The following is a 57671-nucleotide window of genomic DNA, read 5'->3' on the forward strand; positions in this document are numbered from 1 at the left end:
CTCTCGACGTGCACCGCAACGCCCACCAGGGCAAGGTCGGCGTGCTCGCCCTCGCCCCGCAGGAAGGCCTCGGCGTCCGTAACGAAGAGAAACGCGCGAAGCACATCGAAGGCATCAACGCCTTCCGGCTCCCGGCTCGGTGATGCCGCCGGTCACCGGAGAGATCGTGCGACGTCGCTCAGTTTGTCGCGGAGCCAGATGTGGTCCGGGTCGGCGTTGTGCCTGGGGTGCCAGTACATGGTCTCGTGCAGGGACACCTCGGTCTCGAGCGGGATCGCGCGCAGGCCGATTTTCCGGCCGAGCAGCTCATAAAGCCGTGCTGGGACCAGGGTGATCATCGGGGTGTCCGCGACCAGGCACATCCGTGCGACGAAACTTCCCGCGGTGTAACAGCCTGCTTCGATACCGGGCACCTCGCGGTTGTGCCGGATGCTTTCGCCGAGCGTGGCGTTGCCCGCGTCCGCGACCGCCACGAACGTGTCGGTGCACAGGTGCCGGCTGTGGTGGTTCACCTTGCCTTGCGGCACCAGTGACCTCGGTGCGATGAGGAGGTCGCAGGTGTCGCCGTCCAGGGGTGACAGGATGTCTTCGCCGGTCGGGACGATCTTCAGCGACACGTCCGGCGCGGCCGCCCGGAGCGCCTGCAGAAGCGGCTTGACCAGGATGATCGAGACGTAGTCACTGGTCGCGATGGTGAACGTGCGCCCGGCCGGGCGGGGCATCGACGTGCGGCGGCCGCCCAGTGCCGAACGCAGGGCGTCGACGGCGTGGTTGACCGGCTCCACCAGGGCGGCGCCGAACGGTGTCAGCTTCATGCCGCGTCCGTCCCGCGTCAGCAACGGATCGCCGAAGTGCCGGCGCAGCCTGGCCAAAGACCCGCTCATGGCCGGCTGGGTGACCCCGGTGCGCTCCGCCGCGCGCGTGACGTTCGCCTCGACGAGGAGGACCTGCAACGGGATGAGCAAGTTGAAGTCGATCTTGGACAGCGGATCCTGGGCGAAGCCGGTCGCTTCCGGCGAGCGGGCGACGTCGCGCAGGCGGGCGGATGCTGCGTTCATCTTCGTGTCTTACCGGATCTTTCGTTGTCCGCGTTGTAGAAGGGCACAATTCCAGCTTGCGCGCTCCGGGTGGCGGCAGGCTCGGACGTCGAACGCCATGGCCCTTATGGGCGGAACTTTCTGCCCGTAGGTGCAGGGCCTGCCGCCAACCGGCGGCCGAGCCCCGCGCGGACGCCGCCGAGGTTGCGACGGACGGCCGATGCGGTACCGGCGAAGCCGGTGTACGGCGGGCATTTCCGCCGCGATCCGGGGAGTACTCAGGCATCCCCGTCGCCGGCGTCACCGCAGTCGTCGTCACCGCCGGACCCGCCGGCGGCCAACCCCCACAGGAGGAAGACGAGCACGACACCGCCGAGGATCGCCGTGGCGGGGCGGCCTTGGACGATGCCGGTGATCACCAGGGCGGCACCGCCGGCCAGCATCAGCAGGAGGACGATCACGACAGCGCTCCCCGTCCGCGGCGCAGGGCCAGTCCGGCGAGAACGGCGGCGCCGTCCGGCAGGACCGCGTCGTCGAACTCGGCGAGCGGCGAATGGTTGTCCGTGGTGCCGTCGCCCGCGCCGAGCAGGACGAAGGCGCCGGGGATCCGGTGCAGGACCCGGGAGAAGTCCTCGCCACCGGGCAAGGGGTGGGCCAACGGGCGGAACCGATGCCCGCCGAGCACCTCTCGGACGGTGTCGGCGACGAACGCCGTCTCCCGCGGGTCGTTGACGGTCATGGGATATCCGTCGAGGTAGGTCACCTCGGCACGCAGACCGTGGGCGCGGGCGACGGACTCGGCCAAGGTGATGGCGGCGTCCTTGATCCGGGCCTTGGCGGCGGCGGAGAACGTGCGCAGGGTCGCTTCGAACTTCGCGGTGCCGGGGATGACGTTGCGCCGCGTCCCGGCGTGCAGGGAGCCCACGGTCAGGACCACCGGGTCGAAGATGTCGGACTGGCGGGTGACCAGGGTCTGCAGTGCCGTGACGATCTCGCACACCACCGGGATCGGGTCGGCCGCGCGATGCGGCCGGGCGCCGTGCCCGCCGGAGCCGACCACGGTGACTTCGAGTCCGTCGGAGGCCGCCATCGTCGTGCCGGGGCGGGCCGTGAACACCCCGTGCGGTACGGCGGCACCGAACACGTGCAGCGCATACGCCGCGTCCGGTGGCTTTCCCGCGGCGTCCAGCACGCCCTCGGCGATCATCGCGGCCGCGCCGTCCCAGCCCTCCTCGCCGGGCTGGAACATGAAGACCACGTCCCCGGGCAACGCGTCCTGCCTCGCCGCGAGCACGTGCGCGGCGCCGGCCAGCATGGCGGTGTGGAGGTCGTGTCCGCACGCGTGCATGACGCCGTCGACCCGGGACGCGTAGCCGAGTCCGGTGCGCTCCTGCACGGGCAGGGCGTCCATGTCCGCGCGCAGCAGCACGACCGGACCCGGCCGGGGCGCCCGCAGGACCGCGGTCACGGAGCTCAGTGATTTCCCGAGCGACACCTCCAGTGGCAGCCCGTCGAGCGCGGCGAGCACTTTCTCCTGGGTGCGCGGCAGGTCCAGGCCGATCTCGGGTTCGGCGTGCAGCCGGCGGCGCAGCCGGACCAGATCGTCGCGGATCGCGGTGGCGTCCTCGTGCACGGACATCGGGCAGTCTCCTCAGGCGTCGTCGGGCTCCTTGCCGAGAATCGCGACCGATGTCACGCTGAGGGCCCAAATCGGGAATTTCGCGCACGGAGTGGTCATTTATGCCGGATGTGCTCATGCCTGACGAAACAGATCTCAAGCTCGTGCACGCGCTACAGGCGGCACCCCGCGCGACCTGGCAGGAGATCGGCCGGTCGCTCGGCGTCGACCCCGGGACCGCCGCGCGGCGCTGGCAAGGGCTCGTCGAGGCCGGCTCCGCCCGGGTGACCGCCTATCCCGAAGTCCGGCGGTGGGCGCAGGACCACTGCAACGCGTTCATCGAAGTGGATCTCCAGCCGACCGCCCGCGCGCATGCGGTGGAGGTGCTGTCCCGTGTCCCGCAGATCGCCTCGATCTCGATCGTCAGCAGTGGCCGGGACCTGTTCCTGACCGTGCTGACCCCCGACCTGGCGACGCTGTCCCGGCTCGTCCTCGAGAAGCTCCAGCAGCTTCCCGGGCTACGCGGGACGCGGACCCACGCGGTCACCACCGTCTACGGCGAGGGCAACCAGTGGCGGCTCGACGCGCTGTCGCCGCAGCACCGTGTCCCCAGCCCGCCGAAAGCCGGAAACCGGCCCGTCTGGAAGGACGACTACCGGGAAGTGCTCCGCGCCCTGGGCGACGGCCGGAGCCCCGCGGCCGACATCGCGGCCCGCACGGCGAGCAGCGGGTCCACCGTCCGCCGCCGGCTCAACGAGATGATCGGCGGCGGCCTGCTGTCCCTGCGCTGCGAGGTCGCCCAGCCCGTCACCGGATGGCCCGTCGCCGCGACGTTCTGGGCGCGGGTACCACCGAACGAGCTGGACCGGACCGCCACCGCCCTGACCGAGCTGCCGGAGGTCCGCCTGTGCGCGGCCACCACCGGAGCGGACAACCTCGTGCTGACCTTGTGGCTGCGTTCTCTCGGCGATGTCCAGCGGCTGGAAGCGGAACTCGCCGGAAAACTCCCCGCGCTCACCCTCACCGACCGGGCGGTCACCCTCCACGCGGCCAAACGAATGGGCTGCCTGCTCGACGACGCCGGCCGGATCACCGACGTGGTGCCCATCGACCCGTGGGTGTCGCCGTAGCCCGGCGCCGAGGGGCGGTCAGGTTCCCGTGCTGCCGGACGCTCGCAGGTGCGCGCTGACGGGCAGGACCAGCGGCGTGCCCGCCACGGGATCCGGGATCACCTTGGCTTCGAGCCCGAAAACCTGGTCCAGCAAGGGTTCGGTCAGCACGTCGGCGGGGTGGCCCTGGGCGACGATCCGGCCGCCGCGCATCGCCACCAGCGTGCCGGCGTAGCGGGCGGCGAGGTTCAGGTCGTGCAGCACCATCACGACCGTGGTGCCGCGCTCGCGGTGCAGCCGGTGGACGAGGTCGAGGACGTCGACCTGGTGCGCGAGGTCGAGGTAGGTGATCGGCTCGTCGAGCAGCAGCAGGTCCGTTTCCTGGGCGAGCGCCATCGAAATCCAGGCACGCTGGCGCTGCCCGCCCGAGAGCTGGTCCACCAGCCGGGCGGCGAGGGTGTCCATGCCGGTGAGGGACAGCGCGCGGTCGATCGCTTCGTCGTCGGTGCCGGACCACTGGCGGTACCAGCTCTGGTGCGGGTGCCTGCCGCGCCGGACCAGGTCGGCGACCGTGAGGCCCTCGGGCGCCACCGGCGACTGCGGCAGCAATCCGACGATCTTGGCGACCTCGCGGGTGGGCAGCTTGTCGATCCGGTCGCCGTCGAGCAGCACCGCGCCGCCGCGGGGTTTGAGCAGCCGGGCCAGCGCCCGCAGCAGGGTCGACTTGCCGCAGCCGTTGGGGCCGATGATGGCGGTGACGGTGCCGTCGAGCACGTCCAGGTCGAGCCCGTCGACGACGAGGTCCTCGCCGTAACCGAGCTTCAGCTCCCGCGCTCGCAGTCGGGGGTTCATGCCCGCGCTCCCTTCGCGCTCCGGATGAACAGGAAGATCAGGTAGGGCGCGCCGAGGATCGCGGTGAGCACGCCGACCGGCAGCCCGGACACGCCGGGAGCCAGCCGGACGACGAAGTCCGCGCTCACCGTCAGCAGTGCGCCGAGGACCATCGAGCCCACGAGTGGTGGCTGGGCGGACTTCGCCAGGCGGAGCGCGATCTGCGGGGTGGCGAGGGCGACGAAGGTGATCGGCCCGGCCGCCGCGGTGGCGACCGCGGCCAGCCCGGCGGCCAGCAACAGCAGCGCGCCCCGCGCCGCGTCCACCCGGATGCCGAGCCCGCGCGCGGTGTCGTCCCCGTACTGCAGGCCGCCGATGGTGCGGCCGAGGAACAGCACCGGCGGCGCGAGCAGGAGCAGGCCGAGCAGCACCGGGCCCACGGATTCCCAGCCGACGTCGGCGAGGCTGCCGACGATCCAGGTGGTGGCCCTGGCCGCGTTGTCGACGTCCCCGATGGTCAGCAGCCAGTAGACGAGGTTGGCGCCGACTGCCGAAAGCCCGATGCCGACCAGCACCATGCGGTAGCCGTCGATGCCGCGGCGCCAGGACAGCGCGTAGAGCAGGACGCCGGCGAGCAGCCCGCCGGCCAGCCCGGCCAGCGGCACGCCGAGGGCGCCGGTCAGGCCGCTGACCTGGCCACCGGACCCGCTCATGACGATCACCCCGACGGCACCGACCCCGGCGCCCCAGGTGATGCCGAGCACGTCCGGGCCGGCCAGGGGATTCCGGGCGACGGACTGGAAGACCGCGCCGGAAAGCCCCAGCGCCGCGCCGACGGCGACGCCGGTCAGGGTCCGGGGCAGCCGCAGGTCGAAGATGATGCCCCGCTCGCGGGCGGTGCCGCCGCCCAGCAGCGTCTCGAGCACGTCGAGGACGCCGATGGGGGAGCTGCCCTTGCCGATGTTCAGCGCGGCGACCACGACCAAGGCCGCGGCCGCCGTCAGCACCACGGCCAGTGCCCGCGGCCGTACCCGCCACGCGACCGGGCCGGCCCGGAAGACCGGTTTCATATCCGTGCCAAACCCTTCCGCCGGACCAGCTGGATGAACGTCGGCGCGCCGAGGAGCGCGAGCATGATGCCGACCTCGAAGCTGTCCGAGGCGAGCACCCGGCCGAGCAGGTCGGCGGCCAGCAGCAGGAGCGCGCCCAGCAGGGCCGAGAACGGCACCAGCCAGCGGTAGTCCGGTCCGCTGAGCGCCCGCGCCAGGTGCGGCACGATCAGGCCGAGGAACGCGATCGGCCCGCAGGCGGCGACCGCGGAGCCGGTCAGCACGGTGATCGCCACGATCCCGAGAATCCGGGTCCGCCGGACGTTCTGGCCGAGCGTGACGGCGACGTCTTCGCCGAGGGACAGGGTGTTCAGCCCCGGGGTGTTGAGCGCCGCGAGGAGCAGACCGGCGACGAGGAACGGGGTGATCTGCCCGGCGACGGCGTAGTCCCGGCCGGCGATCGACCCTACGCGCCAGAACCGGTAGGTCTCCATCCCGCGCTCGTCGCCGAGCACGATCGCCGAGATCACGCCGTTCAGCAGGGCGCTCACCGCCGCCCCGGCCAGCGCCAGCGTCACCGGCGTGGCGCCCCGGCCACCGACGGCGCCGAGCAGGAACACCACGACGCTGGCGAGCAGCGCTCCCGCGAAGCCGAACCAGATGAAGGCGGGCAGGCCGTGCACGCCGAGGACGACGACGGCGAAGACGACCGCGAAGGCCGCACCCTGGGTCACGCCGAGCAGCCCGGGGTCGGCGAGCGGGTTGCGGGTGTGGCCCTGCATCAGGGCCCCGGCGGCGCCGAGCGCGAGTCCGATCAGGACACCCAGCAGCGTGCGCGGGATCCGCAGCGACCGGACGATGAGGTGGTCGGGAGCGCCGGTCGGCCGGGTGAGCGCGTCCCAGACGACACCGAGCGGAATCGCGTGCGCACCGATCGCGACGCTCGCCACGCACACCAGGGCCAGCGCGGCGACCAAGGCGGCCAGAACTGTCGCCTTGCTTACTCGAACTTCCACAGTGGACATGACCACCTTAGCCTCTCTTAGGCCAGCCTAACCATAGAGAAAGAGCAGTCCATGACCCGACCCCGGCACACCGCCGCCGCCGCCCTGTCCCTGGCCGCGTGCCTCGCCCTGACCGCCTGCGGGAGTGGCGACGGCCGGCCGTCGGCGCAGGGGGCGAGCCAAGGCGGCTATCCGCGGACGATCCAGCACGTGATGGGGTCGGCTGTGCTCGACAAGCAGCCGCAGACCGTCGCGGCGCTCGACTCGAGCTACGTCGACGCGGCGCTCGCCCTCGAGACCAAGGTCGTGGCCTACACGAAGTACCGCAACTACGACAAGCTGCCCGGCTACCTCGGCGACGACCGCAAGTACGCCGAGACCGCCAAGGAGATCGGCCCGCTGGAAAGCCCCGACATCGAGCAGCTCTACGACATCAAGCCCGACCTGATCGTCTCCGCGAAGGTCCGGCACGAGAAGTTCTACGCCGAATTCGCCAAGGTCGCGCCCACGGTGTTCAGCCAGACCACCGGGGCCACCTGGAAGGACAACATCCGGTTGCTGGCGAAGGCGCTGGGCAAGGAACAGCTCGCCGAGCAGAAGATCGGCGCCTACGAGCAGCGCGCGAAGAAGGTCGGCGAGGAGATCAAGGCCAAGCTCGGCAAGCAGCCGGCAGTGTCCGTCGTCCGCTTCGTCGAGGGCGAACCCACGGTCCGCCTCTACAGCGGTGCCTCGTTCCCCGGCACCGTGATGGCCGACGCCGGTCTCGTGCGCCCGGCGGGCCAGCCCGACAGCAAGGACAAGATCTCGACCGACCTCAGCCAGGAGGACATCGGCAAGCTCGACGCCGACCGCGTCTTCGTCGCCTCCTACGCCGACCCGACCAAGACGGCCGAGGACCCGAAGGCCAAGTTCCAGGGCAACCCGTTGTGGGGCACGCTCAAGGGAACGATCACCGACGTCGACGACACGACGTGGTTCACCTCCGTGAGCCTCCAGGGCGCCCAGGCGATGCTCGACGACCTCGCCAAGCAGTTCGGCGTCGACCCCGCACGGAGCTGACGACGAAGATCCCGCCTGCTCGTCGCCAAGCCGCGGCGACGAGCAGGCGGCCTCGAACACCTGAGTCCCGCCAAAGGGACAGCAAATCCGTCCATAAGGGACATAGGGACCCGAAGCTGTCCGTTGGCTCGGCTGGCATCTTGACGTGCTCCCGGCGAACGTTGATAGTGATGGCTCCCATCCCGAACTTCGAGCGGGAGCCGCTCGCCGCCTGAACTGTTAGCGCTAACATTCGTCATCGGTGAACAAGGCTGATCACGCACCGGAAGTCCAGTGACGCATTTCCCATCGTGTGAAGGAGATTCGATGACCCGTCGACCGAGGATCCGCCGCGCCCTCCTGGCGGCCGGTACCGCCACCACCCTTGCCGCCGGTCTGCTCGCGGCCACGGCCACCACCTCGCAGGCCGCCGTCCAAGGACCGTGCGACATCTACGCCGCGGGCAACACCCCGTGCGTGGCCGCGCACAGCACCACCCGTGCCCTGTACGGGACCTACGACGGCCCGCTGTACCAGGTGCGGCGCGCGTCCGACAACACGACCAAGGACATCGGCGTGCTGACCGCCGGCGGGTACGCCGACGCCGCCGCGCAGGATTCCTTCTGCGCCAACACCAGTTGCGTGATCACCGTCATCTACGACGAGTCCGGCAAGGGCAATCACCTCACCCAGGCGCTCAAGGGGCACTGGCCCGGGCCGGCCGCGGGTGGCAACGACAACCTCGCCAACGCCTTCGAGGCACCAGTGACGGTCGGCGGCCACCGGGCGTACGGCGTCTCCGTGGCCCCCGGCACCGGCTACCGCAACAACAACACCCACGGCATCGCGACCGGTGACCAGCCGGAGGGGATGTACGCGATCTTCGACGGCACGAACTACAACGGCGGCTGCTGCTTCGACTACGGCAACGCCGAGACGAGCGGCAACGACGACGGCAACGGCACCATGGAGGCCATCTACTTCGGCAACGACAAGGGCTGGGGCTACGGCAGCGGCGCCGGCCCCTGGATCATGGCCGACCTGGAGAACGGCCTGTTCTCCGGGGTGAACCAGCACTTCAACGCGGGCGACCCGACGGTCACCAACCGGTTCCAGACCGCGATCGTCAAGGGTGGTCCGAACCAGTGGGCCATCCGCGGCGCCAACGCGCAGTCGGGCGGCCTGTCCACCTACTACAGCGGGGTGCGCCCCAACGTCGCCGGCTACAACCCGATGAAGAAGCAGGGGGCGATCATCCTCGGCATCGGCGGTGACAACAGCGTCAGCGGCCGCGGCACCTTCTACGAGGGCGTCATGACCGCGGGCTACCCCTCGGACGCCACCGAGAACGCGGTCCAGGCCAACATCACCGCGGCCGGCTACAGCAGCGCCCCGACCGGCGCCGGAACGCTTACCCCGGGCTCGAAGGTTTCCCTCCAGGCGACGACGGCGTGCTGCACGTCCGACTACCTGCGCCACAACGACGCCGACGACAAGGTCGTCCTCTCCGCCGTCGGCTCCACCAGCACGGCCACCCTCAAGGCCGGCGCGACCTGGATCGTCCGGGCGGGCCTGGCCAACACCTCCTGCCTGACCTTCGAATCGGCCGACCAACCCGGACGGTTCCTGCGCCACTTCGGGTTCCAGCTCCACCTGAACGCCGACGACGGCGGCAGTGCCTTCGCGCAGGACGCGACGTTCTGCCCCACCACGGGCAACAGCGGCGCCGGGCGGTCCTTCCAGTCGGTCAACTATCCGGCGAAGTACCTCCGCCACTACAACTTCACGGGTTATGTGGCGAGCAACGGCGGGAGCAACGCCTGGGACGCGACGACGTCGTGGGCCCAGGACACCAGCTGGCTCGTCGCCTCGCCCTGGGGCTGACGAGACACCCACCGGTCGCGAGCACGGCTTCCCCGCGGCGTCGCGGGGAAGCCGTGCTCGTTCCGTTGAATTGATCGAATGGTAATTACACGGGTGATTACCTCGGTAATGGCAGATCTCCTGGACACGGGTGCGGGAAAGCCGGAAGATCCGGTCGACGAAGAAGCCGCATCCGCGAAAGGAGTTCGCGTGCCGGACCTGCCCTTCGACCGCAGAGGCTTTCTCACCGTCGCCGCGCTGACCGCCGGAGCCACGGCGCTGCCCGGCGGGTTTCTGGCCGGCGCGGGGGCGGCCCCGCGGATCACCCTCCCCGAACGCGGTATCCACGACACCGCCCCGGCCACGTCCTGGCCGGACGGTTTCCTGACCGGCAACGGTGAGTACGGTGCCGTGCTGTACGGCGCACCCACCCTGGAAAAGGTGATCTTCAACCACCACCGCTTCGTGCTGCCGAACGGCTCCCGATCGGTTGTCCCGCCGGTGATCGCGGGCCGCCTGGCCGGTGTCCGGGACAAGGCGCTCGCCGGTGACTACGCCGGGGCGAACCGGGACTTCGCGGCCGGCTGGTCGCTGCGGTGGACCCAGACCTACCACCCGGCGTACGAGCTCCGGATCGCGACGCCGGACATGACCACCGCCACCGGCTACGTCCGCACGACCGACTTCCGCACCGGCGAAGTCACCACCTCCTGGGCCGACGGCTCCGGCACCTGGACCCGCCGGGCGTTCGTCTCGCGCGCCGACCGCGTGATCGTCCACGAACTGACACCGGCCCCCGGCCGGACGATCGACGCGACCTTGAGCGTGTACACCGCCTTGGAGGGCACGCCCGGGAACGTGGGCTTCACGACCCGCGCCACCGTCGCCGGCGGGTCCGGTTACCTGAACCTGCGCGGCACGTACCCCGCCGGGCAGGGTGCGTTCGGCTACGAAGGCGTCACGCGCGTCGTCCCGGCCGGGGGCAGCGTCTCGGCCGCCGGGAGCACCGTCGTCGTCTCCGGCGCGACCCGCCTGCTGTTGCTCACCAAGCTCGATCGGTACGAGACCCCGGGTGCGTGGGACACCCAGCCGTTGCACGCGGCGCTGGCCTCGACCGAGACCGGCTACGCCGTGCTGCTCTCACGGCACACCGCGATCCACACCGCCTGGTACGACCGCTCCCGGCTGGACCTGAACGTCTCCGCCGCCGACCGGGCGCTGCCGGTCACCCGGCTGATCAGCCGGCAGAACGGCAACCAGGGCGTCATCGACCTCGCGCTGCTGGAGCGGCTCTACGACTCGGGGCGGTACCTGTTCATCAGCTCCAGCGGAATCCTGCCGCCGCGGCTGACGGGGATCTGGACCGGGACCTGGACCGGCGCCTGGGCCGACGACTTCACCACCGACGCCAACGTCAACCTCCAGGTCGCCGGCGGCAACATCCTGGACACCCCCGAGGCCATGCAAGGCTACTTCGCACTCGTCCTCGGGCAACTCGCCCAGTGGCGCACCAACGCGCGGAATCTTTACGGCGCAAGGGGTTTCCTCGCCCCGTCGCGGACCGACGGCGAGTACGGGCACATGCTCCACTTCGACAGCGGCTTCCCCGGCCAGACCTGGACCGGCGGGGCCGACTGGCTGCTGTACCCGCTCGTCGAGTACTGGGAGACGACCGGCGACCAGGCGTTCCTGCGGGACAAACTGGGCCCCGCGCTCATGGAGCTGGCGTTGTTCTACGAGGACTTCCTGACCCGGACCGACACCGGCGGCAAGGTCGTCTTCGTCCCGTCGTTCTCGATGGAGAACGCGCCCGGCAACACCCGCGTGCTCCTGTCGGTCAACGCCACCGGCGACATCATGGCCGGCAAGCACGCGCTGCAGGCCGCCATCGCCGCGGCGAACGCGCTCGGCGTGGAACAGGGCAGCGGCCAGGGCGTCCAGCGCTGGACCGCGCTGCTCGGGAGACTGCCCGCGTACCGGGTCAACGGCGACAACGCCCTCGCGGAGTGGTCGTGGCCGAGCCTCACCGACAACTACAACCACCGGCACGTCCACCACCTGTACGGCGCCTGGCCGCTGCACGAGCTCAACCCCGAGACCCGGCCGGAGCTGGTCGCCCCCGCGCTGCGGGCCCTGGAACTGCGCGGCGACGAGAACCTCTCGGCCCACGGCAGCCTGCACCGCGCACTGGCCGCCGCCCGGCTCAAGGACGGCGGGAAGGTGTACGCCAATCTCCGCAAGATCCTCGGCAACAGCATGGTCTTCCGGTCGCTGATGACGTCGCACAACCCGAACCTGCAGACCTACAACGCCGACGCCGCCCACGCGATCCCCGCGGTGCTGGCCGAGGCGTTGCTCTACTCGCGGCCGGGGGTGCTGGAGCTGCTCCCCGCGCTGCCCGGGCAGCTGGCCAAGGGGTCGATCACCGGCGTGCGGGCGCGTGGCCGGATCCGGGTCCACAGCCTCGGCTGGGACCTGCCGGCACGCACGGTCACGCTGTCGGTGACGTCGGCGATCGCCCAGGAAGTCACGCTGATCAGCCGCCGGGGGATGACGTCGGTGACCACGTCCGCGCCCGTCACCCCCTCGCCGCTGGGTTCGCACGCCCGGGTCGTGTCCTTGGCGGCGGACCGGCGCGTCGACCTCACGGTCGCGCTGGAGAACGGATACGCGCGGCTGGTCAACCGGCGCAGCGGGAAGGTCCTCGACGTCACCGGCGGCGGAACGGCCGACGGAGTGAAGGTCGTCCAGTGGACCTGGACCGGCGGTGCCAACCAGCAGTGGCAGGTCCTGCCCAACCCGGACGGCTCGGTCCGCCTGGTCAACCGCAACAGCGGCCGGCTGCTCCAGTGCCCGGCGGGAGCAGGCCAGGGCACCCAGCTGGACCAGGCGCAGGACACCGGCGCCGACAACCAGTGGTGGCAGCTCACCGGCACCGGCGACGGCTACCACCGGCTCGTCAACGTCCGCACCGGCCTCTGCGCCGACGTGGAGGGCGGCTCGGCCGGCGACGGCGCCCGGGTGCTCGCCTGGCCCGGCAACACCGGCACCAACCAGCAGTGGCAGCTCGTCGACGGATGACCCCGGCCGCTCGGCGTCGGCCACGCTGTCGTGGCGGGAAGTCAGCCGTCGGTGACGTCGAGCGGCTGGTTGTTCTGGCGCAGCAGGAACGCGGTCAGGACGCCGGCGATCGCGGACGCGACGCCGAGGACGGCGAGCGCGCCCTGGAGGCCGCCGGTGCCGGTGCCGATCGCGGCGAGGGCGAGCGGGCACGTGAACTCGCCGAGGAACAGGGTGCCGGTCCACAGGCCGGTGCCGCGGCCTCGCTGGTCGAAGGTGAGCCGGTTGACCGCCCAGGTCAGCAGGGTGGGCAGCAGCATGCCGGTGCCGAAGCCGGTGAAGACCGCGCCGATGGTGATGACGACCGGTGAGGCGGTGGCGAACACGAGGAGGAGCCCCGCGGCGGAGAGGCCGAACTCGACGGGCAGCAGCACCCGGGGTGTCCTGCCGGACAGGCGGCTGAACGCGATCGCTCCCGCGGCCGTCGCCAGGGACATGACCGCGGAGATCGCCCCGATGGTCCCGGTGGCGGCCACGCCCACGCCGGTGAGCACAAAGGACAGTTCGACGATCAGGGCGTAGAAGACGACGCCGCCGAACAGGGTGACGAGGCAGGGCACGGCCAGCTGCCGCCAGGGCAGGCTCACCAGGTGGCCGGGCGGCCGGCGGTGCGGCTGCCAGAGCTTGAGCGCCATGGGGATCGCCAGCGGGGCGGCGACGGCGTAGAGCCAGAACGGCGTGCGCCAGCCCGACGCGCCGAGAACGCCGCCGAGCGCCAGGAACGCCGTGGCCGACAAGGTGGCGACCAGGGTCTGCAGGCCCAGGTAACGCGCCCGGCGCGCGCCTGACCAGTAGTCACCGATGAGGGTGGTGCAGCAGGTCATGATCGCGCCCTCGCACAGCCCGACGAGCACCCGGCTCGCGAGGATCGCCCCGAGCGAGTCCAGGTAGAGCGGAGCCGTTCCGAACCCGGCGTAGGCCAGCATGGCCAGCAGCAGCAACCGTTTCCGGTCGATCCGGTCGGCGACGACGCCGGCGAACGGCGCGGTCAGCCCGATCAGCAGCGCCGGCGCGGTCAGCACGATCGGGACGAGGACTTCGGCGCCGGGCGTGTCCGCGAACGCCCGGGACAGCTGCGGCAGGACGGGCGCGATGAGGACGGCGCCGAGCACCGACAGGCAGCTCCCGGCGAGCAGCAGGAGCAGCTGGACCGGTCCGGGGGAGCGGCCGGTGGCAGAGGCTGCCGGTGACAGGTTCACGGCTGGGCTTGCGGGCATTTCGGCACCTGAATTCCGTCGTTGGTCCAGGGAGGTGCCGAAAGTGTGAATTCCGCGGCGGGGGAGCGGAAATCACTTCTGGTGAACCGCGGTATCAGCGCGGTGGATGCCCGGTGCCGCCGGTGGCGATCCGCGTCAGCAGTTCGCGCAGGTACCGGTGCTCGGGATCGTGCTCGTACATCGGGTGCCACCAGGCCGCCTCGAGCAGCGGTCCGGCGTCGAAGGGACAGGCCAGCGCCCGGACGTTCTCCTCGGCCGGGATGCGCTCGGCGAGCCGTCGCTGCAGCAGCGCGACCCGGCCGGTGCCGGCGACGAGGCCCGGGACGGTCAGGAAGTTCTCCGTGACGACCTGGACGTGCGGTTCGATGCCGAGCATCCGCATCTGCCGCACGACCGGGGTCGACGCGGTCGGGCTGTGGTAGGTGACCACCCACGGCATGGTCCGCAGCTGCTCCACCGTCAGCCCGTGCTCGACCGCGGGGTGCCCGGCGTCGACCAGGCAGACCCAGTCGTCGCGGTGGAGGTCTTGGTGCGGGAGGCCCTCGAGGAAGCCGTGGGGCAGGACCAGCAGGTCGATGCCGGTGAGTGCTTGGCGGGCGTTGTCGACGAGCGCCGGGGTGTTGGCGATGAACCGCACGCGGGCGCCGGGTGCCTCCTGCGCCAGAGCGGCGGCCAGCGGGGAGCCGAGGACTGCGACGCCGTAGTCGGTCATGGCGAGGGAGAACTCCCGCGAGGTGGTCGCCGGGTCGAAGTCCGGTTCGGCGGTGAAGACGCGCTCCACGCCGTTCACCGCCGTTTGCACGCGGCCGCGCAACTGGACGGCCAGCGGGGTGAGGCGGTACTGGTTGCCGTGGCGGGCCAGGAGTTCGTCGCCGAAGTGCCGGCGCAGCCGGGCCAGCTGGGCCGAGACCGCGGGCTGGCTGAGGCCGACCTGCTGGGCGGCCCGGCTCACGCTGCGGTGCTCCAGCAGCGCGTCGAGCGTCACCAGCAGGTTCAGGTCCAAGCTCGCCAGGTTCACCACCTGAGGTTATCCATCGGGCTGATAGTCCGCATTGGCTATTTCGTCTTCCCTGATGCTGTGGCGTGCCGCACCGTGAGCGGCATGGACCGCACCGATCCCGAAGCCGCGATCGCCGCCGCCGCGAAACGCTGTTCGAACTGGGGCCGCTGGGGTGCCGACGACGTCCTCGGCACTCTGAACTTCCTCGACGACGCCAAGCGCCGCGAAGGCGCGGCCCTGGTCCGGCGGGGCGTGAGCTTCTCGCTGGCGCAGCGGTTCGAGGCGGACGGCCCGCAGAAGGGCTGGCGCCGCCGGACCAACCCGGTGCACACGATGCTCGACACCGGCCTGGACGCCGAGCGCGGCACCCAGGGCTTCCCGCACGGCATCGGCGGCGCCGACGACGTGGTGTTCATGCCCCTGCAGGCGTCGACGCAGTGGGACGGGCTGGGGCACATCTTCGACCACGGCGTGGCCTGGAACGGCCGCCGGGCCGGGGACGTCGTGACCAGCGAAGGCGATCGCGTCACCGGGATCGAGACGGTGTCGGGCCGGATCGCCGGGCGCGGAGTCCTGCTCGACGTCGGCCGCGCGCTCGGCACGGACGGCGAACTGCCGGACGGGTTCGCGATCACCGTGGCGCACCTCGAGGAAACGATGGCCGCACAAGGGGAAACCGCGCGCGTCGGCCGGGGTGACCTGCTCCTGGTGCGGACCGGACGGCTCGCCCGCGCGCGGCGCGAGGGGTGGGGCGACTACGCGGGCGGCCCCGCGCCCGGCCTGTCGTTCACCACCGCGGAGTGGTTGCACGGCACCGAAATCGCCGCGATCGCCACCGACACGTGGGGGTTCGAGGTCCGGCCCAACGAGTTCGACGACGCCTTCCAGCCGCTGCACCAGGTCGCCATCCCGCACATCGGGTTGTTCCTCGGCGAGATGTGGGACCTCGACACGCTGGCCGCGGACTGCGCCGCCGACGGCCGGTACGAGTTCTGGCTGACCGCCGACCCGCTGCCGGTGACCGGCGCGGTCGGCGCGCCGGTCGCCCCGATCGCCGTCAAGTAGCTCCCCGACCGGACAAAGGAGTCCCCATGCCCGCCGTGCACACCGTCCTCGTGGTCGGCAGTGGCCTCGCCGGTACCGCGACCGCGATCCACCTCGCCGACCACGGCCTCGCCGTCGACCTGATCGAGATCAAGCCGGACATCGCCGCCATCGGGTCCGGGATCACCCTGCAGGGCAACGCCTTGCGCGAGCTGCGCAAGCTCGGCGTCTGGGCAGCGGTCCGGGCCGAGGGATACTGCTTCGACGGCCTCGGGCTGCGCGCGCCCGACCCCGGCGGGACCCTGCTCGCCGAGTTCCCGGAAGTCCGGACCGGCGGCCCGGACCTGCCGGCCACGCTGGGGATGCCGCGGCCCGCCCTGGCGCGGATCCTGCACGAGCGCGCCGGCGCGGCCGGGGTGAAGGTCCGCTTCGGGCTCACGGTGAGCGCGCTGGCCCAGGACGAGAGCGGCGTCGACGTCACCTTCTCCGACGGCTCGACCGGCCGCTACGACCTCGCCGTCGGCGCCGACGGAATCCGCTCGGCGGTCCGCCGGCTGCTGGGCATCGACCCGGCGATCCGGCCGATCGGCATGGGCATCTGGCGTGCGTTCGGCCCGCGCCCGGCCTCGGTGACCCGGACCGACCTGTTCTACGGCGGCCCGTCCTACATCGCCGGCTACTGCCCGACCAGCGAGGACACGCTCTACGCCTACGTCGTCGAGGACGCGCAGGACCGCGGCGGCCTGCCGCCGGCCGAGCGGCTCGCCACCATGCGTGCCCTCGCTTCGGCGTACCACGGTCCGTGGGACGACGTCCGCGCCACGCTCACCGACGCCTCGCGGATCAGCTACACCCTGTTCGAGACCCACGTCCTGCCGGCGCCGTGGCACCGGGGGCGGGTGGTGCTGATCGGCGACGCCGCCCACTCCTGCCCGCCCACCCTGGCCCAGGGCGGCGCCCAGGCCCTCGAAGACGCCGCCGTGCTGACCGAGCTGCTGCTGGCGGCGGACACCCTCGACGACCGCCTTTGGGCCGAGTTCGCCGACCGCCGGTGCGCACGAGCGGCGGCGGTGGTCGCGGCGTCCGTCCAGCTCGGACAGTGGCTTTTGGACAGAGAGCAGGGCGACGTTCCCGGGCTCATCGGCCGGATCGCCGCCCTCGTCACCCAGCCCGCCTGAACCTTCCGGAGGAGAACGCCATGATCACCCACCTGCGGCACGTCGACCTCGCCGTGCCGGACCTGGCCATGCAGCAAGACTTCTACACCGGCGCCTGGGGCCTCAAGACCGAGCACACCAACACCGGCGTCGCGTTCCTCGCCGCGGAAGGCTCGCCCGAGCAGTACGTGGTGCGGCTGCGCCAGGCCGGCGACAAGCGGATCGACCTGATCGCCTTCGGCGTCGCCACACCGTCCGATGTAGACACGCTCGCCGCCCGCCTGGCCACCGCCGGGGTGACCCTCGTCCACGAGCCACGGACCCTGCACACCCCGGGCGCGGGCTACGGGTTCCGGTTCTTCGACAACGAGGGCCGTACCATCGAGATCAGCGCCGACGTCGCCGTCCGGGCCCACCGCAGGATCGAGGCGGGCGAGCCGGTGCCGGTCCGGCTGTCCCACGTGGTGGTCAACTCCGCCAACCCGGAGGCGACCCGGGCGTTCTACGAGAAGCACCTCGGCTTCCGGCTGTCGGACATCCTCATGCACCCGCGGATGGGGGAGATGATGTGGTTCCTGCGGGTGAACTCGTGGCACCACAGCATGGCCATCGCCCGCTGCCCGCACCCGTCACTGCACCACGTGTCGTTCGAGATGCGCGGGCTGGACGAGTACATGCGCGGCACCGGACGGCTCCTGCGCGCGGGCGTCGAGAAGATCTGGGGTCCCGGGAGGCACCTGGCCGGCAACAACACCTTCAGCTACTTCCTCGACCCGCACGGCAACACGATGGAGTACACCACCGAGCTGGAGCTGGTCGACGAGGACACCTGGCACCCGCACCTCTACGACTTCAGCGACCCCGAAGTGTCCGACCAGTGGGGGACGGCGAACGCGATGAACGAGTTCGTCGCGCAGCGGTCCTTCAACGACCCCGACAAGGGCCTGTTCGTGGCCCCGCCGGTCTGATGCGCTTCGCCACCTACGAGCACGGCGGAACCGTGCACGCGGGCGTCGTCTCCGGTGACGGCGTCCACGCGTTCCCGGCCGGGGTGACGGTGCTCGACCTGGTCCGCGGCGAGCAGGCCGTCCCCAGTGGACCATCCGTGCCGTTGGCCGACGTCCGGTTGCTGCCACCGCTGGAGCCACCGAGCGTCCGGGACTTCGTCGCCTTCGAGGAGCACGTCGAAGGCATGGTCGCGCCGGGTTCCGTGCCGCCGGAGTGGTACGAGGCACCGACGTTCTACTTCACCAATCCCTGCGCGCTGGTCGGCGCCCACGACGACGTGCCGATCCCGCCCGGCTCGCGGCTGTTCGACTTCGAACTGGAGGTCGCCGCCGTGCTGGGCCCCGACGCGATCTTCGGCTACACGATCCTCAACGACTGGTCCGCCCGCGACCTCCAGCGCCGCGAGATGAAGGTCAACCTCGGACCGGCCAAGGGCAAGGACTCGGCCACGACGCTCGGGCCGTGGCTCGTCACGGCCGACGAACTGGAGCCCTACCGCGACGCGGACGGCTTCCTGGCACTGGACATGCGGGTGGCGGTCAACGGTGTCGAGGTGGGGCAGGACCTGCTGTCCAACATGGGCTGGCCGTTCGAGGAACTGGCCGCGTACGCCGCCCGCGGCACGCGGCTGCGCGCGGGCGACGTCTTGGGCTCCGGGACCTGCGGCAACGGCGGCTGCCTGGCGGAGCTGTGGGGCCGCGGCCGCACGCGGGAGCCGCTGCGGCCCGGCGACGTCGTGGAGATGACGGTCGAAGGCATCGGGACGATCCGCAACACCGTCGTCGACGGCGGCACGCTGCCGCCGGTCCGTCCGGCCCGGCCCCGGCCGCGGAAGCGGTCGCGGTGAGCGGCAAGGTCGTGGTCGTCACCGGGGCGGGACAGGGCATCGGCGCGGCGACCGCGCGACGGCTGGCCGCGGACGGCGCCCGGGTGATCGGAGTCGACCGCGCCGAAGACCCCGGCCTGCCCGGCGTCGAACACCACCGGCTCGACGTCACCGACGACGCCGGCTGGGCCGCGCTCACCGCGGGTCTCGAGCGGGTCGACGGGCTCGTGACCGCCGCGGGCATCACCTGGCGGGCCCGGCTGGGCGAGCTGGACCCCGTGGACCTGGCGCACGTGCACGACGTCAACGTCGGCGGCGTCCTGCGGGCCGTGCAGGCGGTGGTGCCGCTGATGCCGGCCGGCGGGTCGATCGTCGTGACCGGCTCGGCCGCGGCGCTGACCGGGCACTACCCGCTCGCCTACACCGCGGGCAAGTGGGCGCTGCGCGGCTTCGTCAAGGCCGCCTGCCTCGAGCTGGGCGAGCGCGGCATCCGCGTCAACGCCGTGCACCCCGGGTACATCGAAACCCCGATGACCGCCTCGGCGCCGCCCGGGTTCCGGGCCGCGAACGTCGCCGAGACCCCGCTCGGCCGCACGGGGACAGCCGAGGAGGTCGCCGCGCTCGCCGCGTTCCTGATCAGCGACGCGGCCTCCTACATCTCCGGCGCCGAGATCCCCGTCGACGGCGGCCTGACCGCGCACGGCGGCGTCAAGTCGATCAGCGAAGCCGCCCGAACCTGAAAGGGAACCCCGTGTTCGAATACTTTCCCGGCAACTACGTGTGGAACCTCGGCGTGGTCGCCGCGCTCAACAGCGGCGGCCTGATCGACGAGGTCGACCGCGCCTGCCGGCCCATCCGCGAAGCCGCGGCCCGGGGCTCGGACGCCGGCACACCGGACTTCCTGCGGGCCTGGACCGCACTCACCGACCAGCTCGTCACCCAAGCCGAGCAGGCCGAGAAGGCCGGGCACACCCGCACCGCGGGCGAGCTGTACTTCCGGGCCACCAACTACCTCTGCCAGGCCGAGCGCATGCTCGCGCACTCCGACCCGCACCGGCTGCCCACCTACCGGCGGGTCCTCGAACTCGCCCAGAAGTCCTTCGACCTGCGGGACTCCCTGGTTTCGCGGGTGGCGATCCCGTACGAAGGCACGACCCTGCCCGCCTACCTCTCCCTCGCCCCGGCCACCGGGACCGGGCCGGCGCCGGTGATCGTCCTGGTCAACGGCCTGGACTCGACCAAGGAACACATGTACACCTCGGCACACTGGCGCGAGCTCGCCGACCGGGGGATCTCGTGCCTGATGCTCGACCAGCCCGGCACCGGCGAAGCCCTGCGCCTGCAGGGACTGACCGCCCGCATCGACGCCGAAGCCTGGGCGGGCGCGGCCGTGGACTGGCTCGAGACGCGGTCCGAAGTGGACAACAGCCGGATCGGGATCGCCGGCTGGTCCCTCGGCGGCTACTACGCACCCCGCGCCGCGGCGTTCGAGAAGCGGTTCGCGCTCTGCGTCGCCTGGGGCGCCAACCACAACTGGGGCGCGGTGCAGCGCCGCCGCCTCGAACGTGAAGGCGAGCGGCCGGTTCCGCACTACTGGGAGCACGTGCTGTGGGTGTGGGGCCACGACGACCTGGCGGAGTTCATCACCTTCGCCGACGGCGTGCACCTCGACGGCGTGGTCGAGAAGATCACCGTCCCGTTCCTGGTCGCCCACGGCGAGAACGACCGGCAGATCCCGCTCGAGTACGCCCACCGCTCCTACGACCAGGCCGTCAACTCGCCCCGGCGGGAGCTGAGGGTGTTCACCCCGGAGGAGGGGGCGACCGAGCACATCGGACTCGACCACCTGCCCCACGTCAGCACGTTCATCGCCGACTGGGTCACCGGCACCTTCGAGTGGCTGAGCCGGGTGCGCTCCTTTTAGGACCATCCGTGAGAATGAGCGCATGAACCTGCTGCTCCTCGCCGCCGCGCTCGCCATGGTCGTCCGGGCGCTGGCGGCGGCCCGGCTCGACCGGTGGAACCTGGGCGCGCCGGTGGTGATGGTGCTGGCCGGTGTCCTCGTCGGCCTGCTGTACGAGAACTCCATCGCGGCCGTGCTGAACACGGAGGCCGTTCAGCACATCGCGGAAATCATCCTCGCGGTGCTGCTGTTCGTCGACGCCACCGAGGTGCGCGGCGGACGCCTGTGGGGCGGATACCCCGGGCTCGTGGCCAGGGTGCTGTTCATCGCCCTGCCGGTGAGCCTCGCGCTGGCGGCGCTGCTGGGCTGGCTGCTGTTCCCCGGCCTGCCGTGGGCCGTGCTGCTGCTCATCGCCTGCGTCGCCATGCCGACCGACTTCGCGCCGGCGGAGCAGCTGGTGCGCGACCGCACTTTGTCGATGCGGGTCCGCAGTGTGCTGAACGTGGAAAGCGGCTACAACGACGGGATCGTCTCACCCCTGTTCCTGTTCGCGCTGATCCTGGCCGGCGACCGCACCCAGCAGCGCACACCGCTCGACGCCCTCGCCACCGCGCTGCCCTTCGCCGCCAAGGCCCTGGTCGCGGGCGTCGTCATCGGCAGCCTCCTCGCCTGGCTGCTGGACCGGGCCCACCACGCCGGCTGGGTGACGCCCCAGTCCGCGCGCCTCGTCGTGCTGCTGGCACCGCTGCTGACCTACGCCGCGACCGTCGCCATCGACGGCAACGGCTTCGTCGCCTCGTTCGTCTGCGGCACCGCCTTCCGCTACCTGCACCGGCTGCTCAAGGCCCGCCGGGTCCGCGACGGCCGGGCCGACCGCGCGGAGGTCCGGGCCGACGCCCTGAGCAAGGACATGCACCTGCTGGAGGACGTGACCACCCTGCTGACCACGACCATGTGGTTCGTCGTCGGCATCGCGGCCGTCCTCGCCTACTCGCTGGGCGTTTCGTGGCAGGTTGTCCTGTTCTGCGCGGCGGTGCTCACGGTGGTCCGCGTGGTCCCGGTGCTCCTTTCGCTGGCCGGGTCGAAGCTGGCGGGACGGGAACGCCTGCTCGTCGGCGCGCTGGGACCGCGTGGCACGACCACGATCGTGTTCGGGCTCCTGGCGTTCAACAAGCTGCTCGAGGGGCCGGCCGCCGACACGATCCTGGTCATCACCGTGGTCTGCGTCCTGGGCGGCGTGGTCCTGCACGGGATGGGCGCCAAGCCGCTGACGCACCTGCTGACCCGCCCGGGTGCCCGCCGCTGACGCTGCCCGAGCCGCCGGGTGGCGGTGCGGGACCAGCCACTCGGCTGGGTCACCCGGCCGGTCCACCGGTACCGGCCGCCACGTCCCGTCGTCGACGATCGAGGAGTTCTTCAGGCAACGACCACGGAATATGGAGCTGTTTCCCGTGCGCACCTCGATCGACCGCGCGACCTGGCGGATGCTCGCCGGGTACGTCCGGCCACAACGGCGGACCGTCCTCTTCGGAGGGTTGCTCGTCCTGCTGGGCGGTCTGGCCGCGGCCGCCCAGCCGCTCGCGGCGAAGACGCTCGTCGACGAGCTGGGAACGGGCGGGGTCATCACCGGGCTGCTGGTCCTGCTGGTCGGTCTCGCGCTCGCCGGCGCGGCGGTCCGGATGGCCGGTGACTACCTGCTCGAGCGCGCCGCGGAGTCGGTCGTGCTGGTGGCCCGCAAGCGGTTCGCCCGGCGGGTGCTGCGGCTGCGCGTGCCCGCCGTGCAGCGCGCCGAACCGGGGGACCTGCTGTCCCGGTTCACCAGTGACACGACCCTGCTGCGCGAGGTCTGCACGCACGCGCTGGTCGGCCTGGTCACCGGTGCGGTGACGACCGTCGTGATGGTCGTGCTGATGGGGACGCTGGACCTCGTCCTGCTCGGGGTCACCGCGGCGGTGCTGCTGGTGGTCGGCCTGCTCGCGCTCGCGGGCATGCCCATGATCGAAAAGGCGACCCGCGCCGCCCAGGAGGCCGTCGGGGAGACCGGGACGCGGATGGAGCGGGTCCTGGGCGCCTTCCGGACCGTCAAGGCCTCGGGTGCGGAAGCCCGGGAGACCGCGGCGATCGAGGAGGGAGCCGAACGCGCGTGGCGCGCCGGTGTCCGCTCGGCGCGCTGGGAGTCGCTGGTCCACGGCGCCAACGCGCTCGCGATCCAGGCGTCGTTCCTCGCGGTGCTCGGCGTCGGCGGCGCGCGCGTGGTGACCGGCGCCATCCCGTTGTCCACTTTGGTGGCTTTCCTGCTGTACCTGTTCTACCTGGAGGAGCCGATCGGGCAGCTCCTGCACGCGGGCAGCAGGCTGCAGATCGGGCTGGCGGCCGTGCGTCGGCTGTCCGAAGTGGAGCAGCTGCCCGCCGAACCGGCTCCGGCCGGGCGGACCGCCGGCGGTCAGGAAGCTGCGGAGCTGGTGTTCGAGGGCGTCCGCTTCCGGTACGGCCCGGATTCCCCGGAAATCCTGCGTGGCGTCGACCTGGAGATTCCCGCCCGGGGCATGACGGCGTTCGTCGGGGCCTCCGGCGCCGGGAAGTCCACGTTGTTCGCGCTGCTCGAACGGTTCCACGAACCGTCGTCGGGCCGGATCCGGCTGGACGGTGCCGACCTCGCGGACTGGGACCTGGCCGCCTTGCGCGCCTCGATCGGGTACGTCGAGCAGGACGCGTCGCTGTTGTCCGGCACGCTGCGCGACAACCTCGGCTACGGCCGTCCGGAAGCCACCGACGAGGAGATCCGCGACGCGCTGGTGCGGACCCGGCTGGACGGCCTCGTGGACCGGCTGCCGGCCGGCCTGGACACCCCGGTCGGGCACCGCGGCAGCATGCTCTCCGGGGGTGAACGGCAACGGGTCGCGCTCGCCCGCGCGCTCCTGCGCCGTCCTCGCCTGCTGTTGCTGGACGAGATCACCTCGCAGCTCGACGCGGTGAACGAGCTGGCGATCCGGGACGTGGTCACCGCCGCGGCCGAGACGACGACCGTGCTCGTGGTGGCCCACCGGCTCTCGACGGTCACCCGCGCCGACCGGATCGTGGTGCTGGACGAGGGAACCGTCCGGGCGACCGGCACCCACGACCAGCTCGTGGCGAGCGACCCGTTGTACGCCGAGTTCGCCGCCACCCAGCTGCTCACCGGCGACAGCGCCGTCCAGCAGGCTGCCGGATAGTGTCTGCGCGTGTCCACCAGGCTCATGAACGAAGTTGCCGCCGGGATCCCCAGGCCGGGCGTACGATCGCGGTTGCGCGCGGTTCCCCGGGTGTTCGCCACGGCGCTGGGCGTGATCGCCGCGCTGTGCGTCCTCTCGGCGGTGAGCGCCGCGCTGGGCCGCGGCTTCCAGCCGGTGCGGCAGTTCGTCGACGACGCCGTGTTCCCCGCCCCGCCCAACGTCGCGTACGGCTTGTTCCTCGCGGTGCTGGCGGGCGCGGTGGCCCGCCGCAAGCGGGCCGCCCGGACGGTACTGGGCGGCCTGCTCCTGGCCCAGGCGGCGGCCAGCATGCTGACCGGGCTGCTGGTGGTGCTGGCCCCGGACCGGTTCCTGCTCGACGACGACGGGCAGCCGCTGGAGCTGAAGGGCTGGGACCTGTGGTCCCTCTGGCAGTCCTGCCTGATCGCGGTCGTCGCGTTGGCCGTGCTCCTGGCTGCGAAGCGGGAGTTCTACGGGCGGACACGCAAGGCGGCGCTGCGCAAGGCCGTCCTGCTGTTCGCCGGTCTGCTCGGGGTCTCCATCCTGCTCGGCGGTGCGCTGGTCCAGGTGTTCCCGGGCTCGCTGCGGTCGGTGGGTGACCGGTGGAGCTGGGCGGTCGAGACGGTCATCGGTGGGGCGATCCAGCTGGACATCACCCGAGTGGGTGACGCGCCGGGCTGGGTCGCGCTGTCGGTGTCGCTGTTCGGCGTGGTCTCGCTGTTCGCCGCGCTGCTGTGGATGCTGCGTTCGCAGCGGATGACGGCTTTGCTGACGACCGAGGACGAGATCGCCGTCCGCAGGTTGCTCGCCGCCCACGGTGAACGCGATTCACTCGGCTACTTCGCCACCCGGCGGGACAAGGCCGTGGTGTTCGCCCCTTCCGGCGAGGCGGCGATCACCTACCGCGTCGTCGCCGGGGTGTGCCTGGCCAGTGGCGACCCGCTCGGCGCGCCGGACGCGTGGCAGCCCGCCATCGCCCGGTGGCTGGCGATGTGCGCCGAGTACACCTGGAGCCCGGCGGTGATGGGTGCCGGGGAAGAAGCCGCCGAAGCGTACGTACGGGCCGGGCTGAAGGCGATCGAACTCGGCGACGAAGCGATCCTCGACGTCACCGGCTACACCCTGGCCGGGCCGGACATGCGCCCGGTGCGCCAGGCCGTCACCCGGATCGAGCGGGCCGGGTACACCGCGCGGGTGCGCCGGCACGCCGACGTCCCGCCCGAGCAGCTCGCCGCCGCGGCCGCACTGGCCGATCGCTGGCGCGACACCGATTCCGAACGCGGCTTCTCGATGGCGCTCGGCCGGCTGAACGATCCCACCGACGGGCAGTGCGTGCTGGTCGAAGCGCTCGACGCGGCCGGGAACGTCCGGGCGCTGCTGTCGTTCGTGCCGTGGGGCCGGACCGGGCTTTCCCTCGACCTCATGCGCCGTGACCGCGATGCCGGCAACGGCCTGATGGAGTTCATGGTCAGCGCGCTGGCCGCCGGTGCGCCCGCGCTCGGTGTCCGGCGGGTGTCGCTGAACTTCGCGGTGTTCCGCGCGGTGTTCGAAGAGGGCGCGCGGATCGGCGCCGGCCCGGTCCTGCGGGCCTGGCGGCGGCTGCTGCTGTTCTTCTCCCGGTGGTGGCAGCTCGAATCGCTCTACCGGTCGAACGTCAAGTACCGCCCGCACTGGGAGCCACGCTTCCTGATCTACGGGGACCGGCGCGACCTGGCGCGGGTCGGGCTCGCCTCGGCCATCGCCGAAGGCTTCCTCGGCCGCGGTTCGACCGCGCCCGCACACGAAAGCGACCCGGCGCTGCCGGCTGCCGTCCGCGCCATCGAGAGCGCGGGGCCCGCCGTCGACGACCGGCCCGTGCCCGCCTCCGAACAGACCCGGATCCGGCTGGCCAAGCTCGACGAACTGCGGGCCCGCGGCGTCGATCCCTATCCCGTCCTGGTACCCCGCGACACCGTCCTCGCGGAGGTGACCCGGCGCTTTCCGGACCTCGCGCCGGACACCCGCACGGGGGAGCGCGTCGCCGTCACAGGCCGGGTCATGCTGATGCGCGACCACGGCAAGCTGTGTTTCGCGACCCTGCGGGACTGGTCCGGTGACCTCCAGGTCATGCTCGCGGCACCGGACACCGCCGAGGACGACCTGCGCGGCTGGCGGGCGGACGTCGACCTCGGCGACCACGTCGCGGTCCGCGGCGAGGTGATCACCTCCCGGCGCGGTGAGCTGTCGATCCTCGCCGAGAGCTGGACGCTGGCGGCGAAGTGCCTGCACCCGTTGCCCGACAAGCACTCCGGCCTCACCGACCCCGAAGCCAGGGTCCGGCAGCGCTATCTCGACCTGGTCGTCCGCCCGCGGTCGCGGGAGCTGCTGCGCGCCCGTGGCGGGGCGATCCAGGCACTGCGGACGACGCTGCTCGGCCAGGACTACCTCGAAGTCGAAACGCCGATGCTGCAGCCCGTGCACGGCGGCGCGAACGCCCGCCCGTTCGTCACGCACATCAACGCCTACGACATGCGGCTCTACCTGCGCATCGCCCCCGAGCTGTACCTGAAGCGGCTCTGCGTCGGGGGCGTGGAACGGGTCTTCGAGCTCGGGCGCACCTTCCGCAACGAAGGCGTGTCCTACAAGCACAATCCCGAGTTCACCATGCTGGAGGCGTACGAGGCCTACGCGGACTACACGATCATGCGAGCGCGGTGCCGGCAGCTGATCAAGGCCGCCGCCACCGCCATCCACGGCAGTGAAACGGCCGGCGAACTGGACCTTTCCGGTGACTGGCCGGTCGTGCCCGTCCACCACGCCATCTCCGAAGCGCTCGGCGAGGAGATCACCAGCAGCACACCGGAAACCCGGTTGCGGCAGCTGTGCGACGCCGCCGGGATCGCGCACAATCCACAGTGGACACGCGGTGCGGTCGTCCTCGAACTCTACGAACGCCTCGTCGAGGAGCAGACCGCCGGACCGGTGTTCTACACCGACTTCCCCGCCGACGTCTCCCCGCTCACCCGCCCGCACCGCGACGACCCGGAACTGGCCGAACGCTGGGACCTCGTCATCAAGGGCACGGAAGTCGCCACCGCCTACTCCGAACTCGTCGACCCGGTCGAACAGCGCCGCCGGCTCGTCGCCCAATCACTGCTCGCCGCGGGCGGCGATCCCGAGGCGATGGAAGTCGACGAAGACTTCCTCACCGCGCTCGAGTACGCCATGCCGCCCTCCGGCGGGCTGGGCCTGGGTGTCGACCGGCTCGTCATGCTGCTGACGGGCACCACGATCCGGGACACCCTCGCCTTCCCGCTGGTCCGGCCGGAATGACGACGTCGGTTCAGCGTGCCGTGAGCCGGCCGCCGATCCACCAGCCGAGTTCGATCAGGACCACGCCCGCGGCGGCGCAGCCGAGCGCGGTGAGCGTGTGGCCGGTGTTGCCCGGGTCCAGCAGGAACAGCCGCCGCGTCACCGGCAGGACGAACATCAGGCCGGACACGAGAGCCATCGTCGCGACCAGGCCGGCCTTCCACCACGTGTAGGGCCGGGCGACGATCCCCAGCACCCACAACGCGAGCGCCATCAGCGTGATCAGCGCCGTGGTGCTGGCCTGCACCTGCGCGGACTCGCCGGCGGCGCCGCCGGGGTGCACCAGGACGTAGGCGGTGAAGGAGGCCGCGGCGATCACCACCCCGGCCGGGATCGCCATCCGCAGCACCCGGCCCACGAAACCGCCGCGGGCGCGGTCGTTGTTGGGGGCCAGGGAGAGCACGAACGCGGGGAGGCCGATGGTGAACCAGCCGACGATGGTGACGTGCCGGGGCAGGAACGGGTAGGGCACCGCCGCGAGGCCGATCAGGCCGGGCACACCCACGATGATCGCGAGCAGCACCGAGTAGACGGTCTTGGTGAGGAACAGGTTGGCGACCCGCTCGATGTTCCCGATCACCCGCCGGCCTTCGCTCACGACCTGGGGGAGGGTGGCGAACGCGTTGTCCAGCAGGACGATCTGGGCGACCGACCGGGTCGCCGGGCTGCCCGCCCCCATCGCGACGCCGACGTCGGCGTCCTTGAGCGCGAGGACGTCGTTGACGCCGTCGCCGGTCATCGCGACCGTGTGCCCCCGTGACTGCAGCGCGGCGACCATGGCCCGCTTCTGGGCGGGCGTGACCCGCCCGAACACGGTGCCGCGCTCCAGCTCGCCGGCCAGCGCGCCGGGATCCTCGGGCAGGGTCCGGGCATCGACCGGCGCTTCGGCCCCCGGCAGGGACAGGGCCCGCGCGACCGCGCCCACCGAGACGGCGTTGTCGCCGGAGATCACCTTGACGGCCACGCCCTGGGCGGCGAAGTAGTCCAGGGTCTCGCGGGCGTCACCGCGGATCGTCTGCTCCAGGACCACCAGCGCGACCGGGGTCACCTCGCCCGGTGCCTCCGGCGCGTCGAGGCCGGTCGCGGCCCGGCCGAGCAGCAGTACCCGCAGCCCGTGCGCGCCGATCCGCTCCGCCTCCGCGCGCTCGGGCGAACCGGCGGCCAGCAGGACGTCGGGAGCACCGAGCACCCAGTCGCCGTGTTCGCCGAAGCCCGCGCCGCTCCACTTGCGCGCCGACGAGAAGGGCGCGACCGCCGTCGCGGTCCAGCCGGGCGCCGGCGGGCACGCCTGGGCGATGGCCAGGAGGCTCGCGTTCGGGCGGGGGTCGGCGGCGGCCAGCGCGGCGAGCACGAGCTCGGGGACGACGTCCGGCTCGCCGAGCGGCCGCACCTCGGAAACGCGCATGGTGTTCTCGGTGAGCGTGCCGGTCTTGTCGGCGCAGACCACGTCCACCCGCGCCAGGCCCTCGATCGCCGGCAGCTCGTTGACCAGGCACTGCCGCCGGCCCAGCCGCACCACGCCGACCGCGAACGCGACCGAGGTCAGCAGGATCAGGCCTTCGGGCACCATCGGGACGAGCGCGGCGACCATGCCGCGCAGTGCTTCGGGCAGGGCTTGCGAGCCCGAGAGCTGGTTGTAGATCGACAGCGCCCCGGCCGGGATGAGCAGGTACGTGATGACCTTCAGGATCGTGTTGATGCCGGCACGCAGCTCGGAATCCGCGAGGGTGAACCGCCCCGCCTCCTCGGCGAGCTTCGCCGCGTACGCTTCCCGCCCGACCTTCGTCGCGCGGTAGGCGCCGCTGCCCGCCACCACGAAACTGCCGGACATCACCTCCTCGCCCGGGTTCTTCACGACCGGGTCCGATTCGCCGGTGAGCAGCGACTCGTCCACTTCCAGGGCGTCGGCCGCCAGGACCGTGCCGTCGACCACGATCTGGTCGCCCGGACCGACCTCGACGACGTCGTCGGCCACCACCTCGGCCGGCGCCAGTTCGCGGCTCACGCCGTCCCGGCGCACGCGCGGCCGGACCTGGCCGACGATCGCCAGCCGGTCCAGTGTCCGCTTCGCCCGCAGCTCCTGGATGATGCCGACGGCGCTGTTGGCCACGATCAGGCCGGCGAACAGCCCGTCCAGCAGGTAGCCGGTCGAGAAGATGATCACCGCCAGCACCGCGAAGATCGCGTTGATCCGGGTGAGCACGTTCGACCGCACGATCTCGCCGGTGCTGCGGCTCACCCGGGCGGGTACGTCGTTGGTCCGGCCCTCGGCGACCCGTTCGGCCACTTCGGCGGCGGTCAGCCCGGCCGTGACCTCGTCGACGAGCAGGCGTGCATCCCCTGGCATGGCCGCGACCCTACGCAGGTTCCGGCCGATCCGGGCCACCGAGCCCACGAACGGGTGCGCGGAACCGGCCGACCGGCGGGGGGACATCCAGCCGGGTAGGGGGTGGTTCCGGACGCCCGGCGGCTGGGCGGGCCGGGGCGACCTCACGACACTGGAACACGGCACTCACCGAGCGCGCAGCTCACCCCGTCTGTCCCCTGGAGGAGAACCATGTTCAATCGGATGCTGAGCCGCTTCGGCATCGGTGGCCCGTCCGTCGACACCGTGCTGGACTCGCCGCACGCCGAGCCCGGCCGGCCGGTCACCGGGCAGGTGCACGTCCGGGGTGGCAACGCGGACGCCGAGATCGGCCAGGTCGTGCTGGCCCTCGTCGCCAGTGCCGACCCGGCGCCCGGCGAATACGGGTACGGCGGCGACGCGGAGATCTCCCGGCTGGTCGTGCAGCAGGGACTGCGGGTCCCGGCGGGGCAGCTCGTCTCGATCCCGTTCCGGCTGCCGCTGCCGTGGGAGACGCCCGTCACCGCGGTCGGCGGCACCGCCCTGCCCGGGATGCGCGTGGGCGTGCGCACCGACCTGCTCGTCGAAGGGGCACCCGACAAGGGCGACCTCGACCCGGTGCTGGTCGGCCCGCTGCCTTCGCAGAACAAGGTGCTGGACGCGTTCGGCGCGCTCGGATTCACCTTCCGCGGCGCCGGCATCGTGGCCGGGCACCTGCCGGGCGTGTCGGGCGAGCTCGGATTTCACCAGGAGCTCGAATTCTTCCCGCCGGCCCAGTACGCGGGCCGGGTGAACCAGGTCACGGTGACCTTCGTGGCGGCCCCGAACGAGCTCCACGTGGTCCTGGACGCCGACAAGCGCGGCGACACGCCCGGCCACCTCCGGCTCGCGCACGAGGATGCGCAGCACACCGACTGGGCGGCCCCGGTCAGCGCCTGGCTCGCCCAGGCGGCCGAGCGCAGCCCCGTGAACCTGGCCTTCGGCGGTCAGCCCGGCTACGGGGCACAGCACGGTTACGGGGCACAGCCCGGCTATGGCGGGCCGCAGGGCTACCCCGGCCCCGGCCACGACGACCACCACGGGCAGCGGCGCGGGCCGGGGGCGGGCGGCATGCTCGCCGCCGGTGCGGCCGGCGTGGCCGGCGGCGTGCTCGGCGGCATGGTCCTCGGTGGCGTCGCCGACGAGTTCTTCGGCGACGACGAAGGATGACCTGCCGCTCCCCGCTGAAGACGCCGGCGAAGCCCCCCGATTGGACAACCCCGCACCTGTGCGTTATTTGTCCATTGAGGACGATGCGCGCGGAGTGAACCGAAGGCCCACCGACGAACGGAACGCATGATCAGCCCACTGGACCTGTCCCTGATCACCGGGCCGATCCCCGTCGTCGCCACCGTGGCCGGCGCGGTCGCGTTGCTCTGCCTCGCGGTCCGGAAGGACCGCCGGTGGTGGACCCGGGTTGTCCCGGTCGTGGTGCTCGCGTGCGCGGTGGTCGTGGCCGGGGCGACCTACCTGGTCGACCACGTGTGGAAGCCGTGGCCGGAGCCGTTGCCCTTGGTGCTGGCGGTGTGGGCGGGCGCGGCGCTGGTGGCCGCCGCCCTGGCGGTCGCGCGGCTGCGCACCGGACGGTGGTACCGGCGTGTGCTCGCCGTCGCGGCGGCGCTGGTCGTGCTGGCGAGCGCGGGCACGGCCGCGAACGCCTACTTCGGTTTCTACCCCACATCGCGCGCGGCGCTCGAGGTGTTCGCGAACACCCGGGTCGGCCTCGACACGGCCGCGCCGCCGCCGGCGGGCGTCGTCGAAGTGCCGGCCGGCGGCAAGCTCGCCGACGTGTGGCGGAAGCCCGCCGGCCTGCCGGAGAAGGGCACGGTGTCGGAAGCGGCGATCCCCGGCGCGTTCACCGCCCGTCCGGCGTGGATCTACCTGCCACCCGCGTACGCGGTGAACCCCCGGCCGCGGCTGCCGGTCCTGGTGCTGCTCGCGGGGCAGCCGGGTTCGCCGCGCGACTGGTTCGACGCGGGCCGGCTCGCCGAGCGGCTGGACGCGTTCGCGCGGGCGCACGACGGGCTGGCGCCGATCGCGGTGGTGACCGACCAGCTCGGTGCCCGGATGGCGAACCCGCTGTGCCTGGACTCGAAGCTGGGCCGGTCGGAGACGTACCTGGCCCGTGACGTGCCCGCCTGGATCAAGCAGCGGCTGACGGTCGACGAGCGTCGCGAGGCCTGGACGATCGCGGGTCTTTCGCAGGGCGGCACGTGCGCGCTCCAGCTCGCCGTGCGCGCGCCGGACGTGTACGGGAACTTCGTCGACCTCACCGGGCAGCGCGAACCGTCGCTCGGCACCCGTGCCGCGACGGTCAAGGCCGCGTTCGGCGGCGACGAGTCGGCGTTCACCCGCGTCAACCCGATGGACATCCTCGCCCGGCAGCGGTTCCCGCACACCGCGGGGGTGATCGTCGCCGGCCGTGACGACGCGGCCTACCGCCCGGCGGCCGCCGAGGTGTTCCAGGCCGGTCGCCGGGCCGGCATGGACCTGCAGTGGAAGGAACTGCCGGGAGGGCACGACTGGACCGTGTGGCGCGCGGGCCTCTACGACTCCTTGCCCTGGCTGGCCGTGCGCACAGGCCTGAGCCGATGATCACCACGAGCACCGGCCGGTCCGGGGGAACGAGAGTCATGAGTACACGATTGGGCCGCCTGCTCCGCACCGCTCCGCTGACGTGCGTGTTCCTCATCGCGTTCTGGACCGTCGGCGCGCTGACGGGTGCGCTGGGCGATCAGAACGACGAGTTGCTCGCACGCGTCGGCGCCGGCACCGACAGCCCGCCGTGGACGGCACTCTCTTCCGCGCTGTGGGCCATGGACCTGACGGGCTACCTGGCGACCACCGTGCTGCTGCTGGTGTTCGGCACGCTCGCCGAGCGCGAGTTCGGTGCCCTGCGCACGGCAGCGATCTTCCTCGGCTCCCACGTCCTCGGCGTGTACCTGGGGCTGGGGGTAGTGGTGTTCGGCAGCGACCTGCAGCCGACCTGGCTCGATTCGCTCCGGGGAGCGGCCGCGGCCGGCCCGTCGATCGGCGGGGTGGGGCTCGCGCTGGCGCTGACGTTCCGGATGCCGTCGTTGTGGCGGCGCCGCGTCCGGCTGATGACCGTCCTGTCGGTCCTGGTGCTCACGCTGTACTCGGGGTGGCTGGAGGACCTGCTGAGGCTGTCCGGCGGCGTGATCGGACTGCTGATCGGCGCGTTGTTCCTGCGGAACGGCGCGGTCCGCGCGCCCCGGACCCTGGCGGAGACCCGCGTCCTCGTCGGGCTCGTGGTGGCGGCGTCGGCGCTCGGGCCGGTGGTGACGATGCTGTCGCCGTATCCGAACGGTCCGTTGTCGTGGTACTCCGATGTGGTGGCGGTCGCGCGACCGGCGGCGGAGGACGTGACCTCGATGTGCGCCTCCGACGCGGTGGACCTGTGCCGCACGATGCTGATCCAGCTGTCCTACGGGCGGTTCCCGGCGTTGGTGATGTCGTTGCTCCCGGCGCTGCTGCTGCTCGTGCTCGCGGAAGGACTGCGGCGCGGACGGCGGTTCGCCTGGTGGTCGGCGCTGACGTTCAACGTGGCGTACGCGGCGATCGTCGGCTGGTTCGTGGCGGACGCCGCGCGGCTGCCGAACGCCGGTGCGCTGGAAATCGGCTTCTCCTACGGCGTGCCCATCCTGGCGCCGCTCGCCGTCACCGCCGTGCTGCTGGTGACGCGCAAGTACTTCACCGTGAAGCTGCCCCGTCACGCCATCAGGAAGTTCTGGCAGTTCACGCTGGGCAGCATCGGGGTGCTGTCGGCGCTGTACGTCTTCGTCGGCTTCCTCGCGCGTGACCAGTTCTCGCCGGAACCGAGTTTCGCCGGGCTGCTCGCCGACCTGCCGAAGCGGTTCCTGCCGCCGGGCTACCTGCTCGGGCTGATCTCGGCGGAGTTCAAGGCGGACGGGTTCGTCGCCACGGTGCTGTTCGAGTACAGCGGCGTGGTGTTCTGGCTGATCGTGCTGACCGGCCTGCTGCTGGCGTCGTGGCGCGCGTGGCCGTCGTCGTCGGAGAAGGAGGCGGCGCACGCCCGCGACCTGATGCGGCGGTACGGCGGGTCGTCGCTGTCGTACATGACGACCTGGCGCGGCAACCAGTACTGGTTCACCCCCGACGGCGAGACGGTGATCGCCTATCGCGTGGTGGCGACCATCGCCCTGACCGTCGGTGACCCGATCGGCCCCGCACCGGCCGCGGCCGTGCGCGGATTCGCCGAGTTCTGCCACGAAAACGGCTGGACACCGTGCCTCTACAGCATCACCGAGGAGACGAGGGAGGCGGTGGGCCCGCTCGGCTGGTCCGCGGTGCAGGTCGCCGAGGACACCGTGGTCGAACTCGGCACGCTGAGCTTCACCGGCAAGAAGTGGCAGGACGTCCGGACAGCCTTGAACAAGGCGGCCAAGGCCGGCATCACCGCCGAGTGGTGCGCCTACGCCGACGCGCCCCACGCGATCACCGATCAGGTCCGCGCCATCTCGGCGGAATGGGTGGCGGACAAGGGACTGCCCGAGATGGGCTTCACGCTCGGTGGCCTCGGAGAGCTCACCGGCGACGGCGTGCGGTGCCTGCTCGCCATCGACGCCGACCGCACGGTGCACGGCGTCACCAGCTGGCTGCCGGTGTACGACGACGGCGAAATCGTCGGGTACACGCTCGACTTCATGCGCCGCCGGGCCGGTGGTTTCCGCGGCTCGATGGAGTTCCTGATCGCCTCGGCGGCGCTGGAGCTGAAGGCCGGGGGGATCCGGTTCCTCAGCCTGTCCGGCGCGCCGCTCGCCCGGCTGGACCGCGGGGAACGCCCGCGCGCGCTGCAGCGGGTGCTGGACATGACCGGGCAGGTGCTGGAGCCGGTGTACGGGTTCCGTTCGCTGTTCGCGTTCAAGGCGAAGTTCCAGCCCAGCTACCGGCCGCTGTACATGGCCTACCCCGATCCGGCCGCCCTGCCGCGGATCGCGAACGCGGTCGGCCGCGCCTACCTGCCCCAGGTCAACCCGCGCCAGGGCGTTCGCCTCGCCGTCAAGATGATCACCCGCTCGTGAGTGGCCGGGTGGTACGGCGGAATCCCGCCGATCGGCGGGCCGGTCCGGAAACCTGGCGGATGGTCCCCGGCCCGGTCACTGCGAGACGGTGGCCGCATGACCAAGTTACCGCCGCTGGAGACGTCGCCTCCTGAGTCCCCGACACCGCCCGAAGCCGCTCCCTCGCTGGGGCGGCTGGTCGGCGTCGACCTGGCCCGCGCGCTGGCCGTGTTCGGGATGTTCGTCATCCACATCGGACCGTCGGCGTCGGCCGTGGACGGCATCGGCGCCTGGGTGCGAGGCCTGGCGGAAGGCCGTTCGTCGGCCCTGTTCGCCACCCTCGCCGGTTTCTCGCTGATGCTGATCGCCGGCCGCCTGGAGCCGAAGACCGGCGTGGCCGGCCGCCAGGCGAGAGCCCGGATCGTGATCCGGGCCGTGGTCCTGCTGGCGCTGGGCACGGTCATGGCGATGGCCTTCGGGGGTGTGGTGATCCTCGCCTTCTACGGCCTCTACTTCCTGCTGGCGCTGCCGCTGGTGCGGCTGCCGGCCAGGACCCTTGCCATCATCGCGGCGACGCTCGCGGTCGTCATGCCGCCGCTGGCGTTCGGCGTGCGGTCGCTGCTGACCGAGCCGGTCACGGCGGCCCTCAAGGCGTATGACCCGCTCGACCGGATCGGCGGCGTGGGGGTGCTGGATCTGCTGGTCACCGGCTTCTACCCGGCGATGACGTGGATGGCGTTCGTGATCGCCGGGATGGCGCTGGGCCGGTTGGACCTGACCGCCCGCACCGTGCAACGGCGGCTGGCCGTGCTCGGCCCCGCCCTCACCGTGTTCGCCTACGGCACGTCCTGGCTGCTGGGCCGGCTGTTCGACGGCGTCCGGGTGGCCGCGGAGATGCAGTCGGCCTCGGCGCACGGCTCGGGGTCGGGACCGAAGTCGTTCGGCCCCGGTGCTGACATGGCGCTGTCGGGACCGAAGTCGTTCGGCTCCGGTGCCGACATGGCATCGGCCGACGCCGCCGGATCGGCTTGGTCGCTGCTGACGGCCGGACCGCACAGCGGAATGACGTTCGACATCGTCGGCAGCGTCGGCGTCGCGATCACCGTGATCGTGGGCGCGACGGTGGCCATCGACCGCCTGGGGTGGCTGCGCCGTCTCGCCGCACCGATCATCGCCGTCGGCACCATGTCCCTGACGGCTTACGTCGGCCACTTCGTGGTGTCGCCCATGGTGTCCGTGTCCACCGGGACCGAGTCCCAGGATTCCTGGGTGCCCGTGCTCCTGTTCATCCTCGGCACCATCGTGTTCGCCGGGATCTGGTCTCGGTTCTTCCGCCGTGGACCGCTGGAGTACCTGCTCAACATCGCCACCAAGCCGGCGAAGCACCTCCGATGAGATCCGGCCGGGGCGGCCTTCCTCCGGGCCGCCCCGGCCGCAGTGGCGGACTGTCCTTTTCGGAGGGTCGCTCGTCCTGGTGGTGTCGTGCGCCCGATGTTCGTTGGCAGCGGGCCAGGATGCGCCCCAATGTGGCGTTGGTTGCGTTGGACGCACCGAACGCCACATTGGGGCGCTCGTCTCGACCGGCAAACAATTTGCGACGCGCGACACTGGGCGGTCTGGCCGTCGCGGCGGTCGCGATGCCCGCACCCACGACGAACTGATCGCCGGCAACCCGCTGTACGCCGAGTTCGCCGCCACCCAGCTGCTGACCGGCGAAGTGGCGAGCCGGTGAAATGCCCGCGTGAGGGGCACTCTCATGGCGTGACGGCCACGAGGGTGCCCCTCCTGGCCGTCACGCCGGCTTCCGGCCCAGGCGCAGAGCCGGTTTCGTGGCCTCGTGCAGCAGGTACTCCAGCGGGCCGCGCCGGAAGAACCGGGACCAGACCAGCGCGAAGACGATCGCGCCAGCGATGAATCCGAGGAGGACGGCGGGCGGCTCGCCCTGCGCTCCGCTGAGCCCGAACACCGCGATCGCGACGACGTGACCCGTGTAGGCGGTCAGGGACATCGACCCGACCGCCGTCACCGGGCGCCAAACCCGGAGCCGGGGCAGCTTGTCCGTCAGGACCAGAGCGCAGACCAGCACCGTGATCGCCACGCCCACCGAGCCGGCGATCTCGAACGGCGTGCCGCTGTGCGGTGAGGACACGAGCAACCACGCGGGCGTGTCGGTGTTCACCGCACCCGACGCCACCCAGCGGTCCCCGTCCTGGTATCCGAGTTCGAGCACCCCGCCGGGGCCGGGCAGCTTGCCGCTTCCCGGCACCGCGTCGTTCCCGACCAGGTCCGTCACCCCGAAGAGGCGGATCGCCAGCCAGGAGCCACCGTAGCCGGCGAGGACGAGCGCCGGTCCCAGGACGGCCAGCCGGACCCTGGTGACTGCGGCGGCGAGGTCGAGCCGGCCGAGAGCCAGGCCCGCGAACACGAACGGCAGCCAGGTGGCGACCGGGTAGCTACCCGTGAACAGCAGCCGGACGACGCCCTCCCCGCCGATCGCCTCGACGGGGTCGTGGGTGGTGATCGCCTGGCCCCAGCCGCTGCTGTCCAGGAACCGGCGCACCACAAAGGACAGCAGCGGTCCCGCGATCGCGGTACCCGCGGCGATCAAGGCCAGCGCCGGGGCCCGCAGCCGGGTGAACGGCAGTGTCAGCAGGAAATACACGCCGTAGTAGGCGAGGATCACCACAACCGTGGTGCCCGTCATCGTCAACGCCGTCCCGCACAACAGCAGGATGACGCCCCGGATCGCGATCCGGCCCGCGGCCTGCCGCCACGGCACCCCGGTCAGCGGCTCCTGCCTGCCCGACATGATCGCCAGCGACAGGCCGGCCAGGGTCGCGAACAACACCGACGAACGGCCTTGAACGAACTCCATCAGCACGCCGGTGACCCCGCCGATGCTCGGATCCGGGCCGACGTGCGCGCCGAACATGCCGAACACGGCCAGGCCGCGCGCCAGGTCGATGCCCGCGAGGCGCGCGATGCCAGGCTTCGTTGTTGTACTTTCAGTAGTCGTCATGCTCCGCAGCGTGGCGGGCCGTGGTCGGATCGCACATCCGCCGGTGAGCGGGAAACCGCCCGCCGCCCGGCTGGAACTCGTCGTCCGCACGGCTTCTCGAAGGGCCCGGCGGCGAACGGCCGCACGAGCACGACCGCCAACGCGGTCCCGCACCCGCGGGCGACCTACCGCCGGCGCAGCAGGATCGTGCCCACCACGCAGGCGAGCGTCAGGCGGCGAGCGTCAGCCGGAGCCACGGCGACTCCGGCGGACCCGCCGCCCCGGCCGCCGCGTCCGGACCGGGACGGTCATCGCGGCGCCCGGCTCACCACTGCTCGCCGTCGTCCCAGCCGCCTTGGCCCCCGTCGCCGTGGCCGCCGCCGTGGTGCTCGCCCGCCGAGGCCTCGTGGCCGCCGAACGCCCCGCTCAGGCCCTGGAACAGCAACGCGCCACCGGCGACACCCGCGGCCGCGGCCGCCGCCGTCTTCAGGAGACCGCCCCCGGACCCGCCCTGCGGCGCGGCCCCCGGGGCCACCTGGTCCCGGTTCTGGCCGAACATGCGAGACATGAACCCACCACCCTCCTGCTGCGCGGGCTGGGGTGCGCCGGCCGGCGCCGCCCCGAAGGCCGGCGCCGGGGCAGCTCCGAAGGCCGGCGCCGGGGCAGCTCCGAAGGCCGGTGCCGGGGCAGCTCCGAAGGCCGGTGCCGGTGGGGCGGCTTGCAGCTCCGCGATCCGGGCCTGGGCGGTGCGCAGCGCGTCTTCCTGCACCAGCACGGCCTGCACGAGCAGGTAGAGCGCATCGGGCTGGGACCCGACGTGGTGGGCGATCAACTCGGCGGCCTGCGGGTCCTTCTGCACCGGCTGGGCCTGCCGCAGCCGGTTCGCCAGCCCGAGGATCAGTTCGCGGTCCTGGTTCTCCATGAGAACTCCCTTCGTCGGATCCGATCTTCGGCGCGTACCCCCGTCCGCGGACACCGGTGACCTGGCCCGAACCGCCCGCCGACCGGCTGTCGATCTCCAGCCGATCGGCCGACGCGCGCCGCCGGCCACCGGATGGCAGCCCGAGGCCCGTCGCGGCGAGACTGACCGCATGGTTCGAGTGATCGTCGTGGACGACGAGGAGCTGGTGCGGTCGGGCTTTCGCCGCATCCTCCAAGCGGCCGGGGACATCGAGGTCGTGGCGACCGTCTCCGGCGGGGAGGCGGTGCGGGAGGTCGGCCTGCACGCGCCCGACGTCGTGCTCCTGGACATCCGGATGCCCGACGTCGACGGCCTGACCGTCCTGCGGCAGCTGCGCGGCCTGACCGACCCGCCGGTCGTGGCGATGCTCACCACGTTCGACTCCGACGAGTACATCGCCACCGCCCTGCGCTCCGGCGCGGCCGGGCTCATCCTCAAGGACACCGCTCCCGAGCAGCTCGCCCAGCTGGTCCGCACCCTGGCCGCCGGCGGCGTCGTCCTCTCGCCGAAGGTCACCCGGACGGTGGTGGACGGCTACCTCGACTCGGGCGCCGGGGCCGCCGTGGCCACCCAGGCCGGCCGGCTGTCCGAGCGGGAGCGAGCCGTGCTTGTCCTGATCGCCGACGGACTGTCCAATGCCGACATCGCCGGCCGGATCCGCGTCAGCGTCGGCACGGTGAAGGACCACGTGTCCGCGATCCTGACGAAGCTCGAGGTCGGCAGCCGCGTGCAGGCGGCGCTCGTCGCGCAGCGCGCCGGCCTGCTCGAGAACCGGCCGTCGTGAACCGGAAGCACCTCCTGCTCGCCGACGCCGGGCTGCTCGCCCTCGCCGCCGTCGACGCCGGATTCAACCAGCCCATCGGGCCGCCGGCCGCCGGCGCCGTCATGCTGGCCGTCGGCGCGCTGCTGGTCCGGCGCCGGTGGCCGGTCCCGGTCTTCCTGCTCACCTTGCCCGCGCTCGCGCTCGTGGGCTCGGTGATCGCGACGCTCATCGCCCTCTACGCCGTTGCGGTGCGATATTCGAACCGGTACCTGCTCGCCGGCTTCGGGGTGGTCGCCGTGGTCGGCTACCTCGTCCCCGGCATGGAGTACCAGTACTCGCGCAGCGATCTGCTGCTCACCATCATCTACGCGACGATGACCGCGGCCGTCCCGATCTGCTTCGGCCGGCTGGTCCACGCTCAGCGGGAACTCCCGTTGCGGCTGGAAGACATCCGGGCCGCCCGCGAACACGAACGGCTTCTCGACGCCCAGGCCGCCCTGGCCAGGGAACGCAACCAGCTCGCCCGCGAGATGCACGACGTCGTCTCCCACCAGGTCAGCCTGATCGCCGTCCAGGCCGGCGCCATCGGGGTCTCCACCACCGACCCGGACGTGAAGGCCGCGGCCGGGAACATCCGCAAACTGTCCGTCGGCACCCTCGACGAGCTCCGGCACATGGTCAACCTCCTCCGCGCCTCCGGCAGCCGGACCACCGGGCTCACCCCGCAGCCGACACTGTCCGATCTGGACAGCCTGATCGCCGGCAGCGGCATCGAAGCGCGGCTGACCGGCGCTGCGCCCGAGGGCATCGACACCGCCGTCCAGCGGACCATCTACCGCACCATCCAGGAATCCCTGACCAACGTCCGCAAACACGCACCGGACAGCACCGCCGCCATCGCCTTCGCGCACGATGACACCGACCTCACCGTCACCGTCACCAACACCCGCCCGACCCGCCCGACCCTCGCCCTGCCCAGCGCTCACCACGGACTCATCGGTATCCGGGAGCGCGCCGCCCTGCTCGGCGGCACCGTCAAAGCCGCACCGACCGCCGACGGCGGCTTCCGGCTCGAACTCCGCCTGCCCCTCGCGGAGCAGCGCCGCTGACATCCGGGGTGATCACGGCGTCGGTCGCCGGGCGGGCAGTCCGCTGGTCGCGAGCGGTGCGGGGCCGGTTCGATCGTCGGCCGGGTACTTCGGGGGATCACCTTCCGGGGTGCGGCGGTCGCGAGAACGCGCCTGGCAGCGCGTGGTGTCAGACGGTTCCGGTCCAGTAGATCGGGTTGGTCGGGTCGTAGGCGACCTTGATCGTCACTTCGGTGGGCACCTGGCGGGCGGCGGCACAGCCCGTCAGGACGAGGCCACCCGCCACGATCCAGGCCGTGATGGTGTGTCGTTCGCGGCCCGGATTCCTCGGGCAGCCGGCGATTCCGGCCCGCCGGGCGGCTGGTGTCGATCAGCCGCCCGGCGGACCGATCACCGAGCGGCCGGGGCCGTGGCGCCGGCGGGGACGAAGTCCCCGGATCGGCTGTCCCAGATGGACACCCGGGCGGAACCGATGTCGAAGTACATCCCGGTCAAGGTCAGCTCTCCACGCGCTTCCGCTTCGGCCACGCGCGGGTAGTGCCGCAGGTGGTCGAGTTGCTGGAGAACGTTGTGCAGTGCCAGCCGATCGGGCCGCGCGGCAGGGACGGCGCCGTCGAGAGCCACCTCGTCCTCGCGTCGCGTACTGGGTTCGGCATGACGGAGCCAGTCCTGCAACGGCGACGCGTGGTCGCGACCGCCGTCGGCGAGCGCGGTCATCGCTCCGCAGCCGGAGTGCCCGCACACGACGATCTCGCGGACACCGAGGACACCGACGGCGAACTCGACCGCGGCGTTCATCGAGTCGTCGGCCTGCCCGGCCGGGACCAGGTTCCCGATGTTCCGCACGGTGAAGAGGTCTCCCGGGCCGCTCGTGGTGATCACGTTCGGCACGATCCGCGCGTCCCCGCAAGTGATGAACAGCGTCGGTGGCCGCTGCCCGCTCGCGAGCGCGCTCAGTGTGTCCTTCAGCAACGGGGCGGTCCGCCGGTGGAATTCGCTCGCCCCGTGCAGCGTCGCGTCGCCTTCCTCGCTGCGCGGCGGAACCGTGCTTGCCTGCCAGTCCGACCACGGTGCGAGCCAGCGGGGCAGCGCCGGTTCCGCGCCGGCCCGGCTGCGGGTCGGGTTGCCTTGCTTGCCGTTGGCGAACCACGGGTGGCCGATCTCGTCGACGATCACGGTGCCGCCGGAGTTTTCGTGAGCCTGCTGCCAGTTCGCGAGTGCTTCGAAGGCGGCGTGGTCGAGGTAGTCGACAACGAGTTCCAACCGCACGGTCGCGCCTTCCGGGATAACGCCGAGCACCTTGGTCAGGCGCGGCACGGCCAGGAAGGTCAGCGCACCTTCGACCACCACACGCCAGTCGCCCCCGTCACGTTCGGCACGGACGCCCGACCACATCGCCCGGCGCAGCATCAGCAGCAGCGCCACGGCGATCCCGGCCAGCACCCCTTTGAGGAGATCGAGGGCCACGACACCGATCAACGTCACCAGGTACACGCTCAGGTCGCCGTGGGCACGCACCTGCCGGATGTGCCCGGGGTTGACCAGCTTCGCGCCGACGTGCACCAGCAGCCCCGCCAGCGCGGCCAGCGGGATGTTCTGGATGAGCCCACCGAGCAGGACCACGAAGACCAGCACCCACACGCCGTGCAGGACCGCGGACGCACGGGTTTTCGCCCCGGCGGAGACGTTGGTGGAGCTGCGGACGATGACGCCGGTGACGGGCAAGCCACCCAGGGCACCGGAGACCATGTTGGCCGCGCCCTGGCCGACCAGCTCGCGGTCGAGGTCGGCGCGTTGCCCGTCGTGCAGCTTGTCGACCGCGACGGCGGAGAGCAGGCTCTCCACGCTCGCGACGACGGCGACGGTGACCACGGCGAGCGCGAAGCCGGCCCAGCCGTCCGAGGGGAGTTGCGGGACGAACTGCAGGCGCAGGAGATCACCGGGCAGGTTGACCCGGGGCAGCGTCAGGCCGCCCACCACGGACACCACGGTGGCGACGGCGATCGCGGCCAGCGGCCCCGGCACCCGCCGGGCGAACTGGGGCAGGGACGGCCAGAGGATCAGCAGGGCCAGCGTGAGCAGGCCGATCATCGTCGCGGCGCTGTGGTGGCCGACGATCTGGGCCGGCAGCCCGGCGAGGTTCTTCAGCGCGGAGCTCTGCGCGGTGCCGCCGAGGATCACGTGCAGCTGGCCCAGGACGATGGTGACGCCGATGCCGGCGAGCATCCCGTGGACGATCGCGGGCGAAACGACCAGCGCGGCCCGGGCGACCCGGGAGAGCCCCAGCACGACCTGGAGGCCACCGGCGACCACGGTGATCGCGCAGGTCGTGGCCCAGCCGAACGTGGCGATCGTCTGCGCCAGCACGACGGTCAGCCCGGCCGCCGGTCCGCTGACCTGCACGACGGAGCCACCGAGCGCACCGGCCACAATGCCGCCGACGACCGCGGCGATCAACCCGGCCACCACCGGCGCCCCGGAGGCCAGCGCGATTCCCAGCGACAGCGGGACCGCGACCAGGAACACCACCAAGGACGCCGGCACATCGTGCCGCAGGGCAGGCAAAATTCTCGTATTCACGACCCCACCTCGAAAAGAGTGAACGGATACCCGTCATCGATGACGGTCGCTGTCTCGAAACCAGCGCGACAAGGGACAACGTGCCCGGCGCCACTCCGGCCGAACACGACCGGGCAGGCGAGCGCGGTGGAGGGCCGCCGGAGCGGGGAACTCGGACCGGCCCTCCACCACGTCAGCGGACGAGGCAGGAACCACCGGGGCTCCTCGTCCAAGACCAGCATCCCGCGGATCCAGGCCGCGCGACCACCCCCACCCGACTGCTGGTGTGCAGCCGCATGGCTGGACCCGCCCCGATACTCCACGGGGCGATCAGACGAGCGTTACTCCTCAAAGGACGGTCGGTCGCCGCGGCCGGACATACCACGGCAGACGTGACGATCCTCCTCGTCAATCGTCCAGTGAGGACTACTCCGGGCCCGACCTGTCTCTCACCCGGCCGGGTGAGAGACGTGTCGAACGAGGTTCGCTCCCCATCCGGGGTCGTGCCTGGGGGCGGCCGGCCGCTACCCGGCCCCGGACTCCCCGCCGACCGGCTGCCGACGTCCAGCCGATCGGCCGGGTGCGAGTCGCCGGGCCCCGGGTGGCAGGCGTGACCCGGTTCCGGCGAGACTGGTGCCATGGTTCGTGTGATCGTGGTCGACGACGAGGAGCTGGTGCGCTCGGGCTTCCGCCTCATCCTGCAGGCGGCGGGTGACATCGAGGTGGTGGCGACCGTCACCGGCGGGGAGGCGGTGAAGGAGGTCAGCCTGCACGCGCCCGACGTCGTGCTGCTGGACATCCGGATGCCCGACGTCGACGGGCTCACCGTCCTGCGGCAGCTGCGGGGCCTGCGCACCCCGCCGGTTGTGGCGATGCTCACGACGTTCGACTCCGACGAGTACATCGCCACCGCGCTGCGTTCGGGTGCGGCGGGGTTCATCCTCAAGGACACCGCGCCCGAGCAGCTCGCCCAGCTGGTCCGCACCCTGGCCGCCGGGGGAGTGGTGCTCTCGCCGAAGGTCACCCGCACCGTCGTCGACGGCTATCTCGACTCGGGGGCGGGCTCGGCCGCGGCCACGCAGGTCGACCGGCTGTCCGAACGCGAGCGCGCGGTGCTTGTCCTCATCGCGGACGGTCTGTCGAACACGGACATCGCGCAGCGGATCCACGTCAGCGTCGGCACGGTCAAGGACCACGTCTCCGCCATCCTCACCAAGCTGGAGGTCGGCAGCAGGGTGCAGGCCGCGCTCGTCGCGCAGCGCGCGGGCCTGCTCGAGGGCACCGGACCGTGAACCGGACCCGGGCGCTGCTCGCCGAAGCGGGCCTGATCGCCGTCGCCGCGCTGGACGCGGTGTTCAACCGGCCCACCGAGTACTGGGACATCGGTGTGGTCATCCTGGCGGTCGGCGCGCTCCTGTTCCACCGGCGGTGGCCGGTTCCCGTTTTCGTGCTCACCCTGCCCGCGCTCGTGCTCGTCGGTTCCGTGATCGCGACGCTCTTCGCGCTCTACGCGGTCGCGGTGCGGTATTCGCACCGGGTTCTGCTCGCCGCCTGCGGGCTCGTCGCCGCGGTGGGGTACTTCTTCCCGGGGTTGGAGTTCTCCTACTCGCGCACCGACACGGGGCTCATGATCATCTACGCGACCATGACGGCGGCGGCACCGATCTTCTTCGGCAGGCTCGTCCACGCCCAGCGGGAACTGGCGCTGCGGCTGGCGGACATCCGGGCCGCGCGCGAGCACGAACGCGTGCTGGACGCCCAGGCGATCCTGGCCGCCGAACGCAACCAGCTCGCCCGCGAAATGCACGACGTGGTCTCCCACCAGGTCAGCCTGATCGCCGTCCAGGCGGGCGCGATGGGAGTGTCCACCCGGGACCCGGACATGAAGGCGGCAGCCGACAAAGTCCGCAAGCTGTCCGTGGACACCCTCGACGAGCTCCGGCACATGGTGAACCTGCTCCGCGCGTCCGGCAGTCACACCACGGGGCTCACCCCGCAGCCGACGCTGTCCGATCTGGACAAGCTGGTCGCGGGCAGCGGCATCGAGACCACCATGACCGGTGCCGCGCCCGAAGGCATCGACACCGCGGTCCAGCGCACCATCTACCGCACCATCCAGGAAGCGCTGACCAACGTCCGCAAGCACGCCCCGGGCAGCCGCGCCACGGTCGACATCACCCACGACGACACCGATCTCGCGGTGACCGTCACCAACACCCCGCCGACCCGCCCGACGCTGGCGCTGCCCAGCGCCCACCACGGACTGGTCGGTATCCGGGAACGCGCCGCCCTGCTCGGCGGCACCGTCAAAGCCGCACCGACCGCCGACGGCGGCTTCCGGCTCGAGTTGCGTCTGCCCCTCGCCGACGGGCGCCGTTAGCGCCGCCGTGGTGCGCGGCCGGCCGCCCGGCTCCTGGTCCGCACCGCCCCGGCGGTCGCGTTCATCGCCGCGTTCCCCGGCCGGTACTTCGCCGCCTCGACGGTGACCGACGCCCAGTACCGCAGCGCCTTCCTCGGCCCGCTCACCGGCCACCCGGCGGTCCGCCGCCCGGCCCGAGCGCCGCATGGCCCGGCTCAGCCCGTCGGTCGTCGGGTACGGGCGGGCCGATAGTTACATCCTGCGGCGCCGGGACGCGTGATCGTGGAATGTCGAATTCATGAAGCACTCCCGCACGGCCATCTGGGCGTCGACCAGCGTCCTGGCGGTGACCGGCGTGGTGGCGCTCGTCCTGCTCCTGATGCCGGGCGCCACCACCAAGCCCGAACAGCCGGCCGGCAGCGACGTCGACCTGGCGGCCGACCTCGGGCAGTTCGCGGAGCGGATGTCGGCCGAATCCGGCTACTCGAAGCCGTCTCCCGCCGAGCGCGAGGCGATCAAATACGGCGTCGAGCTCGCGCTGAACGGAAAGCTGGTCGACGCGAACGAGGCGCTGGCCCCCGTCGGGTACCGGCTGTCCAAGCGGGTCGACACCGCGACCAAGCGGACCTTTTACGAGGTTTCCGAAAGCGCGGACCGGTCACGCGGCTGGGGCCGGATCCTGATCGACGAGGCCGCCACCGCCCGGTTGGGCGTCGAAGTACCTCACCCGAAAGCGGATCTGGGCAGCGAGCAGCTCGGCGTCGGCCTGTTCCGGCAGGTCCCCGGCTCGGTGCTCGTGATCGCCGGCGCGCACCGCCGGGCGGCGCCGGACAAGCAGGCCGACATGGCTCACACGAACGAAAGCGTATTCGAGACGGTGCACGAACTTCTGGTACAGCGCAAGGTTCCGGTGATGCAGCTGCACGGCTTCCGGAACGAAACGGCGCCGGACAGCGACGTGGTCGTTTCCGCGGGTCCCCACCTCCACAGCCCGTACGCGGAGCAGACGGCACAGCGGCTCAAGGACGCCGGGCTCTCGGTGTGCCTGTCCTGGGTCACCGGGTGCGAAGGCCTGGAAGCCACCACCAACGTCCAGGCGAAGTGGGTCGCCGAACACGGCGGCGACTTTGTGCATGTCGAAGTGTCCCAGGACACCAGGTTCACCGCCGAAGCACGCGACCGCGTCGTGTCCGCCCTCGCGCGGCAGGCGGCCGGCCGATGAGCACGCGGCGGGTACCCGGCGTACGGGCGCCGTGGATCGCCGGACTGGTGCTGTTCCTGGTGCTGGCGGTCACCGCCGGGGTCTACATGTCCCGGCCGCGCGATTTCTCCCCGGTTCCCCAGTCGGTCCTCGACGGCAGGCGGGAAAGCACGGTGGCGGCCGGGCAGGCCATCGCCCGGTCGCTCAACGGCGGGCTGAGCAGCCTGGCGGAGATCGCCACCGTCGTCGACGAGTCGATGAGCCAGCGGAACCGGGCCCTCCTGATCCCGTTCAAGAGCCGGATGTGGAAGTCCCTCTACGTCCTCGACCGGGCCAGCCGCGTGGTGGTCGCCCAGGTCGGTGAACCCGCGCAGCCCGCGGTCCTCGGCGAGCCGATGCCGAGCGAGGCCGGTTCGCGGCTGGCCCAGGTCGGTACCGCACAGCAGATCGTGCAGTACACCCCGGTCGGCAAGGCGGCCGACGCGAAGTACCTGCTGGTCGGGCACCTCGATCCGAACCGGTTCAGCGAACTGCTCGCGGTGGCCGGCACGGAAGGCGCGTGGCTGCTGGACAAATCCGGCGCGGTGATCGTCGGCACCGGCAATCGCACGCCCCCGGGCGGAGTCGTCGACCAGGGCATGGAGCCCGGCGAGGGCACCTCCGGCAGCCGGGTCCAGCAGGTCGCCGACCGGCACGAGGTGGTCGCCTGGGCATCCCTGGGCGGTAAACGGCCTTCGAACACACTCGGCTGGACCGTGGTGTCGAACCAGGCGACCAACGACACGGCCGCGCCCAGCGACGGTTCTCGCCGGCGTGCCGTCACGGCCAGCGCCGTGCTCGCCGCGCTCACCGTGATCGTTTTCGCGGTCCTCTACTTCGTGCTGTTGCGCCCCGTCCGGCTGCTCAGGCGGGTTGCCGAGGCAGCCGGCCGAGACGTGCCGAAGGCACCGAAGCACGGGGAAGCAGGACAGGTCGCGACCGCGTTCACCCGCACCCGCAAGAAACCGACTGAGGAACGATGACTACCCGCATTGGCCACCTTCGCCCGAGGTTCTTCCCGCTGGCGCTGCTGACGTGGTCCCTCGGCGCCGCAGGCTTCCTCGGCGCCGCCGTCACCGTCGCGACCGCGCCGTCCTCCTGGCTGGTCGACCCGATCCCCGAGAGCGTCGCGGCCGAACAACAGACACGCACCGCACTGGCCGCGCGCCAGCTGCAACGCTCGCTGGACAGCGGCGTGTCCGACCTGAACGCCGTTGCCGCGGGGATCCGGGTGCTCAAGGACACCGAAACACCGTCCAAGTTGCTGGCACAGCTGGTGTCCACGCGTGATCGGTATCGCGGCGTCGCCTATCTCGCGCCCAGCGGCGAGGTACGCGCCAAGGCCGGGGAGGACGTCGATGCCGCGGCGGTCAAGACCGCCGACAAACCGGCTCTCGCGGTCGGCCCGCCGCAGGGCGTCTCACCGCGGGTGTTCGTCTCCGCACCCGTCACCGGGGACAAGGCCGGCAGGCTGATCGCCGAGTTCAAGCCGAACGCGCTGATCAGGCCCCTGTCCCTGGCGGGTCCGGGCAACACCCGGCTGCTCGACGCCGACCGGAAGGTGATCGGCGCGACCACCGGCTTCACCGCGTTCGAACCCCTGACCCGGCCGGACCTGGAGCAAGCCGCCAAGGACGCCGCGGGCGGGCCTGGCCACGCTCTGCGCGAAGTGGACGGCGAGCGGCACGCGGTCAGCTGGGCGCCGGTCACCAGCACCCAGCCGACCCGGCAGACCGGCCTCACGGTCGTCACCGACCGGCCGGAAGCTTCGCTGACGCTGCCCCACTCCGCCGAGAAGCGCGAACTGATCCTGCTCGGGGCCGTCATCGCCGTCCTCACCGTCGTCGTCTTCGGCTGGCTCTACGTGGTGATCGTCAGCCCGTTGTCCGCGCTGGCGAGGGCGGCCGGCCGGCTCGCCCGCGGCGACACCGGCGAACCGGTGATCGTCCGCCGCTACGACCACCTCGGCCTCGTCGCACGCGACCTCGAACGGATCCGGCGCGATCGGGCCGGAGGGCACCGATGACCTTCCTGTACACGGTTTTCAGCCTCGCGCTCGTGGTGCTGCTCGTCGCGGGCATCATCGAACAGCGCCGGCACCAACGCAACCTCGACACCATCCCCCACCGGATCCTGGTCAACGGCATCCGCGGCAAGAGCTCGGTCACCCGGCTGTGCGCGGGAGCGTTGCGCGCCGGGGACCTGACCGTGGTCGCCAAGACCACCGGCACCGCGGCCCGGTTCATCCACCCCGACGCGACCGAGGAGCCGGTGCACCGGAAGTTCGGCATCGCCAACGTCGTCGAGCAGATCGGCATCGTCCGCCAGGCCGCCGCCGCGCAGCCGGACGTCCTGGTCATGGAATGCATGGCCGTCATGCCGCCGCTGCAGGAAATCAACCAGACCAAGCTCATCCGATCCACCATCGGCGTTCTCAGCAACGTCCGCGAAGACCACCTCCAGGAAATGGGTCCCACCCTCGAGGACGTCGCCCGCTCGCTCTCCCGGTCCATGCCGGTCGGCGGCGTCTGCGTCACGGCCGAACGCGACCTGCTGCCCGTTCTCCAGGAGGAAGCGGACAAGCGGTCCTGCCGGCTGATCGCCGTCGATTCCGGCGACGTCACCGACGACGAAATGGCCGGGTTCGGCTACCACAGCTTCAAGGAGAACGTCGCCATCTCCCTCGAAGTCGCGCGGCTGCTCGGTGTGCCCCGGGAACAGGCGCTGAAAGGCATGTGGGACGCGCCACCCGATCCCGGTGTCCTCACGGTGAAGTCCTACGACTTCGACGGCAAGTCGCTGCGCTTCGCCAACGTGTTCGCCGCCAACGATCCGCGCTCCACGGTGATGAACGTGCGGGAGCTCATCGAGCAGGGACGGATCCAGGAACCCGTCTTCACCCTCGTCAACTGCCGGCCCGACCGCGTCGAACGCAACGGCCAGATGGGCGAGATCGTGGCCGAACTGCGCACCGGCAAGCTCTTCGCGATCGGCCACCCCACCAGGTCGGCGCTGGCCAAGGTCCCGGCCGGCTGGCGCGGCCAGGTCTTCGACCTCGGCGGCGCGAACCGTCCGGTCGAGGAAATCCTGCGCACCATCGTCGACCAGATCGACCACGACGCGTCGCTTGTGGCGATCGGCAACATCCACGGCCAAGGAGAAAAGCTGGTGCACCACTTGGAAAACGCGGCAAAGATGGGAACGCGGTGCTGACCGCCACCGTGACGGCCGAGGTGGCCGTGCTCGGCATCGCCATCGGCCTGGTGTTCTCGCTCGGCTGCTACCTGCTGTCCAACCTGTCACCCGGCGGGATGATCACGCCGGGCTGGCTCGCCCTGGCTCTCATCACCGACCCGCGCAGGCTGTGGATCATCGCCGCGGTCACCGTCGGCACCTACTTCGGCGCCCGGCTGCTGCAGAAGTTCGTGATCCTTTACGGCAAGCGGCTCTTCGCGGCCGTTCTGCTGCTCGGCGTGTTCCTGCAGCTGACCATCTTCCTCTTCCTGCTGAAGGACCACCCGTTCCTGTTCTCCCGCGGAACACTCGGCTTCATCGTGCCCGGCCTGATCGCCTACCAGTGCGTCCGCCAGCCCATCAAGGCCACCCTGGCCTCGACCGGCATCGTCACGCTGCTGGCCTACGTCGTCCTGCTCTCCGGCGTGCTGCTCAACCTGCTGCCGCAGTCGGCGTCGTAAGCGATCATGGCCAGCTGCACGCGGTTGCCGCAGTCCAGTTTGCCGAGCATCCGGCTGACGTGGGCTTTGACCGAGCCCTCGCTCATCCCGGCAGAGCGGGCGATTTCCGTGTTCGACAGCCCGTTCGCCAGCATGGTCAGGACGCGGCGTTCCCGGGCGCTCAGGACGGCCAGCCGGGCGCGGGCCCGCTCGACGCGTTCCGGATCGCGCTCGGTGAACGTCGTCAGCAGCGAGCGGGTCACCTGGGGCGCGAGGAACGCGCCACCCGCGGCGAGCGCCCGCACGGCGCCGAGAAGGGCCTGGGGCGGCATGTCCTTGAGCAGGAAGCCGAGGGCTCCCGAACGCAGTGCGCGGTGGACGTACTTGTCGTAGCCGAACGTGGTCAGCATGGCGACCGCCGTCGACGGGACGTGGCGGCACACCAGCTCCGCCGCCGACAACCCGTCGCCATCGGCCATGTGGATGTCCATCAGCACGACGTCCGGCCGATGGCGCCGCACCAGCAGCAGCGCCTCGGTCCCGCTGCCCGCTTCCGCGACGACCTCGACGTCGTCCGCGGTCTCGAGCAGACCCCGGATGCCGGACCTGATCAGCGGTTCGTCGTCCGCGACGATGACCGAGATCATGCGTTCCCCGCCCTCGTCGCCAGCACGGCGTGGACCGCGAAACCGCCGTCGCCGGTCGGTCCGTACGACAAGTGGCCGCCGAGCGTCCGGATCTGTGCCGTGAGAGAGCGCAGGCCCCGGCCGGTCCCGACACCGTGGGTGGCCGGGGGCCGGGCGCCGGGACCGTTCCTGACCAGCAGCCGAACCCGGTCCGGTGCCACTTGGCACTCCACTTCGACATCGACCGGCCCGGCGTGTTTGTGCACGTTGGTCAACGCCTCCTGCACGATGCGGTACGCCGCGTCGGACAAGGTCTTGGGCAGCGAGGCCATCCGATCGTCCACCCGGGACTCGATGCGCATGCCGGTCAGGCGCGAGCATTCGACGAGATCCGGCACGGACTTCGGGCGGGGATCGGCGTCCAGCACGCCGATGATCTCACGGAGAGACTGCATGGCCTCGCGGCTGGTCGCACCCAGCAGTTCGGCGGTCCGGGCATCGGCCTTGCCGCCGAGTTCGAGCCGGCCGGCCTGCAACGAGATGAGGCTCAGCTTGTGCCCCAGGACATCGTGCATCTCCCGGGCGATCCGGTCGCGTTCCTGCGTGACGGCACGCTCACGGTGCAACGCGGCCTGCTGCCGGAAGCGGCGGACGCACACCCCCAGCAGAGCGGGAAACAGTATCTGGAACCCGGCATCCGAGGCGCCGTCGACGAGGTCGGCCGGATCCCAGGCCAGGACCACGTAGGCGAGTGACGCGGCAGCGACCCCCAGGACGCCGGGAACCGCCCGGCCCCGCGCGCCGACCGTGTAGGCCGCGCACCACAGCGCCAAGAAAACATCGCCCACCGTGAGGAGCTGGATCGACATCACGCCGGCCAGCACGGCCGACGGCGTGCGCCTTCTGGCCACGAGCAGGGCCGCGGCGCCGGCCGCCCACCACCGGGTCTCGGCATCCGGGGACAGGGCGATGGTCAGGCCGCCCCAGACCAGGACCGCCGCGGCGTCGAGGAGCAGCTCTCGCCGTCGCGGGCCCAGGCGGTTCCACCGTGCTTCGCATTTTTCGACCCAGGAAGCGGTCATGTCACTCCTCGCGCGGCCATCGCGGCAGCCGGCCCCAGCTCGAGACGGTCGAGCGATCGCGGTGGAGAGCCGCAGAGCTGGGGGTGGTTCCGCGGCTCTCCACCACGTTGCCGGACGAGGCGGGGAACATCGGGGCTGCCTCGTCCGCGGACCAGCCTGCCGCGTCTCGAAGCCGGCGACCACCCGCCACCCGGCTGCCGTCGCCCGGCCGGGTGGGCGGAACTGCTCCCACCCGGCGAGCAGGCTACGGGCCGGGTTGCGCCCCGGTCGCGCAGGCCGTCATGGACGCCGTGTCTCCGCGGGAGCGAGCACGATGTCGAACCGCACGCGTGACCAGGTGCCCTCGACCGGCCGCCCGTCGGGCGTCGGCGTTCCCGGCTCCTGCTGTGCGAAGTCGCGGATCAGGGACTCCCGGACGCCGAAGACGCTGTCCTGCCCGAGAAGTTCGTCCCCGCGGACGAAGATGTGGGTGACCAGGGTGCGGTGGCCGGCGTGGCTGACCATGAAGTGCAGGTGGGACGCCCGCATCGGGGACCGGCCCGCCGCTTCGAGCAGCCGGCCGACCGGGCCGTCGTGCGGGATCGGGTAGGGCGTCGGGGTGACGCCCCAGAACCGGTAGCGGCCGTGCTCGTCGGTGTACAGGTGCGCGCGGCCGGCGGTTCGCCCGTCGTCGTACTGCACGTCGTACCGCCCGTCGGCGTCGGCCTCCCATACTTCGATCCGGGCGTCGGCCAGCGGAGCTCCGTCGGTGCCGGTGACCGTGCCCTCGACCCAGCACGGCTCGCCCGTGGCCGGTCCGGCGATGTCGCCACCCAGCGGAATCCGCGGTGCGTCTGCCACGAAGAACGGGCCGAACACGGTGGCTTCCGTGGCGTTGCCGCAGGCCGGGTTGGCGACGGTGATCGTCTGCATCGACGCGCCGAGCACGTCGGACAGCAGGATGAATTCCTGGCGCCTGTCATCGGTGATCTCACCGCAGCGGGTGAGGAATTCGACGGCCGCGGCCCATTCCTGCTCGGTGAGCCGGACTTCGCGGACGAACGCGTGCAGGTGGCGGACGAGCCCGGTCAGCAGCTCCCGCAGCCGGACGTCGGCACAGCTGTCGAACGAACGCACGACGCGTTCCAGCAGTTCCTGTTCGCGGGCGTGCTGCCGGTCGGCCGGTTCGGCGGTGCGGGTGGCGGGCACTGGTCCTCCTCGACCTCGGCGCACTGTCGGTGCCGACGGTAGAAGGGGCTCCGGCGCGCCGGAATCGGTACTGTCACCTGTGCGGGTAGGGGATTTCTTCAGTCCCGGCCCAGGCGGCGCGCACCAGCGCCGTGAGGCTCTCGATGTCGACCGGAGCGGGATTCCCCGGCGGGACAACGGAAAGCACCGCTTCGGCAGCCGGTCCGATCCCGGCTTCGGGCATGCCGTGGTCCCGCAGGGCGACCGGCGCCGCGAGCCGGGCCCGCAGCTTCGAAAGCCCGGTGACCGCCGACGGCGCGTGCAACGCGGCGGCGATGCGGCGTTCCGCCTCGGGGGCGGCGGACTCGTTCAGCGCGAGGACGTGGGGCAGGACCACCGCGTGCGTCGCCGCGTGGGGCAGGTCGAACATGCCGCCGAGGACGTGGCAGATCTTGTGGTGCAGCCCGGAACCGGCCGAGGCGAAGGCCACCGCGGACAGATAGGCGCCGTAGAGGGCCTGCTCGCGGCCGGGCAGCCCGCCGGGATCGTCGGCCACCCGCGGAAGTCCCGCGTTGAGCGCGCGGATCCCTTCGCCGGCCAGTGCCGCGTTGACCGGGTTCGCGCGGGGCGCCCACAGCGCGTCCACGCAGTGCGCCAGCGCGTTCAGCCCCGAAGCCACCGACAGCCGGACCGGCAGCGTGAGCGTCAGTGACGCGTCGTAGACCACCGTCCGGGGGAGCACGCGGGCGTCCGTCCCGGTGGTCTTGCGGTTCGCGTCGGTCAGGCCCCAGACGTCGGTCGCCTCGGAGCCGGCGTAGGTGGTGGGGACGGCGATGATCGGCAGGCCGGTGGTGAGGGCGACGGCTTTCGCGAGCCCGGTGGTCGAGCCGCCGCCCACGGAAACGAGCGCGTCGACGTCGTGGGCGGCGGCCGCGGCGCGGGCCCGGTGCGCGACCTCGACCGGGACGTGCGGGGCGACCTCGTGGTGCCACACCGCGACCGGCAGGCTGCCCGCCACGCGCCGCGCGGTGTCCTTTTCGGACTCGGCCGCGATCACCATGACCCGCGAACACCCGCGGGCGGTGGTTTCCGCGGCCAGGTGCGCCGCCGCTTCGCCGGAGGCGAACCGGATCCGTTGCGGCAGTGTGTCGTGGACGAAACGCATGGTCGGCTCCCGGCTCCTCGTGGTTACGGGGAAGCTACGCGGCAAACTATCCACTTGACAAGTTTGCCGGGAGCCCGCACTCTCGTGGGCACCGCTCGCCAGGCAGGCGCCGCAAACCCCGGCGTACCGCGCCTCACCCGGATGCGTCCGCGTCCCCGTTCGCCACCACGAAGGCAAACCATGAATCAGCAGAGCGACGTGATCGTCATCGGTGCCGGCTTCGCCGGGCTCACCGCCGCCAGGGAACTGAGCCGGCGCGGCCGGTCCGTGCTCGTCCTGGAGGCGCGTGACCGGATCGGCGGGCGAACCTGGACCGACACCCGGTTCGGGCTCCCCCTGGAAATGGGCGGCACGTGGGTGCACTGGACCCAGCCGCACGTCTGGGCCGAAATCACCCGCTACGGCCTCGAAGTCACGCGAAGCCCGATCCCGGACCGGGCGTACTGGCACACCGGGGGCCGCGTGCGCGAAGGAACCCCGGACGAGCTCCTCGCGCTCTTCGACCCGGGAATGACCGCCGTGCTCGCCGGCAGCCGTGACTGGTTCGAGCCTTTCCTGCGCGAGGACTTCGACGCCCTCGACGGCGAATCGGTGCTCGACCGCATCGCCACGCTGGGCCTGCCCGAGGACGAGCGGGAACTGCTCGAAGGCATGTGGGCCCTCAACTTCAACGCCCCGCCGGAAACCGCGGCACTGACCCAGGCGTGGCGCTGGTGCGCCGCGGCGTCGGGCAGCTGGCAGCTGCTCTTCGAGGCCTGTTCGACGATCAAGCTCAAGCACGGCACGAAGAGCCTGGCCGAGGCGATGGCCGCGGACAGCGCGGCGGAGATCCGGTTCGGCGCCGTCGTGACCGAGGTGACCCAGAACGCGAACGGCGTGACGGTGACGACCGAATCGGGCGAAACCCGCCAGGCCGCCGACGTCGTGGTGACCCTTCCGCTCAATGTCCTCGGGAGCATCCGGTTCGACGCCTTCGCCGGGGTCACGAGCCAGGCGTCCCAGGGCCTGAAGACCTGGATCAAGGTGCGCGGGGACGTCGAGCCGTTCCTCGCCTTCGGCGGCAAGGACCTCCCACTCACCTACGCGCACAAGGAGTACGCCGTCGACGGCGACTCGGTCCTGGTCGCCTTCGGTCCCGAAGCCGCGCGCCTGCGTCCCGGCGACGTGGACGGCGTGGCCAAGGCCCTCGCGATCTGGCGCCCGGACCTCGAAGTCGTCGGCACCGCCGGCCACGACTGGGTCGACGACCGCTTCTCCAGGGAAACGTGGCCCATGCTGCGTCCGGGGCAGCTCCGGCAGGTGCGGGCGCTCCGGCGGCCCCACGGCCGGGTCCACCTCGCCGGCTCCGACTACGCCACCGGCTGGGCCGGATTCATCGACGGCGCCATCGAAAGCGGGCTCGCCACCGCGCGCCGCCTCCTCAGCCGGTGAACCGCTCCCAGCCAGGAAGGCCGACCATGTCCCGTTTCGTCGAGTTCGTGACCTACCGCGTCAAGGACACCCCGGAGGAGGAGTTCCTCAGGCTCCGGTCGGCGGCCGTCGCCGCGGTCGAAGCCGCCCATCCGGCGCTCGTCGCCGTGCCCGTCCTCGCCCGGCGGCCGGACGGCTCCTGGGTGGACGTCTGGGTCTACGAAACCGAAGACGACGCCCGCGCGGCCAACGAAGACGCCGCGAACATCCCCGCGTTCACCGACTTCGCCCGCGTGCTCGAGGGCGTCGAAATCGAGGCCGGCGCCATGCCCCACCTCGCGATCAGCCCCCGCTGACCACCACCGGAGAGACCCATGTCGGACACACCCCAGACCAGCTTGAAAAAGGACGCCCTCGGCGTTCCCAGCCTGTTGTTCTTCGTCCTTTCGGCACAGGCCCCGCTGACCGGCATCGTCGGCGCGGCCGGCCTCGCCGTCGCGCTCGGCGACGGGGCCGGCGTGCCCGGGGCCTACCTCGTCGTCGGGCTGATCATCGTCGTGTTCGCGATCGGCTTCACGACCATCGCCCGCCACGTCGACACCCGCGGCGGGTTCTTCGCGATCATCCGGGCGGGCCTCGGCCGGCGGGCCGGGTCCGGCGGCTCGCTGCTCGCGCTGCTGTCCTACAACACGGTCCAGTGCGCGATGTACGGGCTCTTCGGCGTGAGCCTGGCCGGGCTGGTCTCGCGGCAGTTCGGGGTGAGCACGCCGTGGTGGCTGTGGGTCGGCCTGGCGATCGCGGGCGTCTGGTTCCTCGGCTCCCGCAAGATCGAGCTCGGCGCCCGGGTGCTCGCCGTGCTGGTCGCGTGCGAGGTGCTCCTCCTGGTCGTCTTCGCCGTCGCGGTCCTGGCGACGCGCGGCCTGTCGGCCCTCGACGTCCCGGCCAGCTTCAGCCCGGCCGCGGTGCTGGCCGGCGCGCCCGGCATCGCGATCATGTTCGGCATCGCGTCGATGTTCGGGTTCGAGTCCACCGCGATCTACTCGGCCGAGGTCAAGGACGCCCGGCGGACCGTGCCGCGGGCCACCTACGTCGCCGTCGTGCTCATCGCGGCCTTCCTCGCCCTGGTGACGTGGATGCTCATCACCTACTACGGCGCCGCGCACGCTCAGGACGCCGCCCTGACCGCACTGAGCGGCGATCCCGCGGTCTTCGCCCTCACCCCGCTGAACGACGTGCTCGGTACCTGGGCGGGGACGGTCGCGGACGCCCTGCTGTGCAGCTCGCTGTTCGCCGGCGTCCTCGCGTTCCACAACATGGTCACGCGGTACTTCCACGCCATGGCCGGCGGCGGGATCTTCCCGGTCCGCCTCGAACGGACCAACCGGCACCAGGCCCCGGCGGCCGCCTCGCTGACGCAGTCGCTGCTCGCCGCCGCGGCCATCGTGCCCTTCGCCGCACTGGGCGTGAACCCGATCGCCACCCTCTTCAGCTGGTTCAGCGGGCTCGCCGTCGCCGCCCTCGTCGTCCTTTACACCCTGACCTCGATCGCGGTGGTGGCCTACTTCCGCCGGAACCCGGCCGGCGCGAGCGTCTGGACCGGGCTCGTCGCCCCGGCGCTGGCCACCGTGCTCATGCTCGGCGTGCTGGTGTTCGTGGTGGGCAACTTCGGGGTCCTCACCGGCGGCAGCGCGCTCACCGTGTGGCTCCTGCTCGCCTCCGTGCCCGTCGTCTTCGTGCTCGGCTGGACCG

General features: G+C 71.8%; 46 protein-coding genes (1 of these 46 running past the window's edge). 29 read left to right on the forward strand and 17 right to left on the reverse strand.

The genetic code is table 11. The features are described from left to right. Positions 1-152 precede the first annotated feature (152 nt). The 3 genes from I4Q55_RS41330 to I4Q55_RS41340 form a co-directional block, all read right to left on the reverse strand. Complete coding sequence (locus tag I4Q55_RS41330) at positions 153-1058, reverse strand: LysR family transcriptional regulator (RefSeq protein WP_206795982.1); 906 nt, start codon at positions 1056-1058, stop codon at positions 153-155. Between the two features lie 257 nt (positions 1059-1315). After that, positions 1316-1498 carry a hypothetical protein gene (locus I4Q55_RS41335; protein WP_206795983.1) on the reverse strand — a complete coding sequence of 61 codons (183 nt, stop codon included), beginning with the start codon at positions 1496-1498 and terminating at the stop codon, positions 1316-1318. Then, complete coding sequence (locus I4Q55_RS41340) at positions 1495-2676, reverse strand: M20 family metallopeptidase (RefSeq protein WP_206795984.1); 1182 nt, start codon at positions 2674-2676, stop codon at positions 1495-1497. Before I4Q55_RS41340 ends, I4Q55_RS41335 begins: the two co-directional genes overlap by 4 nt. A 116-nt stretch (positions 2677-2792) precedes the next feature. On the opposite strand from I4Q55_RS41340, the gene I4Q55_RS41345 reads away from it, so the two are divergent. Further along, the gene (locus I4Q55_RS41345; protein ID WP_242547694.1) at positions 2793-3785 is read left to right on the forward strand and encodes an Lrp/AsnC family transcriptional regulator; all 993 of its coding nucleotides are present in this window, start codon (positions 2793-2795) and stop codon (positions 3783-3785) included. Between the two features lie 18 nt (positions 3786-3803). Here I4Q55_RS41345 and I4Q55_RS41350 read toward each other — a convergent pair whose 3' ends face one another. The 3 genes from I4Q55_RS41350 to I4Q55_RS41360 are packed head-to-tail and all read right to left on the reverse strand — an operon-like array spanning position 3804 to position 6669. Beyond that, positions 3804-4616 (reverse strand): ABC transporter ATP-binding protein, encoded by an 813-nt coding sequence (locus tag I4Q55_RS41350; protein WP_206795986.1) that lies wholly within the window; start codon positions 4614-4616, stop codon positions 3804-3806. After that, positions 4613-5665, reverse strand: coding sequence for an iron chelate uptake ABC transporter family permease subunit (locus tag I4Q55_RS41355; RefSeq protein ID WP_206795988.1), 1053 nt, complete (start codon positions 5663-5665; stop codon positions 4613-4615). Before I4Q55_RS41355 ends, I4Q55_RS41350 begins: the two co-directional genes overlap by 4 nt. Further along, positions 5662-6669 (reverse strand): iron ABC transporter permease, encoded by a 1008-nt coding sequence (locus tag I4Q55_RS41360; RefSeq protein ID WP_206795991.1) that lies wholly within the window; start codon positions 6667-6669, stop codon positions 5662-5664. The genes I4Q55_RS41355 and I4Q55_RS41360 overlap by 4 nt, the downstream gene beginning before the upstream one ends. Positions 6670-6720: 51 nt before the next feature. Here I4Q55_RS41360 and I4Q55_RS41365 point away from each other — a divergent pair, with 51 nt between their 5' ends. From I4Q55_RS41365 to I4Q55_RS41375, 3 genes are all read left to right on the forward strand, one after another. Further along, the gene (locus I4Q55_RS41365) at positions 6721-7707 is read left to right on the forward strand and encodes an ABC transporter substrate-binding protein (protein WP_206795992.1); all 987 of its coding nucleotides are present in this window, start codon (positions 6721-6723) and stop codon (positions 7705-7707) included. Positions 7708-8013: 306 nt separating this feature from the next. Continuing rightward, the gene (locus I4Q55_RS41370) at positions 8014-9570 is read left to right on the forward strand and encodes an alpha-L-arabinofuranosidase B (RefSeq protein ID WP_206795993.1); all 1557 of its coding nucleotides are present in this window, start codon (positions 8014-8016) and stop codon (positions 9568-9570) included. A 189-nt stretch (positions 9571-9759) separates the two neighbouring features. Further along, complete coding sequence (locus tag I4Q55_RS41375) at positions 9760-12630, forward strand: glycoside hydrolase N-terminal domain-containing protein (RefSeq protein ID WP_307793449.1); 2871 nt, start codon at positions 9760-9762, stop codon at positions 12628-12630. 41 nt (positions 12631-12671) lie between these two features. Here the strand turns inward: I4Q55_RS41375 and I4Q55_RS41380 are convergent, their stop codons facing one another. Further along, entirely contained in the window at positions 12672-13886 is a 1215-nt protein-coding gene (locus I4Q55_RS41380; protein ID WP_206795995.1) for an MFS transporter, read from the reverse strand. A 94-nt stretch (positions 13887-13980) separates the two neighbouring features. After that, positions 13981-14904 (reverse strand): LysR family transcriptional regulator, encoded by a 924-nt coding sequence (locus tag I4Q55_RS41385; protein ID WP_206795996.1) that lies wholly within the window; start codon positions 14902-14904, stop codon positions 13981-13983. 84 nt (positions 14905-14988) lie between these two features. Here I4Q55_RS41385 and I4Q55_RS41390 point away from each other — a divergent pair, with 84 nt between their 5' ends. The 9 genes from I4Q55_RS41390 to lysX all read left to right on the forward strand — a co-directional run bounded on the left by I4Q55_RS41390 (position 14989) and on the right by lysX (position 27366). Beyond that, entirely contained in the window at positions 14989-15951 is a 963-nt protein-coding gene (locus I4Q55_RS41390; RefSeq protein ID WP_206795997.1) for a cyclase family protein, read from the forward strand. Between the two features lie 26 nt (positions 15952-15977). Next, positions 15978-17108: an FAD-dependent monooxygenase gene (locus I4Q55_RS41395; RefSeq protein ID WP_206795999.1), complete on the forward strand. Its 1131-nt coding sequence runs from the start codon at positions 15978-15980 to the stop codon at positions 17106-17108. Positions 17109-17128: 20 nt separating this feature from the next. Continuing rightward, on the forward strand, positions 17129-18055 hold the full coding sequence (locus tag I4Q55_RS41400; RefSeq protein ID WP_206796001.1) for a VOC family protein: 927 nt from the start codon (positions 17129-17131) through the stop codon (positions 18053-18055). After that, a complete protein-coding gene (locus tag I4Q55_RS41405; protein WP_206796003.1) occupies positions 18055-18942 on the forward strand; it encodes a fumarylacetoacetate hydrolase family protein in 888 nt (295 codons plus the stop codon). The genes I4Q55_RS41400 and I4Q55_RS41405 overlap by 1 nt, the downstream gene beginning before the upstream one ends. After that, complete coding sequence (locus I4Q55_RS41410) at positions 18939-19661, forward strand: SDR family NAD(P)-dependent oxidoreductase (RefSeq protein ID WP_307793450.1); 723 nt, start codon at positions 18939-18941, stop codon at positions 19659-19661. The genes I4Q55_RS41405 and I4Q55_RS41410 overlap by 4 nt, the downstream gene beginning before the upstream one ends. 11 nt (positions 19662-19672) lie before the next feature. After that, positions 19673-20845, forward strand: a complete 1173-nt coding sequence (locus I4Q55_RS41415; RefSeq protein WP_206796005.1) for a S9 family peptidase — start codon at positions 19673-19675, stop codon at positions 20843-20845. A 22-nt stretch (positions 20846-20867) separates the two neighbouring features. After that, positions 20868-22130: a cation:proton antiporter gene (locus I4Q55_RS41420; protein WP_206796007.1), complete on the forward strand. Its 1263-nt coding sequence runs from the start codon at positions 20868-20870 to the stop codon at positions 22128-22130. 145 nt (positions 22131-22275) lie between these two features. After that, positions 22276-24036 (forward strand): ABC transporter ATP-binding protein, encoded by a 1761-nt coding sequence (locus I4Q55_RS41425; protein WP_307793451.1) that lies wholly within the window; start codon positions 22276-22278, stop codon positions 24034-24036. Positions 24037-24045: 9 nt separating this feature from the next. Further along, a complete protein-coding gene (lysX, locus tag I4Q55_RS41430) occupies positions 24046-27366 on the forward strand; it encodes a bifunctional lysylphosphatidylglycerol synthetase/lysine--tRNA ligase LysX (protein WP_374194536.1) in 3321 nt (1106 codons plus the stop codon). A 10-nt stretch (positions 27367-27376) separates the two neighbouring features. Here the strand turns inward: lysX and I4Q55_RS41435 are convergent, their stop codons facing one another. Then, complete coding sequence (locus I4Q55_RS41435; protein ID WP_206796009.1) at positions 27377-29752, reverse strand: HAD-IC family P-type ATPase; 2376 nt, start codon at positions 29750-29752, stop codon at positions 27377-27379. 210 nt (positions 29753-29962) lie between these two features. Here I4Q55_RS41435 and I4Q55_RS41440 point away from each other — a divergent pair, with 210 nt between their 5' ends. The 4 genes from I4Q55_RS41440 (at position 29963) to I4Q55_RS41455 (ending at position 36225) form a co-directional block, all read left to right on the forward strand. Continuing rightward, the gene (locus I4Q55_RS41440) at positions 29963-30958 is read left to right on the forward strand and encodes a sporulation protein (protein ID WP_206796010.1); all 996 of its coding nucleotides are present in this window, start codon (positions 29963-29965) and stop codon (positions 30956-30958) included. 126 nt (positions 30959-31084) lie between these two features. Continuing rightward, a complete protein-coding gene (locus tag I4Q55_RS41445) occupies positions 31085-32383 on the forward strand; it encodes an esterase family protein (RefSeq protein WP_206796011.1) in 1299 nt (432 codons plus the stop codon). Between the two features lie 38 nt (positions 32384-32421). Next, on the forward strand, positions 32422-34851 hold the full coding sequence (locus I4Q55_RS41450; protein ID WP_206796012.1) for a rhomboid family intramembrane serine protease: 2430 nt from the start codon (positions 32422-32424) through the stop codon (positions 34849-34851). 96 nt (positions 34852-34947) lie between these two features. Continuing rightward, on the forward strand, positions 34948-36225 hold the full coding sequence (locus tag I4Q55_RS41455; protein ID WP_206796013.1) for a DUF418 domain-containing protein: 1278 nt from the start codon (positions 34948-34950) through the stop codon (positions 36223-36225). A 397-nt stretch (positions 36226-36622) separates the two neighbouring features. Here I4Q55_RS41455 and I4Q55_RS41460 read toward each other — a convergent pair whose 3' ends face one another. Continuing rightward, complete coding sequence (locus I4Q55_RS41460; protein ID WP_206796015.1) at positions 36623-37849, reverse strand: DUF418 domain-containing protein; 1227 nt, start codon at positions 37847-37849, stop codon at positions 36623-36625. 304 nt (positions 37850-38153) lie between these two features. Next, positions 38154-38750, reverse strand: a complete 597-nt coding sequence (locus I4Q55_RS41465) for a DUF2076 family protein (protein WP_206796017.1) — start codon at positions 38748-38750, stop codon at positions 38154-38156. A 169-nt stretch (positions 38751-38919) separates the two neighbouring features. On the opposite strand from I4Q55_RS41465, the gene I4Q55_RS41470 reads away from it, so the two are divergent. Both I4Q55_RS41470 and I4Q55_RS41475 read left to right on the forward strand, forming a co-directional pair. Then, positions 38920-39573, forward strand: coding sequence for a response regulator transcription factor (locus I4Q55_RS41470; protein ID WP_206796019.1), 654 nt, complete (start codon positions 38920-38922; stop codon positions 39571-39573). Continuing rightward, positions 39570-40661, forward strand: coding sequence for a sensor histidine kinase (locus tag I4Q55_RS41475; protein ID WP_206796021.1), 1092 nt, complete (start codon positions 39570-39572; stop codon positions 40659-40661). Before I4Q55_RS41470 ends, I4Q55_RS41475 begins: the two co-directional genes overlap by 4 nt. Before the next feature lie 369 nt (positions 40662-41030). Here the strand turns inward: I4Q55_RS41475 and I4Q55_RS41480 are convergent, their stop codons facing one another. Continuing rightward, a complete protein-coding gene (locus I4Q55_RS41480) occupies positions 41031-43220 on the reverse strand; it encodes a bifunctional SulP family inorganic anion transporter/carbonic anhydrase (RefSeq protein ID WP_206796023.1) in 2190 nt (729 codons plus the stop codon). Between the two features lie 617 nt (positions 43221-43837). Between I4Q55_RS41480 and I4Q55_RS41485 the strand changes: the two genes are divergently transcribed. After that, positions 43838-44491 (forward strand): response regulator transcription factor, encoded by a 654-nt coding sequence (locus I4Q55_RS41485; RefSeq protein WP_206796025.1) that lies wholly within the window; start codon positions 43838-43840, stop codon positions 44489-44491. Further along, entirely contained in the window at positions 44488-45579 is a 1092-nt protein-coding gene (locus tag I4Q55_RS41490) for a sensor histidine kinase (RefSeq protein ID WP_206796027.1), read from the forward strand. The genes I4Q55_RS41485 and I4Q55_RS41490 overlap by 4 nt, the downstream gene beginning before the upstream one ends. Here I4Q55_RS41490 and I4Q55_RS41495 read toward each other — a convergent pair. After that, positions 45576-45725 carry a hypothetical protein gene (locus I4Q55_RS41495; protein WP_206796029.1) on the reverse strand — a complete coding sequence of 50 codons (150 nt, stop codon included), beginning with the start codon at positions 45723-45725 and terminating at the stop codon, positions 45576-45578. The genes I4Q55_RS41490 and I4Q55_RS41495 overlap by 4 nt on opposite strands. A 131-nt stretch (positions 45726-45856) precedes the next feature. Here I4Q55_RS41495 and I4Q55_RS41500 point away from each other — a divergent pair, with 131 nt between their 5' ends. The 5 genes from I4Q55_RS41500 to I4Q55_RS41520 are packed head-to-tail and all read left to right on the forward strand — an operon-like array spanning position 45857 to position 50493. After that, complete coding sequence (locus I4Q55_RS41500; RefSeq protein ID WP_206796031.1) at positions 45857-46780, forward strand: hypothetical protein; 924 nt, start codon at positions 45857-45859, stop codon at positions 46778-46780. Continuing rightward, entirely contained in the window at positions 46777-47781 is a 1005-nt protein-coding gene (locus I4Q55_RS41505) for a hypothetical protein (protein WP_206796033.1), read from the forward strand. The genes I4Q55_RS41500 and I4Q55_RS41505 overlap by 4 nt, the downstream gene beginning before the upstream one ends. Further along, the gene (locus I4Q55_RS41510; protein WP_206796035.1) at positions 47778-48824 is read left to right on the forward strand and encodes a hypothetical protein; all 1047 of its coding nucleotides are present in this window, start codon (positions 47778-47780) and stop codon (positions 48822-48824) included. Before I4Q55_RS41505 ends, I4Q55_RS41510 begins: the two co-directional genes overlap by 4 nt. Then, the gene (gene pgsB, locus I4Q55_RS41515; protein ID WP_206796036.1) at positions 48821-50011 is read left to right on the forward strand and encodes a poly-gamma-glutamate synthase PgsB; all 1191 of its coding nucleotides are present in this window, start codon (positions 48821-48823) and stop codon (positions 50009-50011) included. The genes I4Q55_RS41510 and pgsB overlap by 4 nt, the downstream gene beginning before the upstream one ends. Further along, the gene (locus tag I4Q55_RS41520; RefSeq protein ID WP_206796038.1) at positions 50005-50493 is read left to right on the forward strand and encodes a poly-gamma-glutamate biosynthesis protein PgsC/CapC; all 489 of its coding nucleotides are present in this window, start codon (positions 50005-50007) and stop codon (positions 50491-50493) included. The genes pgsB and I4Q55_RS41520 overlap by 7 nt, the downstream gene beginning before the upstream one ends. Here I4Q55_RS41520 and I4Q55_RS41525 read toward each other — a convergent pair. The 4 genes from I4Q55_RS41525 to I4Q55_RS41540 form a co-directional block, all read right to left on the reverse strand. Continuing rightward, positions 50436-51119, reverse strand: coding sequence for a response regulator transcription factor (locus tag I4Q55_RS41525; RefSeq protein WP_206796039.1), 684 nt, complete (start codon positions 51117-51119; stop codon positions 50436-50438). The two genes, I4Q55_RS41520 and I4Q55_RS41525, sit on opposite strands and share 58 nt — an antisense overlap. Beyond that, a complete protein-coding gene (locus tag I4Q55_RS41530) occupies positions 51116-52180 on the reverse strand; it encodes a sensor histidine kinase (protein WP_206796040.1) in 1065 nt (354 codons plus the stop codon). Before I4Q55_RS41530 ends, I4Q55_RS41525 begins: the two co-directional genes overlap by 4 nt. Positions 52181-52459: 279 nt before the next feature. After that, a complete protein-coding gene (locus I4Q55_RS41535; protein ID WP_206796041.1) occupies positions 52460-53368 on the reverse strand; it encodes a dioxygenase in 909 nt (302 codons plus the stop codon). A 73-nt stretch (positions 53369-53441) separates the two neighbouring features. Next, positions 53442-54512, reverse strand: a complete 1071-nt coding sequence (locus I4Q55_RS41540; RefSeq protein WP_206796042.1) for a maleylacetate reductase — start codon at positions 54510-54512, stop codon at positions 53442-53444. A 180-nt stretch (positions 54513-54692) separates the two neighbouring features. Here I4Q55_RS41540 and I4Q55_RS41545 point away from each other — a divergent pair, with 180 nt between their 5' ends. The 3 genes in view from I4Q55_RS41545 to I4Q55_RS41555 are tightly spaced (at most 26 nt apart) and all read left to right on the forward strand, a layout consistent with a single transcriptional unit that may run on beyond the window. Continuing rightward, complete coding sequence (locus I4Q55_RS41545) at positions 54693-55943, forward strand: NAD(P)/FAD-dependent oxidoreductase (RefSeq protein ID WP_206796043.1); 1251 nt, start codon at positions 54693-54695, stop codon at positions 55941-55943. A 26-nt stretch (positions 55944-55969) separates the two neighbouring features. Then, positions 55970-56278 (forward strand): hypothetical protein, encoded by a 309-nt coding sequence (locus tag I4Q55_RS41550; RefSeq protein ID WP_206796044.1) that lies wholly within the window; start codon positions 55970-55972, stop codon positions 56276-56278. Between the two features lie 18 nt (positions 56279-56296). Then, a protein-coding gene (locus I4Q55_RS41555; RefSeq protein ID WP_206796045.1) for an APC family permease crosses the window boundary here: on the forward strand, positions 56297-57671 show its 5' portion. It continues 41 nt past the right edge of the window; 1375 of the gene's 1416 nt are visible here — the first part of the coding sequence; it begins with the start codon at positions 56297-56299; the stop codon falls past the right edge of the window.

It is taken from the genome of Amycolatopsis sp. MtRt-6, assembly GCF_017308975.1.
Lineage (GTDB): Bacteria > Actinomycetota > Actinomycetes > Mycobacteriales > Pseudonocardiaceae > Amycolatopsis.

Excerpts from the sequence above, each read along its gene's own strand:
- I4Q55_RS41330 (WP_206795982.1), bottom strand. The coding sequence starts at position 1,058 with ATGAACGCAGCATCCGCCCGCCTGCGCGACGTCGCCCGCTCGCCGGAA.
- I4Q55_RS41340 (WP_206795984.1), bottom strand. The coding sequence starts at position 2,676 with ATGTCCGTGCACGAGGACGCCACCGCGATCCGCGACGATCTGGTCCGG.
- I4Q55_RS41345 (WP_242547694.1), top strand. The coding sequence starts at position 2,793 with ATGCCTGACGAAACAGATCTCAAGCTCGTGCACGCGCTACAGGCGGCA.
- I4Q55_RS41350 (WP_206795986.1), bottom strand. The coding sequence starts at position 4,616 with ATGAACCCCCGACTGCGAGCGCGGGAGCTGAAGCTCGGTTACGGCGAG.
- I4Q55_RS41355 (WP_206795988.1), bottom strand. The coding sequence starts at position 5,665 with ATGAAACCGGTCTTCCGGGCCGGCCCGGTCGCGTGGCGGGTACGGCCG.
- I4Q55_RS41360 (WP_206795991.1), bottom strand. The coding sequence starts at position 6,669 with ATGTCCACTGTGGAAGTTCGAGTAAGCAAGGCGACAGTTCTGGCCGCC.
- I4Q55_RS41365 (WP_206795992.1), top strand. The coding sequence starts at position 6,721 with ATGACCCGACCCCGGCACACCGCCGCCGCCGCCCTGTCCCTGGCCGCG.
- I4Q55_RS41370 (WP_206795993.1), top strand. The coding sequence starts at position 8,014 with ATGACCCGTCGACCGAGGATCCGCCGCGCCCTCCTGGCGGCCGGTACC.
- I4Q55_RS41380 (WP_206795995.1), bottom strand. The coding sequence starts at position 13,886 with ATGCCCGCAAGCCCAGCCGTGAACCTGTCACCGGCAGCCTCTGCCACC.
- I4Q55_RS41390 (WP_206795997.1), top strand. The coding sequence starts at position 14,989 with ATGGACCGCACCGATCCCGAAGCCGCGATCGCCGCCGCCGCGAAACGC.
- I4Q55_RS41395 (WP_206795999.1), top strand. The coding sequence starts at position 15,978 with ATGCCCGCCGTGCACACCGTCCTCGTGGTCGGCAGTGGCCTCGCCGGT.
- I4Q55_RS41400 (WP_206796001.1), top strand. The coding sequence starts at position 17,129 with ATGATCACCCACCTGCGGCACGTCGACCTCGCCGTGCCGGACCTGGCC.
- I4Q55_RS41405 (WP_206796003.1), top strand. The coding sequence starts at position 18,055 with ATGCGCTTCGCCACCTACGAGCACGGCGGAACCGTGCACGCGGGCGTC.
- I4Q55_RS41420 (WP_206796007.1), top strand. The coding sequence starts at position 20,868 with ATGAACCTGCTGCTCCTCGCCGCCGCGCTCGCCATGGTCGTCCGGGCG.
- I4Q55_RS41435 (WP_206796009.1), bottom strand. The coding sequence starts at position 29,752 with ATGCCAGGGGATGCACGCCTGCTCGTCGACGAGGTCACGGCCGGGCTG.
- I4Q55_RS41440 (WP_206796010.1), top strand. The coding sequence starts at position 29,963 with ATGTTCAATCGGATGCTGAGCCGCTTCGGCATCGGTGGCCCGTCCGTC.
- I4Q55_RS41445 (WP_206796011.1), top strand. The coding sequence starts at position 31,085 with ATGATCAGCCCACTGGACCTGTCCCTGATCACCGGGCCGATCCCCGTC.
- I4Q55_RS41450 (WP_206796012.1), top strand. The coding sequence starts at position 32,422 with ATGAGTACACGATTGGGCCGCCTGCTCCGCACCGCTCCGCTGACGTGC.
- I4Q55_RS41455 (WP_206796013.1), top strand. The coding sequence starts at position 34,948 with ATGACCAAGTTACCGCCGCTGGAGACGTCGCCTCCTGAGTCCCCGACA.
- I4Q55_RS41460 (WP_206796015.1), bottom strand. The coding sequence starts at position 37,849 with ATGACGACTACTGAAAGTACAACAACGAAGCCTGGCATCGCGCGCCTC.
- I4Q55_RS41465 (WP_206796017.1), bottom strand. The coding sequence starts at position 38,750 with ATGGAGAACCAGGACCGCGAACTGATCCTCGGGCTGGCGAACCGGCTG.
- I4Q55_RS41470 (WP_206796019.1), top strand. The coding sequence starts at position 38,920 with ATGGTTCGAGTGATCGTCGTGGACGACGAGGAGCTGGTGCGGTCGGGC.
- I4Q55_RS41485 (WP_206796025.1), top strand. The coding sequence starts at position 43,838 with ATGGTTCGTGTGATCGTGGTCGACGACGAGGAGCTGGTGCGCTCGGGC.
- I4Q55_RS41500 (WP_206796031.1), top strand. The coding sequence starts at position 45,857 with ATGAAGCACTCCCGCACGGCCATCTGGGCGTCGACCAGCGTCCTGGCG.
- I4Q55_RS41505 (WP_206796033.1), top strand. The coding sequence starts at position 46,777 with ATGAGCACGCGGCGGGTACCCGGCGTACGGGCGCCGTGGATCGCCGGA.
- I4Q55_RS41510 (WP_206796035.1), top strand. The coding sequence starts at position 47,778 with ATGACTACCCGCATTGGCCACCTTCGCCCGAGGTTCTTCCCGCTGGCG.
- pgsB (WP_206796036.1), top strand. The coding sequence starts at position 48,821 with ATGACCTTCCTGTACACGGTTTTCAGCCTCGCGCTCGTGGTGCTGCTC.
- I4Q55_RS41525 (WP_206796039.1), bottom strand. The coding sequence starts at position 51,119 with ATGATCTCGGTCATCGTCGCGGACGACGAACCGCTGATCAGGTCCGGC.
- I4Q55_RS41530 (WP_206796040.1), bottom strand. The coding sequence starts at position 52,180 with ATGACCGCTTCCTGGGTCGAAAAATGCGAAGCACGGTGGAACCGCCTG.
- I4Q55_RS41540 (WP_206796042.1), bottom strand. The coding sequence starts at position 54,512 with ATGCGTTTCGTCCACGACACACTGCCGCAACGGATCCGGTTCGCCTCC.
- I4Q55_RS41545 (WP_206796043.1), top strand. The coding sequence starts at position 54,693 with ATGAATCAGCAGAGCGACGTGATCGTCATCGGTGCCGGCTTCGCCGGG.
- I4Q55_RS41550 (WP_206796044.1), top strand. The coding sequence starts at position 55,970 with ATGTCCCGTTTCGTCGAGTTCGTGACCTACCGCGTCAAGGACACCCCG.